The following is a 57671-nucleotide window of genomic DNA, read 5'->3' as shown; positions in this document are numbered from 1 at the left end:
ACACGAGCACTTCCCCCTTCTCCTTTGAATGAACAGTCATTCATTTTGAAATGAAAAAAAAACTTCAAACAGCTTTTCTGTTCTTAGTGTAGATTATTTTGACAATTTGCGCAATAATTTTCTTGAAATTTTTAGAAAAATCTATTTCGCTCAAAATAGATTCAAATAATATTTTTCTTTTTCAAATATCGTCGAATTGCAATTTACGATTAAACCAATAAATCGAAAAATTACAGTTCTATTTTTATTCATTGTTAAAGTTTAATTACTTTTCGTAATCGTCTAATTTCGTGTACAATGAGCTTAAAGGAGCGTGAAACAAATGCAAGAAATTACAACAATTGAACAATTCACAGAACTAACAGGGACAGACAAAGCCGTCATCATTAAGTTCTTCGCTGGCTGGTGCCCAGACTGTACGCGTATGGATATGTTTATCGATCCAATTATTGAAGAATACAACCAATATGACTGGTACTCAATTAACCGTGATAACTTCCCAGATTTAGCTGAGAAATATCAAGTCATGGGGATTCCATCATTATTAATCTTCAAAAACGGTGAAAAATTAGCTCACTTACATAGCGCTAATGCAAAATCACCTGCACAAGTTGAAGAGTTCTTAAACGCACAAGCATAATTTGAAACGAACGAAGCATCTATTGGCTTCGTTCGTTTTTACTTCCTAATAGTATTTGTGTTCATTCAAATTCCATATTACAATGGTCTACATGCAAATTTGTAAGATGAAAGGAACAACAATGACTTCAGATCAACGAAAAAAATTAGCGCTTCTTATGCTCAATATGTTTATTGCAGTAGGAAGCTTTGGGATAATTATTCCGATTATCCCTGCCTATTTAAAAGAACTTGGCCAAGGTGGGACGGCTGCAGGGCTAATTATTGCGATTTTCGCATTCGCTCAGTTTTTAGTATCACCTATTGGTGGGAAATGGACCGACAAATATGGTCGCCGCCCGCTCATTAATATCGGACTTTTAACATTAGCAATCTCGATGTTTATCTTTTATTTTGCTGATTCAGTTGCGTTACTGTATGTATCACGCGCGATTGGTGGGATTGGCTGTGCGTTTTTAATTCCAGCAATTTATGCATATGTAGCCGATATTACAACAATGGACCAGCGTGCAAAGGGGAATAGTTTTATTTCTGCTGCGATGTCTTTAGGCATTGTGATTGGTCCTGGTATCGGTGGTTTTTTAGCTGATTATGGACTGAAAACTCCTTTATTAGTTTCGGCAATTGTAGGACTTTTAGCGTTTGTCGTCTCTTTCTTTACATTAAAGGAAAGCCAATTAGAAAAAGTGGATATCGAGGCGCAACCAGATTCATCTATGGTAAAAGACATTCTTTTATCTGTGAAAAAGCCATTCTTTATTCCATTGATTATTACGTTAATAATGAGCTTCGGCTTAATGGCATATGAAACGGTACTTGGCCTTTATGTGAATGATCAATTTGGTGCAACGCCTCAAGAAATTGCGTTTATGGTGACGGCTACTGGCTTAGTAGGTGTCATTATGCAGCTGTTTGTTGTCGATTGGATTGTCAAAGTAATGGGCGAATTAAATGTCTTAAAACTTTTTTTAATCGTCACAGCAATTGGCTTCTCACTATCGATTATCGCCAATAGCTACAATTTATTTTTTGCCATTTCATTATTAATTTTCCTCGCAACATCGATTTTACGTCCCGTTCTCACGACACTTATTTCAAAATTAGCGGGCAATGAACAGGGCTTTGCGATGGGCATGAACAATGCATATATGAGTATTGGTAACATTTTAGGACCACTTCTTGCGGGTGCATTATATGATATTCAAATTTTGTATCCATTTATTGCTGGCCTAATAATTTTAATAGGAACGATTATTTTCACATTTATGTGGAAAAAGATACAAACACCAAAATTTTCTTAAGTATGCTTATATAACAGATTGTAAAAATGCGAAACCTACCCCGAATTTGGAGGTAGGTTTCGTTTTTATTTGGAGTTGTCGATTTCCTCAATTTGCTCAACTAATTGTCGGAAATGATTGGCCAGCTCGTCAGGAATGGTAAACAGGCTCTCAAATTTATTCAGCGTATCGATTTTCTTCACAAAGCTTGTTTGACTTTCTTCATTTAACCATAACTGTAACTTTTCTTTTTTACCATCGTCATATTCGATTTCAATCATTAATTCTGAGGTATATCCTCAAACGCAATAGGTATTGTATATTCAATGCCTTTTTCATCCTGCAAAATGCGTGGTGCGGTGCGTGTTAATGTCCAGCTAAAGCCGTCATCACCTGTAATAAAATATTGATTGTCCATTGTTTCGATTTGAATATTTGTGTACGTTTTTTCAATTAATTCGCCTGTACTCGTTTTACCTCTGTAATAAATCGTGCCCTCATTAAAAATATAAATCAGTTGATCCTTATAACGATTAGTTAATGACATATCTTTAAAATGCTCTGGCTTTGCTATCAACATGTCTCGCAACCTATAATCCTCATAGAGATTCATCGACTTTAGTTCGAAATACTGAGATGTTTGCCGCAAATCCTCTGTATATTTTACAAGTAATGAATCGCCATAGCTTTCTGAACTATAAAATTCAAGTGGCTGTACAAATTCAGCATTCGCAAAAATATTTGCATAAATAAGCTTATCATTTTGAATCGTCATAATTTTTGGTTGTGTGCCACCCGTTACTATAAACGGTGCATCATGAAACTCGGTTTGATATTGCGTGATACTTTGCCAATCCAGTTCACCCGTGATCATTTGATAAGTTCCTTGCTGATTCAAGTAAATATACGTCATCTGCTTCGTTAAGGTATCAATGATAAAAAATTGATTACTTTCGCCGGAATTAAAATAAGAAATCCCCTCACTTGCGATCCCTAAATCAAAGCGCTCACCAGAAAACGATTCAAATATTCGCTGCATGCCTTCTTTTGTTTCAATTTGATACAGTGTGTTGCCATTGATTGTTTGTTGTTCGGCCTTATCAAGCTTCCATGGTGTAGTTTTCATAGGTGTCGCAATAGGTGCATCTTGATAAGTTAGAGCAATTGATTTTGGGAGCTCAATGTCTTCCTCGTAAAAAAGAAACTCATACGCATCACTTATGATGAATTTTTCGCTTTCCTTATCTAGTACCAGCTTTTCTAAATACGAATACGTCGCACCTCGTAATTTTATATAAAGCATTAGCTCTTTTTCATCATCAATTGTTTTAATCACTTCTATTTGTTTCGTTAAGTCAAACGCTTTATAACGATTGATGACTTCTTCGTTGCTCATTGTTGCCACTTTTGCCAGCGCCTTTTCATCCTTCATGGCAATGGCAGTATAAAAGCCTTCTACGAGCTTGGCTTGTGTGTCTGTTAAACTATACTCTTTAATTTCTACTGCAGATTGCTTCGTTTGTGAAGGACTAAAATAAAGCAACGTACCAATCACAAGCATCATTACTACTACAAGTGCTGGTTGTAAAAAAGGAATTGTTTTTTTCGGACGTTTTTTATCGTTCAGTATTTTTTGCACAAAGTTCTCGTTCATCATCGGTCCGTTACTAATTGCTTCGTCAATGGCCTGTTTCATTTGAGATTTCGTCATCCCACGCACCTCCTTCTAGCGTTTGCTTTAGTTTTTCCCGTCCGCGCCTTAGCCTCGTTTTCACCGTATTGTCTGAACACGATAACATCTCGGCAATTTCATCGATTTTAAGTTCTTTGTAATAATATAAGATGATGATTTCACGGTATTTAATCGGTAAATTGAGCACCGCCTTACCTAATGCCCGATTTTCTGTTAATACAAGTACTTCCTGCTCCGCTGATTTCGTGCCTTTAAAAAATTGTTGGATTTTTTCAGTGAAAATGGTATTTTTATGGCTCCAACTGCGTAAATAATCATAGCTACGGTTTATTGTCATGCGATATAAATACGTGCGGTAACTTGCTTCACCACGAAATTGTCCCTGCTGCTCAAAGGCTTTTAGTAAGACGTCTTGTACAATATCCTCAGCTGCTTCGTTATTCTTCACATATGTATAAGCAAGGCGTAATAATTCTTCACCATGCGCTCGGATCAATTGCTCTAGCTGCATTTTGTCACCACCTTACAAATGAATTTACCGTTAGACGGCACACTACTTGAAATAGTTTCAAAAGGGCCCAATATATTTTATTTAGGTATATTATTACTTTATAATAACTGGGAGGTTGTAGCATGAAAATCCTACTAAATATCACAGGAAAATCACAATATAGTGCAGATATTCGGACTGAATTCCAAAACTCTGCATGCGGACCAACTACAGCACACGTGATTTTAAATTATTTATGTCAAAATGACGAAAAGGTGCTACCACATGATATTAACGAATTGTATAAACTACTTGGCGGTACAAAAATCGGATTATTTAAGTGGCGTCTAATCCGCAATTTGCGCAAGCTGCTTGGTGATGATTGGTGTGTGGAAGAATGTACAATAACGCAAGCAATTGAGCAGTTACGTGAAGGCAATCCTGTAGCGATGCGCTTTGATGTCTATTTTTCATGGCAGTTTCTAACTAAAAATAAGCCGCTTTATAAATACCATTGGGTTCCACTTATTGGCTACGATATCAAAGACAGTGAATTGTACTTAACAATCCATGATAATGGTGGTCGTAATCGCGATAGCCAAGTGCGCTCCTTTAAATTTGATGATAATCGTAAAGTATTAAACTTTGTTAAAATTGAACCGATAAAGCGTTAGCCCGAGCTAGCGCTTTTTGTATTTTCCAAAATAAATATTATTCCCTTCGATTAAGTAAAATCCGACTGATTGAAATTTCACTTTATAAGAAATATAGTATCTGATACTAACATCCTCAAAATTGTATAACCACTCTATTTTTGGCAATACTTTGTGCTAGGAAGAGAGTGCTTATCTTAAGTTAAGGTAAGTACATATTCTTTTCCACCTAATAATCATTCAATAGAGAAAAAGTGCGAGGAATTTTCTATGAAATCTAAAGGTAAAATTAGTATTCTTCATATTGTTTTTTTATCGATGACGGTGATTGGCTTGAAAAATCACGTAACAATCATTCCCTCTTTATTAAGTGGAGCTGAGCGCGATTCATGGATGTCAATCATTTTGTCAGCTCTTATCACCGTTCCCTGGCTTTATGTATTTTTTCTACTTCAAAAACAGCTACATTCGGATTCCGTTCGTACTCGTTTGCTTACAAATTACCCTAAATTCGGAAACGTAGTGATTTATGTAATTGTTTTTTATTTAATATTAATGGCTGCATTTACAATGCGTGAAACTTTACAATGGGTGTCGACAACCTTCTTAATTGAAACACCCGTTCTCCTACTATTTTTCCTTTTTTCAGTTGTTTGCCTTTTATTAGCCACGTCGTCCGTGTTAAGTATTACGATGGCGAATATTATCGTCCTATTTGGTGTCGTTGTATTGGGCTTTTTCGTTGCGTTTGTCAACTTACAAGTAAAAGACCATTCATTACTGCGTCCATTTTTCGAGCATGGCTATTCCCCCATCATAAAAACGGTCGTATATCCTGCTTCCGGCTTTTTTGAAATTCTTTTGCTTTTGTTTATTCAACAGCATTTTACGAAAAAATTAAAATTTACGCACCTACTCATTATTCTTTTCATTCTCGTTGGCTTAACGCTTGGTCCACTAATAGGTGCAATTACAGAATTCGGTCCTACAGAAGCTGCTAGACAACGTTATCCTGCCTTTGAAGAATGGAGAATTGCTAAAATTGGTAACTATGTATCGCATTTAGACTTCTTCTCTATTTATCAATGGTTAACAGGTACGTTTATACGCGTCGGCTTTTTATTATATATCGCCATTGAGCTATTAGGGATGACAGGGAAGAAAAAAAAAATTTGGGAAATCGTTGCACCAGCATTTATTTTTTTAACATTGCCGCTATTTTTGATAAATGACAGTATATTTATCGAGATTAAAGGGAAGTATTTTTTAATAAGTACAGCTTTGTTCTTTTTCATATTAGCGTTTTTATTGCTGTTTCTTTTACGAAAGAGAACAAACAGTAAGGTGGAAAGCGATGCATCAAATTGATACGATTTCGTTAAAAGAGCACTTTAAACATTGTGAGGATGTTCATTTTCAAACGTATTCCTTTCAAACAAGCAAAGTAACACTTATTACATGCGATGCGATGATTGACAAATACTCACTAAATGAAATTATTGTACCTAGACTTCAGTCGATTTGTAGTGACTCCGATAAACCGTTAACTGAAAATATGCTTTTCCAAAATTTATACCTTCCTGATTTACAACAAATCACAGATTTAAACGATGCCACAACGAATGTATTTGGTGGCTTTGTCCTTATTTATGTGGAAAAGCTTCAAATACTATTATCAAGTAATATTGAAAAAAAGCCTAATCGAAGTCCAGAAGAAACGAAATTAGAGGTACAAATAAAAGGGCCTCGAGACAATTTTATTGAAGATTTATCAATTAATATTGCACTGATTCGTAAGCGACTACCTACTGATTCTCTTGCCGTTGAAAAGCTATCCATTGGGGAACGCTCGAAAACGAAGCTTGCCATTCTTTATTTTCAAGATATAGCAGATTTAACGATACTAAAAGAACTAAAGCAGGATTTGGAGTCTGTTTCTACTGATGTTCTTATAAGCAGTGAATCACTTATGGAACGTTTTAATAAACGGTCCTATTTTTTACCGCTAAACGATACGACTGGTCGACCGGATTTTGCTGTAATGGCATTATCAGCAGGACGCTTTGTTATTCTCGTTGATGGCATTTCATATGCGGTAATTACTCCCGTCAATTTGTTTTTGCTATTAAAATCAGGTGAAGATTTTGATCACCCAGCGGTTACAAGCTCAATAGAGAGAATTTTACGAATTTTAAGTATTCTTATCGCATTATTTTTACCTGCATTTTGGCTTGCTTTAACGACATTTCATCAAGAACAATTACCATTCCCGTTACTTGCGACAATCGTTCAAGCAAATACTGGGTTACCGCTTCCAACGGCGTTGGAAATGCTCGGTATGTTACTCATGTTTGAGCTATTTCGAGAAGCCGGATTACGTTTGCCAAGTACCCTCGGTGGGACGATTAGTGTCGTTGGAGGACTTATTATCGGAGATGCTGCAATACGTTCAGGAATAACAAGCCCTGCAATGATTGTCGTTATTGCCATTTCAACAATCGCAGGATTTACTCTTGTAAATCAATCGCTCGTTACTACAGTAAGTATTATGCGCATTTTGAATATTCTTATGACCTCTGTATTCGGCTTATTTGGCTTATTTTTATCGCTTTATTTGTTCGTGCTTTATTTAGCCAACTTGCGCGTGTATGGCGTTCCTTACCTTTACTTTACAGCTGATCTTTCTTGGTCGAATTTGAAAGTAACGCTATTCCGCCCTCCTATGTCATCCTATAAAAAAAGGACAGCAACAAAAAATCTTCAAGATAAAACGAGGGAGAAAGAGTAATGAAAAAACTTCTATTTCTCCCATTCCTTCTTTTACTTGCAGGCTGCTGGGATACAACTCAACCGGAGCGAATGTATTATCTTTTCAGTCTCGGAATTGATTTTAAAGATGATGAATATATCATGTATGCCCAAATTATTGATTTTACGAATATCGCCAAATCAGATCAACCAAATCCTGAAGCGAGTCAAGCAGAAGTCGGTGTAGCAAGAGGGCGAAATTTTAATGAGGTTTTTTTCAACTTATATAAGATTCTGGATGAAAGACTTTTTTTAGGACAACTTGAATATATAGTATTTTCCGACGAAGCTTTAAAACAAGAAAAAGGAAAGGCAGTTGTCAATGCCTTTATTCGCTATAAGGAATTGCGCTATACGACTTGGACATATGTTACGGATGCCCCATTAGAAGAAATTTTGCTTACAACACCAATTAATAATAAAGCCATTACATTATCAAAGATAGCAGATCCAACCAACTCGCTGACACAATCATCGTTTATTCAACCGATAAATTTCCGTGAACTTTTGATTGATACTGATGAACCGAGCCATTCGGCCATTATTCCGTTCATCGAACTAAGTGACAGCTGGTCAACAGATAAGGGTCCAGATAGCAAATACTCTATTAAATCTGTTGCCTTAATTACCTATAAGGACGGTTATATGGGGCAATTAAAAGGCGACGATGTAAAAGGACTCCAATGGATGAACGAAAAAACCACGCGTGGTCAAGTAACAATTAAAATAGATGGTTTTTCAGAACCTTATATAACAAATATCATAGAATCCGTTAAACCAACTATTCGTCCAATCATCAACGAAGATTCGATACACTTTGAATTGGAGGTAAAATGTGTTGTTAAAGCGATAGAATCTGAGAATCAGGAAAAAATGGATCAAGTAAAAGATAAAATTGAAGAGGCGATAAAAAAAGAAATTGAAGCGACCTATAAAGCAGCATTAGAAATGGGCGTGGATGTTTTTCGTCTATCCGAAGTAGTGTATCGAAAACACAATAAGGCTTGGAAAAAATTCCAAGCAGATGGGACTGTACCGTTAAATGAAAATTCCATTCGCTCGATTGACGTTGAAGTTGTAAAAATGAATGGTGAACGTATCATTTCAAATGAAAAGTAAAACGCCTACGGGGTTAGGATAAGAATAATAATGAACGTAAAAACATACACCGTTTCTTCACAAAGAGACGGTGTATGTTTTTTACCACTATTTATTTTATCGACCGCGCATGTTTTGCAATTAAACGATAGCCCTTTTGTTCTACAGAATTAAATAGCGCTGGTGTGTATGCATCTAAACGTAACTCATCAAGCTCTGCATCAATTGGCGCTGCGCAGTTAATTGTTGCTAATTGGTATGATAAGCGAAGCATGTCTTCATTTTCACTAATTTTAATTCGTTGCCCCGGCTTTAATGTCGATAGTGCTGCTAATACCCCGTCAATGGAGCCGTGATTTTGAATCAATTGTAAAGCGGTTTTCGGACCAATACCTTTAACACCTGGGTATCCGTCACTGGTATCACCCATAAATGCTTTTACGTCGGCAAATTGCTTTGGTGCAATGCCATATTCATCAACAAAGCGTGCCTCCGTGTAGACATCGTATTCTGTGTAACCCTTTTTCGTGAACGCAATTGTAGTAGTTGGATTTAACAGCTGCAATAAATCACGGTCACCACTAATAACAGTAATTTGTGCAGCATCCTTCCATTTTTCTATCATAGAACCAATTAAATCATCGGCTTCTAAACCCTTTGTTCCGAAATTTTTCCAGCCAATCATTTGTGAAACATCCTTTGCCATATCAAATTGCGGCAGCATTTCTTCTGGCGGAGCTGGGCGATTTGCTTTGTAGCCATCGAATAATTCATTGCGGAATGTATGTGCACCCATATCCCAACAAACTGCTAAATGCGTTGGTTTCATTATATTTTGTGCTGTTAATACATGGCGTGCAAAGCCCTGTACGCCGTTCGACGGTGTGCCATCATCTAAACGTATAAATTGATTCATCGCAGCTGACGCGAAAAACGAACGGAATAGAAGTGCCATACCATCAACGATTAATAAATGTGGTTTTGTCATAAATATTCTTCCTCTCAAACTTCTAGACATTTATTATAGCAAAACCACAAGATCAATTGCACCTTTACGCAACTGCGTCGAGATTTCTAACACCTACTTAATAAGGTAAAACGCTGATAGACACACTTACCTTGATGGCAATAAGATTTCGATAATACGATTGACATCATGACTGAAAATTCGGTCTTCGGTCATACTTGGAGCAAGTTCTCGAATTTGCTCCCACTTTTCGCGTAGCTTTGGTGACATCTGCTCCACCCCACGATATTCTACAGCTTGAGCAGCACAAAATGCTTCAATCGCCAATACATTGCGGACATTTCCGATAATCATACGCGCATGTCGTGAACCCGTAGTCCCCATACTAACATGATCCTCCTGGTTTGCTGAAGAAGGTATCGAATCAACCGATGCTGGATGTGCAAGTGTTTTATTTTCTGATACTAAGCTTGCCGCGCTATATTGTAATATCATCGCCCCTGATTCTAAACCAGGTTTGGCACTTAAAAATGCTGGTAATCCTTCGTTTAACTGTGGATTCACTAAACGTTCAATGCGACGCTCCGAAACATTTGCAAGTTCGGCAACTCCAATTTTTAAAAAATCCATCGCAAAGGCAATAGGTTGTCCGTGGAAGTTCCCACCTGAAATAATGAGTTCGCCATCCTCAAAAATCAATGGATTATCCGTTGCTGCGTTCATTTCAAGCTCCAGCTTTTCTTTTACATAATTTAACACTTGCCAGCTCGCTCCATGAATTTGAGGAATGCAGCGCAGTGAATATGGATCTTGTACACGCTTATCCCCTTGATGTGTAATAAGCGCACTATCTTCAAGCCAATCACGCATACGCGTAGCAACATCCATTTGCTCTTGCATTCCACGCGCCTCATGAACAGCTGGATGAAAGGCATCAATAATACCGTACAATGCTTCCATCGTCATCGCTGCAATCCATTCACTTGCGTACGCTAATTTTTCGGCTTCAATATAGTTAACAATCCCTTGTGCAGTCATTGCTTGTGTTCCATTAATGAGCGCTAAGCCTTCCTTTGCTTGTAGCTCGATTTTTGGAAGATTTAGCTGGTCAAATAGTTCACCCGATGGTCGACGTTCCCCTTGAACAAACACTTCACCCTCGCTAATTAATGCCAATACTAAATGCGAAAGCGGTGCTAAATCACCCGATGCCCCAAGCGAACCTTGCTGTGGAATGACAGGAATAATATCTTCATTAATCATATAGCATAGTCGCTCAAGCACCTCTAAACGAATACCTGAAAATCCTTTTAACAACGCATTCAAACGTAACACCATCATTGCTTTTGCAACTAAAATCGGGAACGGCTCGCCAAAACCACAAGCGTGTGAACGAATTAAATTCACCTGCAATTTACTGACTTCTTGTTCGGCGATTTTTACATCGCTAAATTTCCCAAACCCTGTATTAATGCCATACACCGTTTTATCTTGCTGTACAATTCGTTCAACTGCTTCACGGCTTTTTGCTACTTTATGTTTTGCATCATCTGCAATCGCTACTTTTTGTTTACTATATAAAATACTTGCCATTTGTTCCATCGACAAATTTTGGCCGTTTAATTGAATCATATTACCCCACCCTTTGTGAATTTTCCAAATCAATAGTTTCCTTGAATTTATTATTCTACAAAAAATAGTTTATTTCCACTTATTTTTTAACAAAAAACAAATTTTCTCTCTAAAAATCATTTTTTACGTGGTTTATTACGTTATTTTCAATTTAACCTGCTTTTGTGCTAACAAACTATTTCACTAGCAATTTAATATTCTATTATAGTAAAGTGTTTTATACCACACAAAAAAAGAGACTCTAAAATCGAGTCTCTTAAAAATTTTTATTTTGTTCGTTTCATATCTCGAATTGCTTGGATTGATAAGCGTACGAGTAATATCGCACATAAAAATAAACCAAGGTAAGCAGCCGTATTTAGATAAACAGCATAGGCGGTATGAATAAACTGCGAAATTGCTAGCAATGCTACCGAGATAATGCCAAATGTAATGCCAACGAGCAACAATACGAAACGTGAAAATAGCTGGGTAACAAACATTGCATTCGTTTTATCCGAGAAAATATCATGATGCAAAATGATTTTGCCGCTTTCTGCTTTTTTTATCATTTGATCAATACGACGAGGAATTTTTCGTAAATTGGGTAAAAGTAGCGCAAGCTCTTCTTCGATATATTGCTTCGTTTCTTTTGGTTGCTTAAATGGTTTTGCCAAACTCGCTTTTAAATAGTTATTTGAAAAATCTTTAATTTCTCTAAAAATTTCAAAGCGTGGGTCAATAGTTGATAATGTCCCGTCTAGTGTGACAATTGCGCGTAAAGCTATACTAACTGCAGGATAGAAATGTAGACCAAAATCACGGGCGACCGAGAAAATAGAATATATAAGTTCGTCCGTTTCAACGCGTGACACATAACTAATTCTAAGTAAAATTTGGCTAATGGCCTGTTCCATTTCTTGTCGATTTACCGCTTCACCATTTTCGACAAGTAGGTTAATGCCGTCAACTACAAGCGCCGCATCCGCCTGGTGAATTCCAACTAAAAAATACTTAAGACCATCTTGTTGCTGCATTGCTAAGCGACCCACCGCACCGTAATCCAACATTGCCACCCGACCCGTATCTTCTTCAATGTAAATATTTCCCGGATGTGGATCGGCATGAAATATACCGGAAACAAGTGCCTGTTCTAAAAAGGCATAAAGAAGCGTTTGTGCAAAATCATGGCGATTTACACAGTTATCGTTAAATAATGCATGTGCCACAGTAACTGATTGCCCTTTAATATACTCCATAACAAGCACATTTTTTTTGCTATAGCGCGTAAAAACTTGGGGCACTTTTACGTTGATTTCACCTTTTTGCACAATGAGCGCCATTTGCTCCATATTGCGCGCCTCAATATTAAAATCGATTTCCTCACTAAGCGCTAAACTAAACCCTTTTGCTAAATCATAGAAACCTAAGTTTTCAGCCCACCCGGATTTACTCGAAATCCAACTTGCAAATTCCATTAAAATCGATAAATCCTCATGCATAATATGCTTTACTTCAGGACGTAGTAATTTAACGACAACCGGCTCATTTGCTTCTTTCAAAACCGCCTTATGCACCTGTCCAATAGAGGCCGAAGCTAAAGGCGTTTTGCTAAAATAGGAAAATACTCGGTCTACATCTTGACCGTAATTTTCTTGTAAAATTTGTTCAACTTGCTGTTCAGTTAATGGCTTTACATGCTGCTGAAGCTTTTCTAATTCTTCTATAAAAATAGGTGATAGAAGCTCTTTTCTTGTAGATAGTACTTGACCAAATTTGATAAATACCCCACCACATTGTTCAAGTGTGTCACGCAAAGCCTTCGCTAACTCGCGCTCATCTTCACGAGAACGCGCATATTTTACCGTACGCGTCACACCATTTTTCACAGCTATGCCGACAACTTCGCGTAAACGCTTTTGACGCTTCCAATATATTAACAGTGTTTTGAAATAAGAACGTCTACCAACAGGTGTACCATTTTCATTTAACTCGATTGAATCAAATAATTCGAAAAACAAGTACAACAGCATTGAAATAAGCAACATACTACCAAGCCACAGTAGCGTCGCACTATTTACTACATTCTCTACGATGCCGTAATCAAAATAATCGGAGCCACGCAAATACGTATACCAAAATACAAATGTTGTAAAAACAACACTTATAACGACTGATAGTACACGTTTTACTAAACTAACTTGCGAGCCGATTAATCGTCCACTGATAAAAAAGATTACAAAGCTAGCGCCTACTAATTGAATGACTGCTGAAATAATATTCAACAAGCTCGCCCCCTTAGTTCATCGTAATATGTACTTGAATGTCTACATTCCCTTTTAACGCCTTACTAATCATACAAGTTTCTTCTGCTTTAAATGCATAGCGCTCTGCTAGTTTTTGTGCACGCTCCGATTGATCATTTAGCGTTATCGTGACATAATGATGAATTTCTTGATAGGTAAAGACACCGTTTGTCACATCAACTATTCCTTCTGATTTTAATGCCAATTCTGCATCGATTTGACCACGTTCATACATAGCCGCTAACGTGATGATATAGCACGTTGCTGCCGCGCCAAGCAACATTTCATCAGGGTTTGTACCGATACCTGGACCATCCATTTCTGGTGGAATTGAAATCTGCGTTTGTAGGCGTTCTGCTGATAAGCTACCTACTGAATTTCTTCCCTGTGGCCAATCAATTTGTAAAGTAAATGTATGCTTTGTCATTATAGAATCACTCATTTCATTTTTCTTTTACTATAACATTTTTTAATAAATGTATGCTTTCAATGACTATAAACAAAGAAAAAACGCAACATCCCTAATACTGGAAATTGCGTTTTGTTTTATTTACCAAACATTTTCTTTATACTTTTTGTAATAATTCACCTGACGCATGAACATATAGAACTTGCGTTTTAGGTGCTTGTCTTGCTTGTAGAATAAAGGGTTCACCATTTTATTTTCTTTTAATAAACGGGCGATATCCGCTTGAACAGCTTGATCAGCTACGAATTTCTTCAGTACGATTTTTGGCACGACCGAAAATAATACATCGCCTTTTAAATACGTGCACGGCTTCTCTTTATTGTAAATTAAATCATCTACAAAATAACGCGCCATATTATGTCCCATTGCCGTTACATAATAACTCGAACGGCCTTGACGGATATTTACTTCAAATACTTTGAACTTACCGTCGCGCTCATCAAATTTTAAATCAAAGTTTCCAAAGCCACGGTAATTCAATGCTTCTAAAAAGCCACTTAGCTTCGTCATTAGATTTTCGTTGTAGCGAGAAATCAGTGCTGTATAATTCCCAATGGCTGTTTTTGTATGCTCTTGTAGTACAACTTGTGCAAATGATACTAGCTGAGTTTCGCCTTTTGAGCTTACATAAACAACTGAATCCCACATCGCTGTATCTTCACCAGGAATGTAATCTTGAATGATTAATGTGTCAGCATAACCACTGTTTTTAATCATTTTCACAACATTGTTTAGCTCCGTGATGTTTTCAACTTTAAAAACTTTTTCTTGTCCTTCAAACGGATGACGGCTATATTCAATCCCATTACTTGGCTTAATAATTACCGGATAAAGCATATCTTTTGTGAACTCATCGTCTGTTTTACAATTATAAAAAACAGTCGTCGGAAAATCGAGGCCGTGCTGCTCACATAGTTTATAAAAATTTTCTTTAAATTGAACTTCATTCATTAACTCTTCATCAATGTAGTTAAATACAAAGTAATCTTTTAAAATATTGCGATTTTCAATAATAAGACGTACATATAAGTCGTTAGTCCCGATTAAAATTAATTTTTCAGCTGCTTCTTCATATTTTTTGGCAACGCTAATTAAAATTTTTGCAAATTGTGTTGGGTCACCTAGTTTTTTATCGTACTCTATGGCACGAGGTATCGTACTTAAATTTGTGAATGGCAGTACACCCTTTCCTACTAACACGGGCTGGATTTTATATTCTTCATGGAATGATATCGCCATGTTGTATGCATTAATATCTGTACCTACGATAATCGGTAAAAATGGTTGTTGGCTCATAACGTTTAGTTCCTCTCAACATTGTTCATGTAAGGTTATATTTTTCACTTATTTATCATACACCACTCGTTCCAATTGTGCTGTATTTTGCAAACTTAATTTTGAGCATTCCTATCGTTTTTTTGTGAAACTTTCACTAATTGAATACGTACAAATAAATAAGAGGTGATAGTGATGAACGAGCAACTACAATTATTTTTCCATAATGTCGAAAAAATCCGCCTTTATTTTGGTTCGGAAGCTGCTCCATTTGAAAAAGAATTAGCGCTTAAATTAACTGTGCGTAATATCCCTTTTTACTATGAAGACTATGAAAAGGTTGTACAGCAAATTAAGGCCAATACGAAATGGTATAGTAGTGCACGGGCTGGCCAAAAAATCTATCATAATTACTATGTACATTTCGCCAAAGCTCCTGAGCAAATCGTACACACATTACATATGTATAAACAGCTAACAAAGCACTTTAAGCGAAATGAGCAAACGTACTTAGCAGCTATGTACATGAAGCATGACGCCGACATTCAAAAATTACAAACTCTCACTCACGAATTAGCACAGCAGCCCAGTTTAACCTATTCCGCACTTAAGCTCTCGACAACAGCTTTGCTTTCGACACGTGAAAATAATGTTGCAACTCTCGTACAAACATATGAGCTCTATTACAAGGCTCTCATTTCATTAGGCTACGAGCGTGTAAATACTACAAAAAATAGCGCGGTGCTATTAACTTTAGGTACGGGCACATTTTGTGATGAAACAAATAGACACTTACAGCAAATTTCTCAGTTTATTCGCAAATCCGATGTAAAGATTGAACGCTGTCATTACAATACAATTGCGCTATTGGCGTTAGCAAAATTTAAAGTAGTTCAATTCCCTGCTCTCTATGCAATTCACGACGAAATTTGCCGTGAGTTAAACATTAAAAAATACGACTGCAACTCGTTACTCTTAGCCGCGCAAATTTATACGTCCAATGAAGCCATTGGTGACTTACCAGAATCGGCACTCGATTTTAATGACATGCTGCATATTGATGCTGAGGTTATAGGTGATGTTTGCTCTGATGACAGTGGTGGTGGAGATTAAGCTAATGCTTTCCTATCCCAAAATAAAAGGCATGCCAGTAATACTAGCATGCCCCATTTTACTTAATCATAAAATTCTTCGATTCACATTGCTCAAACTTACCAAAAATTCCGTCGTACCTTTTGTACTGCCTAAAATAACAACCGCTTGCGTCATCGCTGCTTTACATTTCGTCTTTTCTTCATATGGCTTGCCTCTGTCCCTGCAATATACATACTTCCTCCTTTACCAAGCGTCGAATTATGCTCAAATACACAGTTCGTAACACGAAATGATCGCTATTTGTAAAGTAGATTGCTCCACCACGTTTCGTTTGCAAGTGGGTGTTTTTCATCTAACAACTTGCGCTTTACTTGACGTAAATTATCTAAAATTGACATATTGCCCCTTCCAAAATCGACTAACTGGAAATCTTCCTGTCTATATATAACGGTCATTTTCGAACAATTTGTACTTTATTTCCCAAGAAATAATGCCATTCGACAAATAAATGACGGAAAATTCGATAAAAAAATTCACATTGCTTATTTGGGCAATGTGAATTTGCATAAAATAAAACTTATTTATTTTTACGCTCGTTTGCGTATTCTGCTGCTGCGGTAAATACAATATCCGAAGAAGAGTTTAGTGCTGTTTCACAAGAATCTTGGATTACACCGATAATAAAGCCAATCGCAACCACTTGCATGGCGATATCATCTGAAATACCTAATATGCTACATGCTAATGGGATTAATAGCAATGAACCGCCAGCTACACCAGAAGCACCTGCTGCCGAAACAGCGGATAATACCATTAAAACAACAGCCGTAAAGAAATCTATTTCAATCCCTAATGTATGGGCTGCTGCCATCGTTAAAATTGAAATTGTGATTGCTGCGCCAGCCATATTTATCGTTGCCCCTAGAGGAATCGATACTGCGTACGTGTCTTTATTAAGCTTCAATTTTTCAGCCAATGCCATATTTACTGGAATATTGGCTGCCGAGCTTCGCGTGAAAAATGCAGTAATACCACTTTCTTTTAATGAAGTTAACACTAATGGATAAGGATTCCGACGTGCCACGACAAATACGATGAGCGGGTTCACAATTAATGCTACAAAAAACATTGTAGCAACTAATATTACAATTAAACGACCATATTCTGCTAATGCAGAAATACCCGTTGTTGAAATTGCTTCAAATACAATACCCATGATACCAATAGGTGCTAAACTAATTACCCATTGAACAATTTTCGTTATGGCATCGGATAGGTTTGTAATCATCGCTTTCGTCGAGTCATTTGCTCCTTTTAAAGCAATACCTAACACAACGGCCCAGGCTAAAATGCCAAGATAATTCGCATTTAACAATGCACTAACCGGGTTCGTAACGATGTTAAATAATAACGTTTCTAACACTTCTAAAATTCCGCTTGGTGGTGTGACATCTTGTGCAACCGTTTTTAATGTTAGTGTTGTCGGGAAAATATAGCTTACAACTACCGCCACAAAGCCTGCCAAAAACGTTGCGACTGCATATAGAAGTAAAACCGTTTTCATATTGGTAGCCTTGCCTTTAACATGTGAAGCAATCGCATTAATAACTAACACAAATACAAGTATGGGTGCTACTGCCTTTAAAGCTGAAATAAACAAAGTACCAAGAATCGTAATGCCGCTCACGGTTTCTGGAATTGTTAATGCCAAAACAACACCGATGACAATACCGACAATAATGCGGTTTACTAAATTAATACTATTCCATTTGATGAACAAATTCTTCATAAATTCCTCCGCAATTCTAAGTTGTTACAAGCTTCTAGTCGGAAGCGAAGCAGTTGAAACTTAAAAATATGAAAACAAGTTTCATACCGATTTGAAGTTTCACGTTTCCAACACTTCTATTTTTGCTATATAACAATAATAGCTTGTGTTTTCTATTAACACAACTGTATTTTTAAGGAGGACAAAAACAACAATAACAATACTCTCTTTAAATCCACTCAAAATAAGGGTTTTACGCAACCAATTACCTCTAAATACGAATAAAAATTTATAAAATTCGTTCGAAATTCCTCAATACACGTACAATAAAACATTCGAACGATGTTATGTTCGTGTTATTTTGAAGAAAATGGATGCTAATACTTGTTGAAATAGCATCCCAAAAACAACTGGCATCGCTACTTTGGATGGAAAATATGTCGTTGCAATAACAACACCTACCGCAATATTACGCATCCCACCATTAAAAATAAATGTCGCTTGATCGGCCTTTGATTTTAAAAACAACTTTCCAAGTGCTAGTGCCAGAAAATAACCTGACACCGCAACGAATAACACAGTCCCAATAACAAGTGCTAGCTCAGCATTTATATTTTTTACATATGGTGCAATGGCGCTACTATTAATCATAATAATGCCAAACAAACATAGTTTTGAAATCAATGCAAACGGCTGATTATAACGCTTTTGCAGCTCCCCTTTGGTCCATTCATTGACAAACATTCCGATAAACGACGGCAGAACAATCATCAAAATTAAATCAATAATGAGCGCTGCTGTTTCTATATGAATTGTCTCACCAACAACGATGTGTAAAAGTAACGGCATTAATATTGGCGCAAGTAATGTATCTATTAAAATAATCGCCAAACATAATGGTAAATTGCCCTTACTAATCGTTACCCAAATTACACTTGTAACTCCTGTTGGAACTGCTACTGATAGTATAAAACCAATCGTTAATAAATAATCATCGAAGATAAGCTCAGCTATTATGTACGCCCATAACGGCATTAAAATATGTAAAAATGCAATAACAAATAAAATTGTTTTGGGGTACATTTTAAATACTTTAATGTCACGAAATTTCAAACTCAAACTACTAATAAACGTCATAACTGCAAATAATATTGGAACTAAAAATAAAAAATGACTGCCTATTTGTTCAAGTATCACGCCAATCACTAAACTTAGTGGCGTTAATATCGGCATATAGCGTTGAATAAATTGATTAAGTTGTTGAACCATGACTTTTCCCTCGTTTCTTACCATTTTCGTCTCCATGCCATTTATAGAACATCGAATACAATATTATCTTACCTCCCCTTAAAAATATCACTTTTTCATTATCTTAGTTTGATTTATTTATTTTAAAAGAGGATTAAAGTGACTATTAATTTCACTTATTTTAATTCTTATTAGAAAAATAATTTTTTAACTTATTTTAAAGTGAATTATGTGTAAGAGAATATTTAAGGGAGTTGTTTAAAGTGAAGAAAAATTTTGAAGTGTTTCATGTTAACGCTTTAAAACCGGGACAGATAATTTTTGAAGATATTTCTGTAGAAAACCTTCGTGGGAAAAAAGACGTGTCAGCTCAAAATGTCGATAGAAGAAGAGGAGCTCGTTTATATAATTGAAGATAGTGGTATCGGGAATCCTAAACATGAATTATCATTTATTTTCGATAGTTACTTCCGAGCCTCGAATTCAAATATACTGAATTCGCACGGCATCGGCCTTGCTATTTGCAAGGAAATAATTACACAGAATAATGGAAAAATCTATACGGATAGTAATGACATGGGTTCGCGCTTTTACTTTACAATGCCGATACAGCATTAATTTTTGAATTGCTTACAATCTCCTATGCCTTTGAATAGGAAATCATGCATATTTTATGTTATTTTTATGATATGGCAATTAAGGAGGCGTTTGTTGTGTCACTTTCTAAAAGTGGTTACTTAACATTATTTGTCGGCATTATTTTATTAGTTGTTTCGATTTTTTTCACAAGTGGTTTGAATTTAACAGCTTGGATGATCTTATTCATCGTTAGCCTTATCCTTTGTACAGTGGGAATCATTATGCTAATCATTCATTTAATGCGCCAAATAAAAGAAGACAAAGCACGAAAACTACAATAAAAATTGGGGCAGATAAAAAAATCAGATTTTTATCTGCCCCCTTTTTATAAACTTTCCAGCCATTCTTGCATTTTCTTTTTTACATATTCTTGCTCATAATCGTACCACGCATTTATAATTCCTATGCTGTTCGCTGTTTCTCGAAATGCATGAAACGGTTTACGACCATTTAATGCTTGAAATAATTTTTCTTCGAGTTCTCCTTCATACTGATTCGAAAAATCGACCATTACTTCATACATTTCACGCGACTCTTTATATGGTACTAGCTCCAAATTGTCATCGTCTTCCCAATCATTGTCCAACATTTCTAATATATCGACCTCTTTTGTCATACGATTGTAGACAAATCGAAAATCCTGTGCTCCGTTTAAAAATGCGTCTGCTAACTGTTCTAATAATTTCATCATCATCACCCATTATAGTTTACAAAAATATAGCTCAAATTGTCGAAAGATTTATACGACAATAACAATCAATTCAAATACAATGATTACCACAATGAGCGCTAAAGCTTACTCTCCTGCCATCATCATAATTTCCTAAAATAGTTTACGCGAATAATATACAAAAATGATCGAATGTAAAAACAGCTAATGGTACACTGATACTAAACTAACAACTGTCAATTGAGGTGAATACGAATGAATAAACGAAAACGTGCGCTTTGGGGCTTTATTATTGGCGATGCATATGGTGTGCCGATGGAATTTATGGAGCGTGATACATTTAAAGTAGATGATATGATTGGTTACGGTTGCTGGGATGTACCAGCAGGAACGTGGTCAGACGATAGCGCGATGACGCTTATTACAATCGAACATTTAATACATGATACATCTATTGCAGATTTAAAACAGGCCTTTTGTGATTGGGCATTTCGTGGCTACTGGACTTATAATGATGAACCTTCATTTGATGTTGGTTTAACGATTTCCGAAGTTCTAAATCGCTGGGAGAAAAACGGGCCTTTTGAACAGGCGAAAACCGATGAAAAAAGCAATGGAAATGGGGCTTTAATGCGTATTTTACCAATTGCTTTATATAGTTATAAGCGTAGTATCGAGGAACGCTATGTGAAAGATTATGCTACGTTAACACATGGCCATATTCGTTCGACGCTTTGTTGTATGCATTATACATATGTAGTACATCATTTAATGGATGGTATGACTTTTGCACAAAGCCTTGAAAATGCAAACAAGCAATTACTACCCTTATTAAATGAATATCCAAATGAAAAACCAAATTTTGAACGTATTTTTTCAATCAATGAGTTAACACGCGATGATATTAATAGTAATGGCTATGTCATTCATACACTCGAAGCAGTATATTGGAGCATGCTCAATAGTTCAAGTTACTATGATACTATTTTCAATGCCGTTCACCTAGGAAGCGATACCGATACGGTTGCTGCGATTGCTGGTGGACTTGCTGGCATCTACTATGACGAGCTTAATGTACCAGAAGATTGGATGGAGCTGATTCCAAAACGCGATGAAATTGACAAATTGTTAGATCGATTTGTGAAAGTAATTTTTTAATATAAAGTGAAAGTAAATCATGGCGAACTTGCGATATTTCAATATTAAAACAGTCCCCCTAATTTTTTCGGGGGACTACTGCTTTTATGTTGTGGCAATCATACCATCATCTTCATCTTCAATTTCACCAACGATTTCAGATAAAATATCTTCCATTGTTACTAAGCCAATTGTGACTCCTTTTTCATTTGTTACAATTGCCATATGATTCCGCGTTTGACCGTTGCTGGAACATTGAAATGTTCAAATACTGGGTTCAGTTCATTCTAGCCCTAGCCTGTGATACCATTACTAATCAACATCTATTGACGATTTAATAATATTCCCATTATACAATTGAACTTTTTCATATTCCTTTTTATCTACTTGCAATACAAATGTATGAGGCATACCTTCTGAATCACAATTTTCGCCACCGCTTTCTAATAATTGAACAGCTAAATTATTTTTATCTTCATAGGCGCCATCCACCGCTACTCCACAGCTATTTGAATATGTGACAATAAAAATAGCCATAAATTTCTCTGTGTCCATATCAAATCCATCAACTTTAAAACGCCCCTTTAATTCCTCTAGCTGCCCTGCTGTTTCTGCATAAGCAATATGTGGCACAAGCGATTCATAAATCGGTGAAATTTTTTCTTCATATTTTATGATTTCAAATGGGACAGATTGATTCTCAGTAAACATCGGCCCTTTTTCCTCTTTATCTCCACAACCTGCTAATAATAACATCGCTAGTAATAATACATATTTTTCCATATAAATATTCCCTTCTGTTTGCTAACTCTATCCTCTGTGATTTTAGTCAATTTCCAATCGTTTATCAAATTTCTACTTATAAGGATTAAAATTTCCCTTTTCACTTTGTCACAAAGTCGAACATCTTAACAAAAAGGATTGTAATTGATGAGCCTCTATATACAACTGACCATATAAAGGTTGTGTTAGATTTGGTAATTACAAGGCTATCCTTCACACATTATAATTTTTAGAAAATTTTATATTTTTTAAATACTTTTTTGGTTTTTTTTGGTATTATATCTTTATTCAAATGACAGAGAGGTTAATATGAATGCCTTTAAATTATAGTAGCTATCAAGAAATCGATCCGTTTTATATGACTTTATTTGAACGTCTTTGGGACCAATATTCTCCGGAGTTACCCCCACTTCCTACCGATATTCAAAATGAAAACAATACAAAAGCCGCGGTGTTTAATATATGGGTTAACTACTATCAGGTAAAAAAATACTTATTCATTAAATTCGAGAAAAATTTTTTACATGCATATGATGAACATTTAGCAAACCGCTTAAAAATTTCCACGCCCGAACAATTACAAACAATATTACAATCTTATCGCACCAAACACCATCATGCATTTTTATATTGCTATTTTCTAGCTTTACATGCATTTAATGAATTGACGATTTTTGTAAATCAACACGAAGAAATCGACCCTCCAATGCTGAAGAAGTATAATTACTATTATTTAACTGATACAGATTATGAACCCCACGACGAGGTATTTCGAATTATGAAGATTCTAACTTTCGAGTTTCTACAAGTACATTTAACTGTACAAAAATGCGAAAGAATGCATTTTTTTGCTTACAACGATATACAACCGTATTTAAAAGGATGTTAGTAGGTTCTATTGCCTAATAGCAACTTTTTTATTGTAAAATAACATTGAGCAAATTTACAAACAAAATTGGATCAATTGCAATCTACTTATTTTCGGCGGGCTTCGGTAAAGCTAAAACCAATACAGTGCTTGTTAACAACTTAGAAAAAGGAGATTCCCTAAAATTGAGGGAAATCTCCTTTTTGTAATGTATGCAAAAAAATGTTCTGTAGCTTATTCGTATCAAGTACCGCATCAATCATCGCCTGCATATAACCGTCACGCTCTAATTTCACAAAATCCCAATTATATCCCTTACTTTTCGCATATGCATGAATGAATAAGCGGATTGCGCGGCCATTTCCTTCACGAAACGGATGGATAATGTTAAGCTCTGATTTGTAATATGCTAGGCGCTGTGCTGCTATTTCGACAGTGGGCCATTCCCCTTCTTGCGCCAGCTCCGTGAAAAGTTTCTCACACATTGATAATATATATTGCATTTGGCAAAATCGCGTATCCCCTTTAATGAGTTGTACTTTACGAATTTCACCAGCAAATTGATAAATATCTTGAAATAAATAATGGTGCAGCGCCATCAATGACGCTAAGTTGAAACTATCAATCGTATATTTACCGCACTCAATTTCTAAGCTACGAACGGTAAATGCAAATTGCTCGGCAAGTTCTAAATCAGCGAAATTATCAATGCCCAATAAATTTTGCTCGAGTAAATACGACTCGTCTTCACCAAAATTATACTTTTTCACTATTCACCACTTCTTTAATCATTTCTGCTGTTAGTGATTTTCCTTCGTTAACAATTTCAATTGCTTGCAATGCGACTTCTTTATTGATCTTAAAATTTTCAAGCGTTAAGTTTTTTTCTACGCGCTTATAGGCGTCGCATTCCAAATGAATTTTAGACAAAAGAACCCCTCCACAAACTTGCTTTATCTTTTAATTATAAAGCTTTTTCACTGTGAAGTAAATTTTGCTACAGCCTTTAATCAAGCTCGTGTGGTTGCGCTGCTATGAGTTTGAAGCTTACTAGCTGTAAAAATCGTATGAATAAATCCTTTCGTCGTTTCACTGCACTTATCAAATTTTTATGCTCATTTCATTAAATTTGTTACTAATCTAGAAACTTTTAAGACGTTAATACGTATAACAATAAAACAAGAAAAAGGGGTTAATATTATGCTAAAAAAGATTCTTCAAAACCTTCTTGGGTCAAATAAAGGCTACCGCCACTATTCTTCTTCAAGTAGCCGTCGTCGCTATTCACATAAAGATAACTATCGCGGTCATCATTATTACAAACGTAAAAAACGTAGCTCACGCAGTTTCTTTAGTAGCTGGTCATGATTTTTTATTTTCTAGAAAGTAAGTATCGAAAGCGTACAGAGCATTATATTCAACAATACACCGATTATGAGCTTATCACTATACTAGGCGAGGGATCGTATGGCGTTGCGTATTTATTACAACATCGTAAGACAAAAGAGCAGGCCGTGTTAAAACGCCTAAAAGCTAATCAATTGAAGCCTACATCTAAGCAACGATTTATTCAAGAAATGACTCTGTTGCAAGAGCTTCAGCATCTTCCAGTTCCGAAATTCATCGCGAGTGGATTTATTGGAGATGCACCCTATTTTTTAATGAGCTTTGTCGACGGCTATACATTTGAAAAGGCCATTTTCGAACAGCAACAAACTTACTCCATCAATGATACGATTTCAATAACAAAAGATCTTTTGTATTTTGTACAACAACTACACGAAAAAAACATTGTCCACCGTGATCTCCGCATTCCTAATGTTCTTGTAGCTGACGATGGATTACACATCATTGATTTTGGCTTAGCGACAAACATCGATGCATATTTCAATTTGCACGGCGTAAAAAACCCGAAAAAAGCACCACATCCAGTGAGCGATTTATATGCGGTTGGACATTTTATGTTGTTTTTATTGTATTCAATTTATGAACCACAAGCTAAAAAAAGTACAACTTGGCAGCAAGAGCTCCAGCTTCCCGTCGCGCTTCAACATTATATTGAGCGCTTATTGACTATCAAAACACCATTTCAAAATGCCTCAGAAGCGCTACAGGCACTCCAACAATTAAGGGTCTATTCGGAACATTGATTTCCAGATAGACCTTTTCATCATAAACTTTCTAATACACCAAAAATTAAACTGAATTTTAAAACTAAAAAGAAAATTTAAATAATTAATTTTATTGTGTTGACAGTCATTTTTATTCGTGATATATTTATTACGAATTCAAGATAAATGAATTCGAATTAATAATAGCATTTCTTCCCAAACAAAATGGGAATTTTATTTTGACTAATATCTCAAATTAGAGATAATTTCAGGAGGAAAATGAACATGACAAACTGGACAATCGATCAATCACACTCAACGGTAGGCTTTGAAGTAAAACACATGATGGTATCAAAAGTGAAAGGCCAATTCGACAGCTACACTGCAAATCTTGACGTAGCCAATCCAGCGGACTTATCCGATGCAACAATTAACTTTACACTTGACGTTGCAAGCATCAACACAAAAAGTTCAGACCGCGACAACCACTTAAAATCAGCAGATTTCTTTGATGCAGACGCTTTCCCGAGCATGACGTTCACTTCTACAAATGTTGAAAAAGATGGCGATGACTTCAAAGTAACCGGTGATTTAACAATTAAAGACGTTACTAAGCCAGTAACATTCGATGTTGAATTTGGTGGCAAAGGTACAAATCCATGGGGTGTAGAAGTATACGGCTTCGAGGCTTCGGCAAAAATCAACCGTGAAGATTTCGGCTTAACTTGGAACCAGGCACTTGAAACAGGCGGAGTACTAGTAGGAAAAGATATTAAAATTAATGTGGAATTAGAAGTAAACCCAGCACAGTAATTATTTCATATGCTCTGCAAATCAATGTTATGATTGGAAAAACAATTCACGCCGAAAAAGCATCTCCACCGAAATTTTACGGAGATGCTTTTTTCTTATACACTTGCCGCCGCTGTATTTTGGTCGGCTTTTACACAATCAATCGCTACAACTAATGCAATAACAATCATTTCCCATTCCTCATCAAATACTTGAATTTGATATGTGTCGCCCCATGTCATCCATTCTTTTGACACGCGGCCAATCACTTGACCATCCTTCACAACATCAAAATCCATATCCCATAAGTTTCCATTCACTTCAATTCCAGCACCATCAACCAAATATTTTGCCTTAAAAAATGTAAATTCCTTTTTAATTGTAAATATCTGACGTCCCTCTACTTCTACATAAAACGTTGGCAGCCAACTAAAAGTCTTTTTCGTTATCAGTGCCTTTTCATTGTGCTGTAAGTCACTAATCGTAAACGTTTTCGGAATTTGTAGAAAACTACCTTCGATTTTATACACCTCTTGCTGTAAATCATCAAACACATTAAAACGTCCGCGCATGCTCATGATTTTTTGCTTTAAATAAAATGATTTCATCGATCTCCACTCCTTTTCGAAAGGCTTTTTCTGTAATACGAAATTGAACGCAGTAAAGATTCAAATTAATAACGCCTCATGCATAAAGTAAGGATAACAACAAAAAGCCGCTATATGCTTACAATCTATAACATACAGCGGTTTGCTTATTTAATATGTTGTACGGCCGACTCTAACGCAAAATGCATCACTTTTGGTGCAGTTGAATCACATAAAATATATGGCTTCGTAACTTCATTATTCATTTTGCCCGAGTTTTTATGAGGCCCCCTTTTTAATCTCCCACATCATATTACGATATTATTACAAAATAACATTTACTTTTAATATTATTGAAAAGTAGGTGAAATATTTCTTTGTTATGATTAATCTCGTTAGTTCAGTTCGAGCTATAAAAACTTACATATACGAGGTTTAACATATATCATGAAAAAATTTTTTAAGACAATTGCAGCATTCTCTTTAGGTACATCACTTTTATTTACATCTATGTCTGGCGCTTCTGCAGCTACATATACTGTAAAAAGTGGCGATACATTAGCTAAAATCGCTAAACAATACGGTACGACTTACTCATCGATTATGAGTTCAAATAGCTTAATATCAACAAACATCAACGTTGGACAAAAACTACAAATTGGTTCTAATCATGCTACTTCGGCTTCAGTAAACAGCTCTAGAGTAATTTCTGTAGCCAAACAACAATTAGGCACACCCTATGTTTTTGGTGGTTCATCACCATCTGGTTTTGATTGCTCAGGTTTCGTTTCTTATGTATTTTCAAAATCAGGTAAATCAGTGGGACGTCAAACTGCCGCAAGCTTATATAATAACGCAACAAAGGTATCCACGCCTAAAGTTGGGGACTTAGTGTTCTTTAGTAACACGTATAAAAAAGGCATTTCACATGTAGGTATTTACATGGGTAACGGTAAAATGATTAACGCAAGTGGATCTAAAGTAAACATCACATCTATCCATGAAGGCTATTGGAAATCGAAGTTTACAGGCTATGGTCACATTTAATTTCATACAAGCAAAACTCCCTATCTGTGCACAAACTACACAAATAGGGAGTTTTTAAGTTATGTATTGGTCAATAATTCACTTTACGCAAACACTGCTTTATATAGCTTTCATATAACAAGGCAGCCTAGCCAATATAATTTGGTCATAGACTGCCTTCATTTTATTAATCACTTTGCTTCTTTAATCGCCTCGATTAGCGTCTTAAAAATTGCTGCATCTTCTACATCTTCATCCGTAATTTCATTTAAAATTTCAAAATCATCAGCGTCTACAAGTAGAATACTCGCTCCGTCTTTTATGAATTCATCGGCTTCTACATCACCTTCGTAATACTGATATGTCGCAAGCACTACATTGGCACCCGCTTCCTCATCAAAAAACGTATATAGCGTATCTGCATTGCCATATACTTCTTCGATTGCATCAGTTAACCCTTCTGAACCCGCGCTCCACTTCACTTCATTATTAATCGTTGCCGCTACTAATGATTCTACAAACTCATCTACTGTATTTGTCATTACATCGCCTCCATATTTGCCAATTGCTTGGCGGTAGTGTAGCTACTGTATCACAGTTAGTACTCTTTGAAAACTCCCATTAATACGCATACCACCGTCTATGACCGATGAACTTTATACTGTTTAACAATTCGATTTAATTGCTCTGCTAGTTGTGTTAACTGCTCGGTCGAAACGGCAATGTTTTGCATAGATGCACTCGATTCCGTTAATGTGCTCGTTGTTTCTTCCACAGCGGCTGTCGTTTCTTCACTAATCGCAGCAATTTCTTGAACTGTTGCATTAATTTCCTGACTTTCACCGTTCATTTGTGCTAAACCTTGCATCATTTCAGCAATCGCCTCGGTAATCGTAGCTACTGCCTGTTCGATTTCATTAAAGGTTTGCGAAGTTGTTGCTAATTGGCTCACGCCGAGTTCTACTTGTGTATAGCCGTTTTGTAACGAACCACTTACATTTGTGGAATCGCGCTGTATCGTTGAAACAATGGACGTAATTTCTGAAACGGACTGCTCTACTTGAACCGCAAGCTTGCGTACCTCTTCTGCCACTACAGCAAAACCTTTGCCATGTTCCCCAGCACGTGCCGCCTCAATCGAAGCGTTTAATGCAAGCAAATTCGTTTGATTCGCTACCTCTTCAATAATGGATACGAACGTTGTAATTTTACTTGCTTGAATGTCTAATGCTGCCATTTTTGTTACCGCATCATTCATGACCATTTGCAATTCATTCATTTGCGCTGATGAGGCATGCATCAGTTGTGCACCTTTTACTGATAGCACACGTACCGATTGAGACGAGTTTTGTAAGATGGTACTTTGCTGTACGGTTTCTTGTAAGCGGTTTGAAAAATCATTTACCGTTTCTGAAACTTCTGTAATGGCGAAAGTTTGACGCTCTGCTCCGGAAGAAATATCTTCCATCACTTGCGTTATTGCTTGTGAGCTAGACGACGCAATTGACACATCTTCTTTTAACAGGATACTTTGAGCAGAAACAGTTTCTGAGGCAAGCGCAACTTCTTTAATTGTACTATGAAGCTGCTGTTGCATATCTTTCATATCTTGCATCATCATACCCATTTCATCTTGACGATTTGTTAATTCGATTGTTTGTGTTAAATCACCATCTCGTAAACGCTGTAACGCACTCGCCGTTTTTGCAACGGGGGCTGTTAACGATTTGCTATAAACCGTTGCAATAACAATGGCTACGAAGAATGCAAGCACTAATACAATGATACCCGTTGTAAACATACCTGATTGGATGGATTGCATTGCCGAAACATCTTGCTTCAGCAACATGACGCCAATTACTTCTTTTCCTGTTGGGTCTAAAAATGGCAAGTAGCTTTCGATTACTTGTGCATCTTCTTTAAATACACGTGTAGCGTCACCGTTTAACAATTCTTTTAAAGAGACGTCCTCGCTTTTGGCAAGAAAAGTTTCTAGCTCTTCTGGATTTAAAAATTGAAGCTGTACAAGTGGCAATAATTCCTGAATAAGCTGAATAAATTGATCATTTACCCCAACTTGAACCGTACCAATAATTGTTCCGTTCACTTCAATCGGAGCGAATGCACGAATCGCTAGTCCACTTTTCCCATACTCTAGCCCACTAATTACGTTGCCATTTAAGGTTTCCTGAATTGCAGAAGTTTTGGACTTATCATCACCAAATTGCTCCAAATTATGGCCGCGCACATGAACCATTCCTTGTGCATCTCCTATTTCTAGTACGGCTAGCTGCTGCTCATGTTGAAGTTTGGTAAACAGCGCCTTCATGCTTTCATTTATAGAAGTGCGGTTCGTTGATTGCAAAATAGCCGCCACTTCTGGATTTTTCGCAAGTGATGTAGCGATCGCCTGCAGTTGCGCCTTTTCTGTTTCTACTTGGGTATTCACAATATGTTCCATTTGCTTTTGATCTTCATTTTGAATCGATTCAAAGCTTGATGTTGTTGCAAAATAATTGACTACTACAGTTACGAGAACCGGTAAAATACATACTGCTAATAATAGAAAAGTTAACCTCGTTCTCATCGTTTTCTTGCGCACACTTTCACCTCTATGTAATTTATCGCATTATTATTTTTTGACAATTTTATCACAATTTTGTCACAACAAATATCATAACAGGAATTGTAGGAAATTTGAATTGTACAGTGTTAAAAAATGGGGATTAATTTAGTTGGTGTTGAGGTGGAAAAAAAAAGCCCCAAACTGACCACTTCGAAAAGTTATATTTTGATACTTTCAAAGATATCAATTCCCGCTATACTAAACGTATTAATCTTTAGGAGGTTTTTACTCATGGTTCAATTTGGTACAGATCGTGTAAAACGAGGGATGGCAGAAATGCAAAAAGGTGGCGTTATTATGGATGTTGTCAACGCCGAGCAAGCAAAAATCGCTGAGGCAGCTGGAGCAGTAGCAGTTATGGCGTTAGAGCGTGTTCCTTCAGATATTCGTAAAGCTGGCGGCGTTGCACGTATGGCGGATTTAAAAATTGTTGAAGAAGTAATGGCTGCCGTTACAATTCCAGTTATGGCGAAAGCACGTATCGGTCATATTACAGAAGCGCGTGTATTAGAATCAATGGGTGTGGATTATATCGATGAATCTGAGGTATTAACACCGGCAGATGAAGAATTCCATTTATTAAAAAGTGACTATACAGTACCATTCGTATGTGGCTGCCGTGATTTAGGTGAGGCTGCTCGTCGTATCGGCGAAGGGGCATCAATGCTACGTACAAAGGGTGAGCCCGGTACAGGAAATATTGTCGAGGCCGTTCGTCATATTCGTAAAGTAAATGCGCAAGTACGACGTGTTGTCGGCATGAACGTAGATGAGCTAATGACCGAAGCTAAGCTGTTAGGTGCACCTTTTGAATTATTGTTAGAAATTAAGCGCTTAGGTCGGTTACCAGTTGTTAACTTTGCAGCTGGAGGTGTAGCAACGCCTGCAGATGCCGCGTTAATGATGGAGCTAGGTGCTGACGGTGTATTCGTAGGTTCTGGTATTTTTAAATCGGAAAATCCTGAAAAATTTGCACGCGCAATTGTGGAAGCAACAACACACTATCGAGATTATGAGTTAATCGCTCGCGTGTCTAAAGATTTAGGTTCACCAATGACTGGTATTGAAATTTCAAAATTAGCGGCTGCGGATCGGATGCAGGAACGTGGCTGGTAATCGAAAAAAGATTGGTGTTCTCGCTTTACAGGGAGCAGTTCGTGAGCATGTAAACGCCATTGAAACAGTCGGTGCACAGGCAGTTGTTGTTAAGCATGTTGTGGATTTGGTTGACATTGACGGCTTAATCTTACCTGGTGGTGAAAGTACAACAATGCGAAAACTAATCGATCACTATCAATTTCTTGAACCATTACGTGCTTTTGGACAAAGCGGTAGGCCCATTTTCGGTACTTGTGCAGGTTTGATTTTATTAGCTTGTGAAGTTGTCGGCTATGATGCGCCCCATATAGGACTTATGAATAGTGTAGTGGAGCGCAATTCTTTTGGGCGTCAAAAGGATAGCTTTGAAGTCAAGCTCCATGCGAAAGGTATCGGAGAAGATGTAGCTGCTGTCTTTATCCGTGCCCCGCATATTGTTTCAGTTGGTGAAAATGTAGAGGTACTCGCAGAATATGATGGTCGTATTGTACTCGCTCGCGATGGACAGTACTTGGGCTGTTCTTTCCATCCAGAGTTAACAGAGGATGTACGCGTAATGAAGTATTTTTTAATGATGGTTGAACAGAATGGAGAAAAATGCTGCAAGTCTGATCAACTTTGAAAGACTTAAATAGTAGAAAGGTCTGTCCGGAATGATCTTTTGGGCAGACTTTTTACTGATACTGATCAAAAAGCAAATACTTTTTTGGACAGTTCCTCTATTAATACCTATTCAATTTCTAATTCATACATCACTTTTTTCTTCATATCACGTGTGAACCAAATAATCTTATTACCTTGTACAACTTGCTGAACATCAGAAAGCACATGTGTTGAAACACTTCTAATATCTGATGTAAGCTCACCGCGTCCATTTAATACCGCATACTTTAAATTCCCAAGAAGTTTATCTTTATTCAGTTGCCAATCCCGATGCTGCCTCTTCAATTCTAGCTATACAGCTATTACAAACCTCTATTTTATTCGCATCTCATTTGCTATTCTAAAAATACTAGTAATAATTTTAATAATAAGCATTCGAGGGAGTGGGATTTTTGGAGAAAAAGTTTAAATTACAAAATGTGTTAAAGGTTCAAGTTTTACATGCGCCGGAAAACTTTACGATTACTACAACTTCAAATGAACAAACATACGATCGAATCCTCTATTTTGTTTACAGTCTAGAGGAAATGGTAAAGGGATTACGATCGGTCATTGCGGCAAAATCACTTGCACTAGATGGCTACTTGTTTTTTATTTATCCAAAAAAAGGGAATAAGCAATACGCAACTTATCTTGGCCGAGATGAAATTTTCCCCGCACTGCAGGTGGATGACGACAAATATGCTCTACAAAGTGCCATCAAATTTACGAGTCTGCAATCACTCGATGATACGTTTTCAATACTTGGTATGAAGCATGCGCAGATTAAGCCAAAAAAGACTGCTTCTAGCCAGCGTGTTGGCGATTACGAGGGACATATCCCTGAAATTACGCGCTTTTTAAATGATTATCCAAAGGCTTTATCACTTTATGAAAGTTTAACACCTGGCTACAAAAAGGATTGGGCACGCTATGTATTTAGTGCGAAGAAGGCTGAAACACAGACCCATCGAAAACAAGAAATGATTCAGATTTTAGAAGCGGGGTTTAAAACGAAAGAATTGTTTAAAAAAAGCAATAAATAGATACTCTGAATGTCGTAGCTCGTACAGTAATCAAAATATTATAGGTGTACTAACATTTTTATTAGGTCGTTATCGATTACTTTTATTTTGACATACTGGCGAATTCCTTGTACTAGGAATTCGCCTTTCTACTACTCCGCATAAATCATCTTCTTCGTCATACCACCATCAATTGTTAAATTCGTACCTGAAACAAAATTATTTTCTGGATTCGCTAAATACAAACAGGCACGCGCAATATCCTCTGGTTTGCCTACACGGTTCGAAAAATGCTGGGAATGGTCCGACGGTTTTAGTCCCTCGTAGTCTCCCGTTTCAATCCACCCTGGAGAAATGCAGTTTACCGTTATATTTAACTCACTAAAAGAGCTTGCTAATGCATGCGTTAATGCAATAATGCCGCCTTTAGAAGCCGCATAACTTTCTGAATGCTGTTCGGACATAAATGCGCGCGTTGAAGCAACATTAATAATAGCCCCGCCACTTTGCATCAATTTTGCCGCTTCACGTGAGCATAAAAATACGCTACGTAAATTCGTCTGGATAATGTCGTCCCAATCGTCTAATGATAATTCTAGTGGAGAAATCCATTTTGATTTCCCAACATTATTAATTAAAATATGAAGCCTACCATAACGATTTGCTGCCATCTCCATCGTTTGACGCACATTTTCCTCACTACGCACATCCGTTTGCATAAAAATGGCAGAGTACCCTTCAGTTAATAGCTCCCCTGCTAATTGAAAACCTAGGTCATTTTCGATATCTGCAATGACAACATTTGCACCAGCTTTTGCAAAGTGAATCGCAACCGACCGACCAATTCCTTGAGCTGCCCCTGTAATAACAACAGTTTTATTTTGAAACATTTTATTTCCCTCCCGCTCTTCATACATTTTAATTGTACAAGTACCCAGCACCCAAATACATCGCTTTTTCCACCAAGACAACGTATAATGAAAAAATCAGAAGAAGAATTCCATTTTTCCTCTAGTTAAAAAAAGAGGTGCTATTATTTGAAAACATTTGAAAAAGAATTACCTGAACAATATGAAGCATTAAAGAAACAAGCCAATTATACTTCTAGCTGGCGCGAGCGTTTAGCCGCGGTTGAAACATTATCAGCTTATCGACATGAAAAAGTGATCGATTTATTAAATAACCGAATGAAAAATGATACGGTTTACACGGTGCAAACAGCAGCTTACAATGCTCTTGTATCGTTTGGTGAAAACGTGGAAAAACCTAAACCTGCGCGTTTTGATATTATTAAAGGGACAGATAAAATTTTCCTACGTGTGAAAAAAAGCTTACCAAAGGAACACACCGTTGCAGAGTTTGCTGAAAAGCTAAAACGTATGCGCTTAGATGTATTTGATGCATATGAAGGCGACAAAGGTGAGCAATTTATGACTTGGCTAGAGGAACGCTGGGCTAAGCTGTAATTAGTCATTTCATATTTTTTATAGGAAACCATTCTCTCCGATATGTGGAGAGGATGGGTTTTTTCTAGATTGACGCCCAAAAAGGCTAATTTACTTTACAATAGTCATTGGGCAAGGAGCTATTTTTGCATGCTTCATTCAACATAAGAGGTTCTTTTGTTCATTCGCTATATAAAAGGAGATACATAGGATGGGAAATTTAAAAGATTGGAAAACTGGTGCTGATGGTCAAAAGTTTGTTGCCTCCTTTAGCGGTGGTAAAGATAGTACACTCGCTTTATACGAGGCCATGAAAACCGGGCAAGCAGTAGGTTTAATTACCGTACTTGAGGAAGATGGGACACGCTCTCGCTCACATGGTATGACCGTAAACTTTATAAAAGCACAAGCCGAGTCTATTGACTTGCCTATTCATTTTGCAGCAGCAAGCTGGGCAAACTACGAAGCGACGTTTATTGAGATGCTAAATAAAATGAAGAATTTAGGAGCAGATGCACTTGTTACAGGCGATCTTGATATGCCTGAGCACGGCTGCTGGCATGAAAAAGTTGCAAACATCGCAAACTTAAAACTCGGAATGCCTTTATGGCAAGCTGACCATTCAGAAGTTGTTGAACGCTTCATTAATTTAGGTTTTAAAACGATCATAACTACCGTTAACTTAACACTAGGTATGCGAGAAGATGATTTAGGGAAAGTATTAACACATGAGTATGTGCAGGAGCTAAAATCTCGAGGCATAGATCCTTCAGGTGAAGGTGGCGAGTTTCATACAACAGTTATTGATGGGCCCATCTTTAGACAGCCCATTTCTTATCAATCGAGCAAAATTATTCGGGAAGACAACTTTGCGTTTTTACCGCTCATATTAATTTGAACATTCGTTTGATTAATAGCTCTTTGCATGCTATAAAATTGCGGGCACATTGAGTTAATCAAAAAACTGATGGCGTTATCCAATTCCATAGCAATACGATAAAATGGTTCACCATTGAAACAATTTCAACTATGGAAAAAATTTAGTTACAAACGGTGGAGTGAAAAATGAAAAAATTTACAATTGATATTCTTATTATAATGATTGGGGCATTCCTCTTTGCACTTGCTATCAACTTATTCGTTATTCCACACGATTTAGGTGAAGGCGGCGTAACAGGTGTAACGATTATTCTTTATTATGTAATGGGATGGTCTCCTGGTCTTGTCAGCTTTGTAATCAATGCCGCCCTATTAATTATGGGCTATCGATTCCTCAATAGGCAAACTACAATTTATACAATTATCGCAGTAACCTTCAATTCAATTTTCTTACATTTAACAGAATCTTGGTCAATTCAATCAGATGAAATTATGATTAATGCTATTTTTGGTGGGGTTTTTGTTGGTGTTGGGATTGGATTAATAATCCGCGTCGGTGGTACGACTGCTGGCACGACCATTTTAGCGAGAATAGCGAATAAATTCCTTGGCTGGAATATTAGCTACGCGCTACTTTTTTTCGATCTAATCGTTGCCTTTTCATCTTATTTCATTATCGGCGCAGAAGCACTCATGCTTACGATTATGATGCTTTACATTGGAACGAAGGTTATGGAATTCGTGATTGAAGGAGTGAATCCTCAAAAAGCGGTGACAATCATTTCAAAAAATCCGAATGCCATCGCGGATCAAGTAAGCTTTAAAATGAATCGTGGAGTAACTGTCCTATCTGGGCACGGCTATTATACGAAGGAACAAAAGGAAATTTTATATATCGTTATTAGCAGACAAGAAGTCATTAAGCTAAAAAATATTGTAAAAGCGGTAGATAAGGATGCCTTTATTACAATCCATGATGTACGAGATGTGTTTGGAAAGGGCTTTATCGAGCTATCAAAGTCTTAATAAGAACAGGCGGTCAAATAACATCAACACCGTCCATAAAGTCTGAACGGTGTTGATGTTATTTCCTCTGAACTACTTAAGAAGGAAAAACGCTCACTTGAAGAAACATTTACAAGGGTGTTGCCAAGAATTTTATTGGCGATTTAGAAGAACGTTTAAGAAAATATCAAAATAATTATTTGTTAGCAGTGGATTATTATTAAAAAGCAAAATCCTTTAAAAATTGCTCATCATATTCAACGCTTATAATGATTGGCCATTCATATTAATAGCCTCCTTCATTACAGCAATCTAGGACTTATACGTATGCTATATCATGCAAGTACTTTGGTTTACCTATACTTCATTATCGTTCTAAGATTCCTGCACCGGATACACAAGATTTAATCAATAACCGTCGTTGGTGTCGCCTCTTTCACAATTATTAAGCTATCATAAGATTCATTTGGTATCATTTTAATCGTATAAAACATCTTCGTGAACTTATACCACGAACGGAAATCATCGCCTATATTCGCCATCTTCTGTTCAGTCGAGAGAATAGTTGCTAACTCTTTTGATGCACTAGCTTTTTTAAAATCTACGTAAAATACATTTTCCTCTACATCACTAAAGGCATCTACTAAATCATCATGATGCTCCAGTGTATAGTTTTCACGTTCACCTGAACTACCGTTTAACGCCTGGAATGTATTATCGATAAAATCCGTTCCAATCGCAAAATATGCATCTCCGTAAATTTCATCTAAATAATCTCCCATTGCTTTGTAGCCTGCTAATGATGCGGAAGTTTTTTCAATATGCCCATTATGTGCAGAAATCAGCACTTTATCGTGCCCGCGCCCCGCTTCAAATTCAACAATCCATTGCAGGTTTTCTGCCAAATATTGATCTCGTAAAGTGGCATACTCGCTATCATTTAAAAACAGCTGAGTACGTTGCTTCATGATTTGTGCATATTGTGAAGCCATAGCAAATGTTTCTTCCGATGAGCGTGTAATATATGCTGTGCTATTTGATTGCAAATCTAAAATAATTGAATCCATTGTTGCATCCAACGCTTTCAGTTGGCTGTTTGTTAATTCACGCATTGTCTCATTGGAAACATGCTCCAGCTGCGTTGTATATTCTTTTACCACATCGCTGTTTACTTCTTTATAATAATCTAGCAACCCTTTTTTACTGTAGTCATAGCGTTGCATATCGTTGCCGTAAAAATAAATCTTCTCATTCTCATCTACCGTCCTATTATAATCATGCATCCATTGCACCAGCTCTATCATCTGCTCTGTTCGGTAAATTTGATAATCAAGGGTATTTACAGCCTCTTCTGCTGTACCGTTACCCGTTAATATAAACTGATTAATTTGCTGAGCACCACCAAAGTCACCCTCTAATACAAAGACATGAACATTCTCATTCACAACTAATGCTTGAAATAGATCCTTTTTCAATTCTTGAAATTCAATATTACCGTGTGTTGCTTCTCCAAAGCCAATGACTTTAACATCATTTGGAATATCAATATTTTCTATTTTCGATGTATATTGAGCTACATCTTCTACCGCTTCCCCACTTCCACACCCTGCTAGGAAAACAGAAAGGGCAATCGATGTCGTTACAAACCAAGTTTTTTTCAATAAATTCATATAACATCCTCCTCACAAAAATCAATTACGCCTCGGCGTAATTGCGTCCAGATTTTTTTCGAGCCTGCTCGAAAAGCTCCCCTTAAAAATCTGTGACATCCGCCGGGGCTTTAACTTGATTCAGCCTGGGTTTAACCCCCAACTAAATAAAAATTGCATATTTGGCATTCATCTCCCATTTATATAAATAGGGACTTCTGCTGAAACAAGTTAAACAGCTTTTCGCTGGAAGTACAAATAGCCTCCAATGAAAAACAACATAAAACTACCACCTACAACCGTAACTAATTGATCCCATGGTACAAAAAATACTTCCCCTGTGCTTCCACCTATATTCATCATAAAAAAAGGTTGCACCCACGGATAGTAAGGGCCAAATTGTTCAGAATTCGCAACTATTATAGCTGGCAAGGTAAAAATTACATTTACTGCAAACGGAGCAGCAAAGCTTTTAAACATCACTGACATCCACAATTGCAATGCAACTAATGGAAATGTCGCTACCCATCCTCCAAAAATGCTTTTCCAAACGATTTCCATTGGGAAAGGATCTGTATAACCTTTTATCATACCTACTGCATATATAGAAATTAAATATAATAATTGCATCGCCAAGATTAGCAACATGATTAATACATACTTCGCGACAAATACTCTTCCCCTTGTTACAGGCAATGCTAAAAGTTGTTTCCAACCACCAGCTTGGTGCTCATATCTACAAATGAGGCTTGCAAAGATCCCCGAAATAAGTGGTAGAAACAATAATGAATATGTTAAATTCATTGAAAGTAATGCAATATACCATTTATTCACATCGAAATCATCCTCGAAACCGACCGATAATCCTATAATTAGACCGATCATCGGACCCGTTAGAATAAGCGGTATCATTTTAGACTTCCTTAATTTGTACCATTCAGAATGTAGTATAGCTCGCATTATTTCACATCCCTTCTCGTGAAATCGATCATTCCAACGATATATAATAGAATACCTACACCTATACCTAGTGCAACATTGATGATTGGTTCATTCCATTCATTCATTAATGTTGGCCACTTCCAAATCATCCAATCTGGCAATTTATATGCTGAAAATGCAAATATCACACCAAAGACCCCGGTAGTAATAGGTATGGCTTGATTTTGACTAACAGTCGCAATCCAAAGCTGCAATGCTAATACTGGTAATGACGCTAAAAATGGATAATAACTAGACTGGACTAGCTCCATATAAGGAATATTCGCTCCCAAATCTAAAAACAATCCGTAAGCAAATGTTAAAAATAACAGTAGCGAAGAAGAAACAAACAATAATATGGTTAGCACTGTAAATTTTGATAAATACACTGTCATTTTTGATACAGGCAAAGCAATTAATTGCTTCCATGCATTTGTTTCATTTTCAATACTCGCCATGAAAGATGTTAATATGGCAACCCCTAAAATAAGCGCAAGTGGGGTAAAAGAATGTACATTCCCTAAATAATAGCCCCAATCATCTTCACTTTGTTGTAACAAATAGTCTTTTCTTAATCCGTAATTGACCGTTTGTAGCGCCACTACACCAAAAGGTCCTAAAGCTGTTAATAACCACAATCCCTTTCGTTTAATTTTTAAGAAGTCAGATGACAAAAGATTGCCTATCATATCGCTTGCACTCCCGCCGTCATTTGAAGGAATATATCCTCCAATGATTGTTTTTCTTCTTCTACGCGATAAACAGAAAAGCCGTCCTGCACAAGAATTTGAACGATTTGCGCTACTTTTTCATCGGAGCATTCATCTAATACAATTTGTCCTTCTTTGCATTCTGCTTTTATGCCATTCGCCACTAACGAACGCCAGGCTTGCTCACTATTATTCACCTTGAATATAACTTTTGGCTGTGCATGCATACGCATTGCTTCAATTGAATCTTGAAAAATCATTTTCCCTTTCGAAACAATGCCAACTGTTGTCGCCATTTGATCAATTTCAGACAACAAATGACTCGAAATAACAACCGTCATCCCATATTCAGAAGGAAGGCGTTTTATTAAATTTCGAATTTCAATAATCCCAGATGGATCAAGTCCATTTGTTGGTTCATCTAATATTAATAATTCTGGATTGTGTAAAAGAGACGCGGCAATGCCTAGACGCTGCTTCATACCAAGCGAGAATCCTTTAACTTTTTTATTGGCTGCCTCTGTTAAACGAACAATTTCTAACACTTCATCGATGCGCGATTTTGGCACACCTAATATTTTTCGTAGAGCTTCTAAATTTTCGTAAGCTGTTAAATGCGGGTAATAGGATGGGTTTTCAACCAACGAACCAATTTTCGATAATATTTTGATTCGATCCTTCGTTACATCCTTTTGGAAAATTTTAATTTTTCCAGATGTTGGTTTCATTAATCCTAAAAGCATACGAATTGTCGTTGTTTTCCCTGCACCATTTGGGCCTAAAAATCCGTAAATTTCCCCTTTACGAATTTTTAAATCTAACCCTGATACAGCCTGCTCTTTACCAAACTGTTTTGATAAATTTTCTGTTTGTACGATATATTCCATTTCCCTCACCTCTTTATTTAGCATAAAGTACCAAGTTTAAATGCAGGTACGTACGAAGTTTAAATTTTGTTTAAATTGCTTCAGCAGAAGCAATTTAAAGCCCCCGGCATAATTGATAAAAAGAAGCCGTCCGAAAAATCATTCGGACAGCTTCTTACGTCGTATAATTTTAATCATTGTGCCGGACTCACTTGATGTGATATCCCAATCTAGCTCCATACCCTTCACCATAATATCTACTATAGATAAACCAATCCCTGCGCCTTTTGCATTGGATTCATTGTTCATTCCTTTTCCGCAATCCGAAATGACGAATGCATCGTAGTATTTCGTTGATTCTGTTTTAACACCAATATATTGCCCACTACTTGCATGCCGTAATACATTTTGAAAGAAATTATCAAATATACGACCTAACCAAAGCGAATCAACTAGCCAGTTATTATCCTCGAATGAATGTAACTCTACGTCTATTTCAAAACCTTCTTTTTCAAAAACAGGATACCACGTAGTCATGTGCTCTCGTGCAAATCGAATAACATTAGTTTCCTTTGGTTCAAATTTATATTTACTAGCCATGAGTAACGTATACGACATTAAATTTTCCATTAATCCGTCAATATTAACAATCGACGTTTCCAAAGCTTTCACAGCATATTTGCCTTCATCTGATAATTTCTCTTTACTAATGGAATAAGTTTGTGCCCGTACTTTCGTCAAAGGCGTACGTAAATCATGAGAAAGATTAGCAATTAATTCCCTCCGTAATTGTTCTTCCTTTTGCTCACGGTTTTTACTTTCCCTAAGCTCACACACCATGCGATTAAAGCTTTGTTCAAGTTGCCCAATCTCATCCTTCTTTTTCACATCCATCCCAATAGGTAACCCGTCTACATCACGAATTTCCATCGCTTCCTGAAGCTTTAATAAACGTTTACGAATTCCTCTAAAAAATAAAAAAGATACACTGATAAAAAATATAATGATACAAATAACACCTAAAAATACAATGGTCCCATATTGCTGATAAACATTTCTAATCGGTGGATTCAATACCGATCTAGGAATTTCAAAAACAATAAAACCATTCGTTTCATCATCTCCTAGATATGCAATAACGGTAAAAGGATCCCCGTCATATCGCTCTTTTATAAACTTAGTCGTAAATGCAGGTGTCCATTGTGCTGGAAGCTGCTCTTTCACATTGACTTCTGTTAGTAATGTCCCCTTCTCACTTACCCAAAACATGGCGGCTTCGGGGTATTTTTGCTGCCAGTCTTCAAATAATTGTTCGATTACTTCTATTTTAATAGCTTTTATTTTATTTGCTTCAGCATGCCATTGTTCCTCAATCACATTTTCATTGTAGTCTTCGCCATATTGAATATTATTATTACTTTCCTCTTTTTGAGCAATCCCCATTACAAATAAAGCAGGAATAAAGTACGCTATTTGAACAATAGACATTGCCAGTAAAATAATAAGCATATACTTCGCTAATAATGATCGGAAAATTCTCATAGTTTTACCCTATAGCCAATGCCGCGTATTGTTTCAATAATCAGTGGCTTAGCTGGATTTAATTCTATTTTTTCTCTTAAATATCTTATATGGACCATTAATGTTTTATCACCTTCTATGTAAGCCTCTTCCCAAACCCCTTCATATAGCTGTTCCTTTGTTAGTATTTGATTTAAATGACGAATAAAATATTGAAATAAATAAAACTGCTTGCTTGTTAATTGAATTTCTTCATTAGCAATACTGTCCATTATTCGCATCTCTTTTGTATGTATTTTTAAGTGCTGAAGGTCTATTATATCGTCATTCTTTTGATATCTCCTTAGTAATACTTCTACACGCGCTACTAGTTCATCCGGATGGAAAGGCTTTGTTAAATAATCATCCGCAAAGTTTAGACCCTCAATTTTGTCCTCCACTGCTGTGCGTGCGGAAAGCATTATAATAGGTAATTCATTATTTTCCCTCTTGATTCTTTTCCCGATCGAAAAGCCATCTAAGCCAGGTAGCATAACATCCAAAATGACAACATCGGCAGAACCTATGTAATGCTCAATACCCTCACCAGACTCTAGCCATCGCACCTCAAATCCTCTTTCTGTTAACTCCTTCGTCACCCATTGCCCGATTTCTTTTTCATCCTCTATGTATAAAATACGAAACAACTGCTACCATCTCCTATATTCAATTCATTTGGAAATATCCATTTTGAATTATTATACATTTAAGTAAAAAAGCACTCAATCTATAATACTTTATTTAATATTTATTTAGGCAGGCATGTTTTTAATAATCAAAAAAACTACGTTCAAAGCCCGATAATTTGAGCTATAACGTAGCTTATCTATTTTGTTAAATAACTTTGGCTAGTGCACAAACAATACTTTTTTTGGTCTCGCTCAGCTCCTCAGCATAAAGATTAAATACCTTATTTTTCTGCTCATCATCTAATACGCTATCAAATTCATCGAGCACAATATAGCCTGATGAAGTGGCTAAGTTTTGCAGTAACGCGAGTGCAAATAGAAGTGAGCTTAGTGATTCCTCCCCTCCTGATACACCTAGTCCCACCTTTCTACTACGAGCCTTCATGCCACGGAATGAAGCAAACCATTTACGTATAACGAGCTTAGATTACTTAGACCGACTAGTGCTTCTAGCTGGTCCTTAAATTAATATGAGAAGAATTTTTTCTAATTAACTTGTAAACTAAGCCTATATAAATCCAATCATATATAAGAATTGCGACAGAAATCATCGTAATTAAGCTTGCTTTGAAATACATATAGGAAGCAATAGAAATACATAAGGTACCTAGCATTTTAAAAATAGCAATTGCTAAAGATTGCCCCTTCAAATTTCCTCTCCATAATAGCAAAGAAATAAACAGACCCGACATCATTAAGTTTTGCGAAAAAGCAACGTACTTCCCTTCAAAATCATTTATCTCATGTGTGATCATTAATATTATGCAAAAACTAATGCCTAGTGTTATAAAGAAAGAGGAATAAAAAAGCTTCCCTGAAAGGTATTTTTTAAATTCCTTTCGCCCATATGTTAAATATTGCATTAGTATAACAATATCCAAGGCAAACCAAATCATCGTAATTTTCCGTTGTATATCATTGATTGGGTAAATGAATGCAAAAATGAATTCCCATGAAATATTTGCACAAATTGCAACCATTGGCATACCATATGCCCGATCTCGAAATCCCTGCATTATTATAAGTATGTACGTCATAATCCAAAATAGTGCCATCCCCAATTGCAACACGAATAACCAATTAATTTGATGCGCCAATTACACCATCCTTCTCATTAGTAAAAACCGTGCTCGTTTCTGACACTATATGAGCAGATAGATATTCCTTATTCAAATTTTGTTAATTGCTTTCATGTCAGCCTGTACTTAAGGGATGGGATGGGATTGAACTTGTACATATGATCAAATCTAAATAAATAAGTATTTCCAATCAAAGTAAATAGAAAAAAGTGCATTTTATTTCAATGCACTTTTAGTAAATTCAACTAATTCTTTATATTGGGCTTCAATTTCATCTTGTGAGGGTGAATCATATAAATATAATTGTTCTGCAGTAGATTCTATTAAGCCAATTAAAATACGTGATGTACGCGAGCAATTAATATTCTCTCGGATTTCTCCTTTTTCACTCGATTGTTGTAAGAACGTACACATCCAATCATAAAATGGCGAATAAATAGATTCCCATTGCTTTAAATGCTCACTTTGTGCTAATCCAGCATACAACATTGCAAATATTTCCTTCTTGCTATCGGTAATACGAAAAACAGCACTTACTAAATCTTCAATTTTCTTGTCTAGATCATCTGCTAAATTGATACTTGAATGGATTTCTTTCATAATCTCTTCAACAGCAAATTTTGCAATTTCTGGCATGACAGAAAACTTCGATGGAAAATATAAATAAAAAGTACCTTGAGCTATACCGGCAGCTCGAACAATATCCGATATCTTCGTATTTTCCACACCTTTAATTGAAAATTGCTCAATTGTGGCTTCAATTATTTTTTGTTTTTTATCCAACATTGTCTCACCTCAAATTGTTGAATGAAATTCATTCATAATAGCCTTTATCATAACGAATTTTATCAAAAAGAACAATATTGAGTAATTCCATAAATAAGCAAAAAAATGTATTTTCTATGACTCATTACGAAACGTATTTGAGTCCAGAAACACCGACTACGATGACTAACACGGCAACAAATCGACCAATACTTTTAGATTCACCGAAAAATATCATATTAATAATGACGGCTGCGGTTGTTCCGATTCCGATCCATACGGCATAAGCAACACTCACTTGCAAATAGTCAAATGAGGCATATAAAAAATAAAAGGCACCGCCAAACCCTGAGACAAGTATCATTGCATTCATTAAATTTTTTGTTGTACTATATTTCTTCAGTCCAATTACGCCAATCGTTTCTAAAATGGCTGCAAGAATTACAAATAACCATCCCATTTAAGCTGCCTCCTTTTGTTGTTTCTGCTCAGATAATGTATCTGCGATGTTTAACATCATTACACCAATTACAATGACACAAATGAACACAACTTTAATAGGCGTAAATGTATGGTTGAATAAATAGACATCCATTAACGCTGTCCCCACTGTTCCCGCCGCAGCAAAAACCGCATATACCGTTCCTGTTGGTAACCCTTCACATGCCTTTGCTAAAAACCAAAAATCAACGGCAATAATTGGAATAATGATCGCCCAATGCCACCATGTACTCGCTACATTAAAACCAAAAATCCATAACAACTCACACAAACTTGTCAAAATAACAAATATCCATGATTTATTCATCTTTTTCCTCCTCATATATAAGAAAGTTTATTAACCAAATAAAATGAATGACATTCATTCACAATTTAACATACAATAAAAATAAAATCAAATACATTTCATAACGCGTCGGAAGTAAAAACAATTAAGCCGCGCATCCTAATTCGTTGCGCGGCTTGTTTATGATTGTTAATTAATCCCGTTCAGTAAATCGCTTTCGAGCCCTTCATCATTTTTATAGATAACCACATCGCACATCTTAGCCTTCCACGTAATTCGCTTCTAGTAAACGTGCAATTTCCATCGTTTTCTCTAAAACGACTGGATGTGAAACCGCTACATAAATTTCACCTTCAAAAAAACGAAACGGGATTTTTACATTTTCTAATTGCCACATGAAAAAGTGACCTTTAATCTTCATATGTACACCGTCTTGACTTGCACCAAAGGAATCATGGTACTCAAAATCCGATTTTGTCGCGAAGAAGCTTTGGCATTCTTCTAAGCTTAACGTTGGATTTCCTTCTTCATCTAGACGTGTAATTTTATATCGTGTATTCATCAAACAAGCTCCTTTTAAAACCTTACTGTCGTTTTATTATAATTGGTTGTATTTGTTTAGGCAAAAGAGAGCATTTAGTTGAAATGAAGCAAAATGAACCTACCAATCTGTCCCTCTTGTCTTTATGTGTAGCGTTTAACCGAAATGAAGTTCTCGGTGGCAATTAGGACAAACAGCCATTGCATTTTCCACTGTATCTTCGCCACCGTCTGCCAACCTTTTAATATGGTGGACTTCTAAGTAAGGTGTCCCATCTGAAGCCCGTTTAAATCTTTTCCTAAGCCACTGTCTCCATGTTTAGCCATTTACGTAACAACTCCTATAATTACTTAATTACTATTTATTTCACTTTATTATATCAATTACACCTCGGCGTAATCGATACAATACTAAAGAGGGCATTTTCAGAAGACGTTTTACATACGTTGAACTAAAATGGAAAATTACACTATTCGAGTGACATTACTTTCATTGAAAGAGGTGAATTTTATGGAAAATGACTCAAAGTTGCTAGAACGAATTGCTACACTGGAACGAGAACTCCACACATTGCGTACAGAAGTCCAGCATTTAAAAGAGCATGTAAGGCTCGAGCAAATTGTACCTATTAAAAAAGAGGTAGCAAAAACAATCGTTCTACCAAAACAGCCCGTCCAAAAAGAAACATCTATAGTCCAAGAAAAAAATGCTCCTAAAAAGGAAAAACGCTCACTTGAAGAAACGTTTACAAGGGCATTGCCAAGAATTTTTATGGTCATTTTAGTGCTCGGTGTTCTGTGGGGCTTGAAGCTTGTGAGCGATTACGGCTTTTTATCAGACAGTATAAAAATAATCGGTGGTTTTGCCTTATCAATTGGTCTCGGTATATGTGCGTTTATGATGGAGAAAAGGCAAAAAGGATCACGCGTTGTCGCCTTATCGCTCTATGGTGGTGCATTCATTGTCGGAATTTTAGTGACGGCGGCTGGTGCCATTTTATATGACGTCCTTAATCTATACGTTGCACTTATTATCGCAATTGTCTACATTGCGTATGGGGTTTGGATTAGTTATGTAAAAGGAAATGAAGCATTAACCACTCTCGTTATATTTACCTCATTATTACTACCATATCTACTCGAATATATGAAATTTAGCGCATTGATTATCGGTGTTTTCATCGTGCTACTCTTCGCTGTTGTGCAAGTTGTTATTTGGAAGCATACACAACGCAAAGCACTCTATATCGGGATGGCTTTTTCGATTTTGGCATTTGGGATCGTTTTTATATTCCATAGCGAGCAAAACGTCTTTTTCGCACTCGCAGTAGTTACGTTATATACCGTCTTTTTAGGAAGCTTTTTACGCTTATATTCTAGTAAAAGTAAGAAAAATGCTAGTATGCTATTTAGCTTTACGATCATTATTTTATCACTAATAAACGTGATGCTTTTACAAAAAGAGGTCACCCTGCTTATGGTGCTCGTTCTCTTACTTGGGATTTTAGCAAGTTCTGTATACATCGTATTTAAACGCGAGGACCGATTATTAATCGACATGTTCGGTACATTATTTATCATCACAATACTAAACTTTATTGCACAGCTCAATATTTCAAGTGAGGTCATGTTACTTTTAATGATTACTGTGTCATTTGCAGGGATGCTCCTTGCATTGAAACATACGATCGTAGTCATGAAATATTTGCAAGGTATTACATTTTCGATCCTTTCATTTCTCATTCTTGTGTTTTATACAGTTCAGCCATTTTTCTCTATAGAGCATTTGACGATTGTGGTCGTCACGATCATGCTCTTCGTATTATACTGGATACTTCGCCACTATGAGCATTCACCGATTGAAGACAAAAAATGGCTGATCGGTTTAGAGGATGTTTACCCATGTCTCTTATATGTGGTCGCCCTTCTTTACATTTGGAAATTGGATTGGACATATATGCCACTTCAATTTACTTCATACTTCCTATTTAGTGCGATTGCGATTGGTCTTGCACTGACTCTTATCGGAAATCGTACAATAATCGGTAGGTTGCTTCCTGTCCTTGCTACGGGGATTTACGGATTTGCAGCACTCGTTTTAATGTCAACAGTATGGATTGATGAACGGGCAATTACAGTCGCATTCATCATGCGCATTCTATATATAGCGATTTATTGGTTTGTTATTGCAGATTTATGGGGGCATGGTAGAATTCACAAAAATTACGAACCTCTTTCCGTTCGTTATACAGAGCAATTCACGTTTGTCGGAATGATTATTTCGATTATTTGGCTCATTAATTTTACACACTTTATGAATTTTAATGAGCTAATTAATTGGAGCACAGCTGTAATTCTTAATACTGTTTCGATTTTTATTATTGCTTGTTTAGCACTCTTTTTAGCAGCAAAACGAAGCTACCGACAGCTAAAATTAACCGGCATTATCCTACTATTTTCTGGGATAATTAAAATGATTTTCTTCGATTTATCCGAACTTGATATTCTTATCCGTTCGATTTTATTTATTTTAATCGGTGCAATCGGGCTTGTGATTTCAAATAAGCTTTTAGGAAAAGGAAAAACCGATTAAGTGCATGTTTTAAAGTAGCCTTGACAAATTCGTTAGGGCTATTTTTTTATAACAAATAAATATATAGCGAACTACATACTCTAGCCATGTTGCATATCCTTCTGCCGCATCGCTGTTCACTTCGTTATAACATTTTTTTACTTGAGCATGAATCTAAAATCCCTCGAATACACTATGCAATGATTACTAATATTTGAGGAGGGATAGTAATTCCTACATTTGTGACACAATCCTTAGAGGAAATACGATTTTGGTCTAGAATAATGAAGGAACATGCTTTCTTTTTAAGTCTTGGGTTCACCGCTGATCAAACGGAGCTCATAAATGAAGCCAAATATTTTATCCCTGTATTTGAACAAATTGAAGAGCAAGCTTATCAATATAACGAACAAACAGATCCCCAAGTCATTAAGCAATTTAACATGCAGGTGTACCAAGCGACCACGTATATTTGGGCTTATAAACGAAAAGTGCTCGGATTAATTTTAAGCTGTAAAATCGTTAGTAACAATATGCCGTTATTAGTCGATCATACAAGTCGGGAAGCTTATTATTTTGCGAAACGATTACAAGAGTTAAACGAAGGCAAATTAATCCCTTTACCTGAAGCCATTATTAAAGAAAATGTGTTTTTCCTAAAAATTATGGCCGATCATTCGAAATTTATCGGTCACTTAATGGATCCTTCCGAACGAAAATTAGTCGATCAAGCACGTGAATTTAGCAATGATTTCGACCAACTACTATTCCAAGCGCAAGATTTAGATCATATGCGTCCTCAATCTGAAACACCTTCACTTTTAGATCAATTTCTCGATCAAAATCGCGTATCTGTTGTGGCATTACGTGATTTCAAAAAAACGGCGAGAGATTTAATTGAAGCTTGTCGCATAAAAAGTAATATTCCAGCACTTCTCGCAGACCATGTATACCGCGAAGCCGACCATTTCCTTCATATTATCGATGCATTTGAAGACCACCTTACTTCCCTAAAATAGGTAAATTCCCATATCCAATAGTACAAAACATTGAGCCAATTTCCACTTTAACACCTAATAAAAAGGCATTCGCGCTAAGACGGAATGCCTTTTTAAGTTTGTCCTTTCAATATGACAAAGGTCAATTAGCCTAAATCACATTGATTTCATTCACTACAATTCAAAACCTATATTGCCGCTGATTTGGTCCCTGTTTTAAATATATAAACAATTAAAAGTTCAACATTCTCATTCAGCTCTCAAACTAAAAAGAATTAAGGAAATCCCACAAAACAGACATATTATTCTTAGCACAGAAATTTTTTCAGCTAGTCCAAATAATGCGATTCCTGTCGTAACAATTAAAACAACTGGGCCCACTAACGCAAGTAATGTATTTATATAAAAGGCCTTTTCTAAGTCATTGAACTTAAACATTAATGCAGCAGCCGTTAATTCTATACTTCCTGAAAAAAGCCTTAATAAAATGATAATAAGAAGTGCCTTTTCAATAACTACCACATCCCTCGCTAATATTCATACCTTACATATGCAACGCCAAGAACTAGTTAATTTTTGAAAGACTTTAGGTAAATATTAAAACCTGCTCGCTTAATTTAGGATACCAAGTTAACTCATTACCTAACTAGCCCTTAAAAGTAGCTTCTCAAGCTGAATAATAACTAGCGGAATCAATGATAATACATAAATCATTAGATATTGGAAGTCATTCAAATCTGCTACTTCAAAGAATCCTGTAATTAGTACGAAGTTAAGTAATGAAAATCCGATTAAAAAAGCAATCCAAACGGATAAATTTGAAAAGATTCCAAGTTTAAAAATAGATTCTTCCGATCGGCAATTAAATCCGTGTATGAGCCTTGATAAACATAATGTTGCAAATGCCATCGTTGTCGCTACTCCTGTATCACCTGACAATAGTCCAATTTGGAATGCGATGATAGTGACGGCTGCGATAATCGCCCCTTCAAACCCTACTTGGGAAACAAATTTTTTATTTAGTAGCGGCTCATTTATGTTTCGCGGCTTTTCCTTCATGAGCTTTTTATTATGTGGCTCTAAACCAATGGCAATCGCCGGTAAACTATCTGTTAATAAATTTATAAATAATAGATGAATAGGTAGAAATGGCGCTGGTAATGCAAAAAGTGTTGCATATAAAACGACGATAATCGCTCCAGCATTCCCAGATAATAGAAACTTAATGGCATTTTTAATATTTGCATAAATACTTCGCCCATTTGAGATGGATTTAACAATGGTTAAAAAATTATCATCGATTAAAATCATTGCGGAAGCATCTTTTGCCACTTCTGTTCCTGATTTACCCATTGCCACACCAATTTCAGCTTGTTTTAATGCTGGGGCATCATTTACACCGTCTCCCGTCATCGCCACAACATGTCCTTTTTCTTGCCAAGCCTTGACAATACGGATTTTATGTTCCGGTGTGACACGTGCATAAACGGAGAACTTTTCTACTAGAGCCTTCAATTCCCTATCTGAAAGCTTTTCAATTTCCTTCCCTTCAATCGCTTCACTAGGGTCTTTTAAAATACCCAGTTGCTTTGCTATCGCTACTGCAGTAATTTTATGATCCCCTGTAATCATGACAGGTTTGATGCCCGCTTTGATACAATCTGCAACTGCTTGTGCAGATTCTTCACGAGGTGGATCCATCATGGCTATTAATCCGACAAAAGTTAAATCCTGCTCATCTTTTTCAGTTGTATTAGAAGAAAATACATCTTTATACGTAATTGCAATTACCCTTAACCCAGCATTTGAAAAGGTCTGATTGACCTGTTTAATTCCTTCTAGTTGTTGCTTCGTGATGACTGAACTATTGCTTGATTGGATTCGATTAATACGTGGGAGAAGTACATCCACTGCTCCTTTTGTAACCATCACGTAATGACTCCCCATTCGATTAACTGTACTCATTATTTTCCGAGTGGAATCAAAAGGTATTTCACCAACACGTTGATGAAGACCACGTATAATTTGCTCATTTAATTGATATTCGCGCCCTAACTTTACAAGTGCTAATTCTGTTGGATCGCCAATTTGCTTATCCTCGAATATAACGGAATCATTGCAGAGCATTGCCAAATCGAGCAATTTTTTATGATGCGGATTGACCAGTTGCAACTGATCATATGCGATAATCTCCTCCCCTGTATATACCTCTTGAACCGTCATTTTATTTTGAGTAAGTGTCCCCGTTTTATCTGAACAGATAATTGACACACTTCCTAAACTTTCTACTGCATGTAATTTACGAATAATGGCATTCTCTTTTGCCATATTTTGAGTCCCCACAGCGAGAACTATTGTCACAATCGAACTGAGTGCTTCTGGAATCGCAGCAACAGCTAATGAAACAGCGAACATAAAGGAATCCACTAACTCACGACCTCGAATAATATCTAGTCCAAATATAATGAGACAAATTATGATAATTCCAAGTGCAAGACGTTTTCCAAAACGGTCAAGACTGACTTGTAATGGCGTTTTTTTCTCTTGTGCATTCTCCAGTAAGTTCGCGATTTTTCCAATCTCTGTGCTCATTCCGATAGAAGTAACAATCGCTTTTCCTCGGCCACTCGTTACAAAACTACCAGAGAAAACCATATTCCTCTTATCTCCAAGTGCAATATCTGTTTCGTGAATTGTATTTGCGTTTTTATCAATCGCTAATGATTCGCCTGTTAATGAACTTTCGTTTAATTGCAGACTATAACTTTCAATCACCCTACCATCTGCACTAATAAAGTCCCCAGCTTCTAAAATAAGCAGGTCCCCAACGATAACATTTCTTGATGGTATTTCAATAACTTCTCCGCCACGCTTTACTTTTGAGACGGGCGCCGACATTGCTTTTAAACTGTTTAACGACTTTTCGGCTTTTACATGCTGAACAGTTCCCAAAATTGCATTTAAAACAATCACTACTAGAATGACTAGAGAGCTTCCCACATCTCCAAGAAATATTGAAATAATTGCAGCAGCAATTAAAATGATGACTAAAAAATCCTGAAATTGCTCCAATAAAACTTGAAAAACATTTTTCCGTTTGCCTTCTTTCAGTTCGTTATAACCATACTTTTTATGCCGAGAACGAACTTCGTAATCTGTTAATCCATGTTGCGTTACGTCTAACTTTCTCATTACCTCTTGTACGGATGCTCGGTAATATTCTGTTAAATTCACGAGAAACCTCCTTCAAGTTTTTTGAGTGTTGCAAAATAGCGAAGGTCCTTACAAGGAAAATCTGTGTTTTCCATTTTAAAACCACATTTAAAATCTTTGAACTCTCACAACAACACTGTATGAGAGTTTTAGCGTTAAAATGAGTATGTAGCATTAAATTTCTTCAAATAAATATAGACATAAATTTTTCTTACTACGTAAAAATACGTTAATCCAAATTTAGATTAACGCCTTAAAATTAACTATTAATTTATAATTTAAAGATCCCCAGTAGTATCAAAACAATACCAGGAAGTACTGCGAGGTTTTTCATCCATGTAACATTAGATAAAAGCTTGCCAATACTAATGCCCGCTAAAATAAAAATCGTACAAGAAACAGTTACAATTATAGAAAATAAAATTGGGGGTAAGTCGATTAAAGCTGCACTAACTCCTGCACCAAACGAGTCCAGGGATAAGGCTAATCCTAAAAATAAGGCTTCCTTACTGCTTATATTCCCGGATCGATCTAAGTCAGCTTCCACTGGTTTTTTTAAGATTTTAATAATGATTGCAAAAGTTTTCAATTCAAATGTAATAACTTTGCTGCCTGATTGGTCTTCTGTTTTCGTTTTTTTTGAAGTGAAAAACTGATAAAGAACCCAAATCCCTATCCCAATTAGTATAATCCCACCTAGTCTTTGCTCAGTTTCATATGAGATGAAATGTTCGATAATTGTACCCATTCCCATGGCAACCAGTAGCACTAAAAATGTAGTTGATGAAATAATGAATATTGATTTAAAAGGAATCGACACTTTTCGCATTCCATAAGTTAATCCCACTGTTAAACTATCAAGACTCAATGCAAACCCTAAAAGTAATATAGAAAGTAACTCGCCCATTATTTACCCCTTTCAGAAAACCATCTTGTTATTTTATGAATTAGGATTGCATTATGTCACATTGATAACTTTTCAAGTTAGGGTTAATTTCTGTCGATCCATGCTCAATCACTTTCCCTTCATGGATTATAATGACTTGATACGCATTTTCCTCCGCAAGAATTAAATGATGGTTCGAAAACAATACGATATGTTTTTGATTTCCTTGCACCATTCGTTCCTACCTGTGCTCAAGATTGCTCTTACGTGGACTTCTCTTTTCTACTCCACTCAATATAACGGGTTCGTTATGCCTTTACTTTGATAAAAATGAAACTTTTGGAAATTATATCCTGTATATATAGCAGGAGGTGATTCTAAGAAATATTTTTAATTGGGACAATTATCTGGCTAATATGTATTTTCGTAAATTTGGGATGTTCATATGGTGCACGTCCTTACAAGTTCAATTAGTTTTATTCTTTCGTTGCTGCAATGCTTTTATCTAGCTCTTTCATAAGTGGGAATGGAACAAAGGCTAACGTTGCAATCGAATCAAAAAGAACGACATAACCGAAATAACTTTATCTGTCGTTGTTTATTATTACCTTGCCTAATTTTATTGTGGTGTTCTTGTTTTATTATTTACTGTAGCGGAATAGTTTTTTGTGACATTGGGATTTATTAATGGTGTTGTTATGATTTCACGTATGAAAACAGAGGTGATATATGTATTTCAAAATAATCCGTAATGACATGTTAAAGAGTAAATTAATTACGCTGACAACCGTATTATTTGTTGCTTCGGCAGCTATGCTTGTTTCTCTCGCTGCGATACTCATGGTCAATCTATCAGGTGCGCTTGATACGCTAATGACTAAAGCGAAAACACCTCATTTTATGCAGATGCATTCAGGAGAAATTGATACTACAAGGCTTATTACTTTCGCAGAGCAACATCACAATGTTGACGAATTTCAAATAGCTGAATTTCTTAACATTGATGGAGCTCAGATAATTTTAGGGGATCGTTCACTTGCAGGGAGTGTTCAGGATAATGGCTTTAGCATCCAGAATAAAAACTTTGATTATCTTCTTGACCTTGATGGAAACGTCATACATGTAGCTGATGGCGAGCTGTATGTACCAATCAATTACATGCGAGACAAAATAACGAAGATTGGTGACAAGGCAATAATAGGTGGCAAAGAATTGACCGTTGCAGGATTTCTTCGTGATTCACAAATGAATTCCACCCTTTCTGCCTCAAAAAGGTTTCTTGTTAGTGAACGAGATTACGAGAAAATAAAAAGTGTTGGTAGTTTAGAGTATTTAATTGAATTTAGATTAAAGGATTTATCAAAGCTGAGTGCATTTGAAACGGCTTATGCCTCTGCAGGGTTAGAAGCAAATGGACCAACAGTTACTTATAAACTCTTTAAAATGATGAACGCACTATCAGATGGCATGATGATTGCCGTCATACTTCTTATCAGTGCGCTAGTCGTTAGCATCTCATTTATGTGTATACGTTTTACACTTTTAGCAAAGATCGAAGACGACTACCACGAAATTGGCGTTATGAAGGCTATTGGATTGCGTGTTTCGGATATCCAAAAGATTTATCTTGCTAAGTACGTAGTAATCGCCTTAGTAGGGAGTGTCCTCGGCTTTTTGCTATCTCTTTTCTTTAAAGGCATGCTTCTTGAAAATATTCGCCTCTATATGGGGGAAATTGAAAGCTCCTCTATTGCCACAGTTTTGGGGATGCTCGGTATTTTATTTGTATTCTTTTTTATTATCGCCTATGTAAAAGGTGTTCTAAAACGATTTCGAAAAATATCCGTCGCGGAGGCCATTCGCTTTGGCTTTTCACAAGAAAAAAGTGTGGGTACAAAACGTTTTATGTTAAGTAAAAATAAGCTCCTAAACACAAATGTTTTTTTAGGTATTAAGGATGTTCTTGCAAGAAAAAGGCTTTATGCTACGATGCTGTCAGTGTTCGTGATTGCATCATTTATTATCATTGTTCCTCTAAATCTTTACAACACGATTTCCTCCAAGAGTTTCATTGGATATATGGGGATTGGTAACTACGATATGCGAATAGACATTCAACAAACAAACAATATTTCCGAAAAAGCTAATGTAATTTCTAAGAAAATAAGTAATGATCCTACCATTACGAATTATGCTGTTTATACAACAAAGCTTTTTAAAGTGAAAATGGAAGATGGATCGGAAGAAAATATAAAAATTGAACTTGGCAACCATTTAACTTTTCCTATTGAATATTCAGCCGGTAGAGCGCCTAAAACAGAAAATGAAATTGCCCTTTCGACGATGAACGCAGATGAGTTGAACAAAAAGGTTGGGGATGTCATTACACTTATGATTGCTGGGAAGAACAAAGAGCTAGTAGTAAGCGGCATCTATTCGGACATTACGAACGGTGGCAAAACTGCAAAGGCCACATTTGCTGACAATTCAGCAGACATCGTGTGGAGCATTATCTGCACTGAAATTTCAAATTCAACTTTAATAGCAAAAAAGGTTTCGGAGTATAAGGATAGTTTTAACTTCGCTAAAGTGTCAAATGTAGATGAATATGTGCTACAAACATTTGGTTCTACAATTAGCTCAGTCAAGCTCGCATCCAAAGCTGCAATAGTCATTGCGCTAAGTATAACGGTGTTAGTCACTCTGCTATTTATGAAACTTCTTGTCGCAAAGGATCGATATTCGATTGCTGTCATGAAGTCATTAGGCTTCACAAACGCCGATATTAAAGTGCAATATGTTTCAAGATCGATATTAGTTGTACTAGTCGGTATTATTCTAGGAACACTTCTAGCAAACACTCTTGGAGAGGTACTTGCAGGTTTAGTGATTTCCTCATTTGGAGCGTCTTCGTTTACGTTTGAAATTGATTTACTGAAGGCATACCTATTTGTTCCACTGTTAATGATGAGCATGGTACTAATCGCGACAATCATTGGAACTTCTGGCGCTGGACGAATAAAAATTTCTGAAAATATAAAGGGGTAGGTATATGAATACAATTGTGAGCGCTGAACATATAGTAAAATCCTTCGGTGAGGGCAATGAAATACGGAATGTTTTAGACGAAGTATCCGTTGAAATAAATGAAGGCGAGTTTGTTGCGATAATGGGCCCATCAGGATCCGGAAAATCCACATTGATGTTTGCACTAAGCGGAACAGATTATGTTAGTAGTGGCAAAGTCGTTTTTGACAGCAAAGATATATCTGAGATAAATGAGGAAAAACTTTCTGATATACGTCGATTAAAAATGGGCTTTGTTTTTCAACATCCTACATTACTTAAAAACCTGAATATTTTAGATAACATTATTCTTCCAGCAATCCATGGCGATCGAAAAAATGCCGGAAAGATTATGAAAAAGGCACGTATGCTTATGAAAAAAGTCGGCATTTCTGAGCTTGAAACACGTGATATTACACAGGTTTCAGGAGGTCAACTTCAGCGTGCTGGCATTTGCCGAGCACTAATGAATAATCCAAAAATCATTTTCGGTGACGAGCCTACAGGTGCGCTTAATTCGAAATCTGCTGAGGAGATAATGGACCTATTTTCTGAAATCAACGCGGACGGTACGACC

At 36.4% G+C, this 57671-nt stretch carries 60 protein-coding genes and 3 pseudogenes (2 of these 63 running past the window's edge); 26 read left to right on the top strand and 37 right to left on the bottom strand.

Annotated elements, in window-relative coordinates:
- Nucleotides 1–4, bottom strand: the 5' end (the start) of a protein-coding gene (locus tag LZ480_RS14030; RefSeq protein WP_241370157.1) for a 3-hydroxyacyl-CoA dehydrogenase/enoyl-CoA hydratase family protein. Its footprint begins 2381 nt before the window's first position; the window shows 4 of its 2385 coding nt (coding positions 1–4); the start codon lies at nucleotides 2–4; the stop codon falls past the left edge of the window.
- A gap of 318 nt (nucleotides 5–322) precedes the next feature.
- Here LZ480_RS14030 and LZ480_RS14025 point away from each other — a divergent pair, with 318 nt between their 5' ends.
- Both LZ480_RS14025 and LZ480_RS14020 read left to right on the top strand, forming a co-directional pair.
- Nucleotides 323–640, top strand: coding sequence for a thioredoxin family protein (locus LZ480_RS14025; RefSeq protein ID WP_241370156.1), 318 nt, complete (start codon nucleotides 323–325; stop codon nucleotides 638–640).
- Between the two features lie 121 nt (nucleotides 641–761).
- Nucleotides 762–1940, top strand: a complete 1179-nt coding sequence (locus LZ480_RS14020; protein ID WP_241370155.1) for an MFS transporter — start codon at nucleotides 762–764, stop codon at nucleotides 1938–1940.
- Between the two features lie 65 nt (nucleotides 1941–2005).
- Here LZ480_RS14020 and LZ480_RS14015 read toward each other — a convergent pair whose 3' ends face one another.
- The 3 genes from LZ480_RS14015 to LZ480_RS14005 are packed head-to-tail and all read right to left on the bottom strand — an operon-like array spanning nucleotide 2006 to nucleotide 4123.
- Nucleotides 2006–2200 (bottom strand): hypothetical protein, encoded by a 195-nt coding sequence (locus LZ480_RS14015; protein ID WP_241370154.1) that lies wholly within the window; start codon nucleotides 2198–2200, stop codon nucleotides 2006–2008.
- Nucleotides 2200–3630 carry a hypothetical protein gene (locus tag LZ480_RS14010; protein ID WP_241370153.1) on the bottom strand — a complete coding sequence of 477 codons (1431 nt, stop codon included), beginning with the start codon at nucleotides 3628–3630 and terminating at the stop codon, nucleotides 2200–2202. The genes LZ480_RS14015 and LZ480_RS14010 overlap by 1 nt, the downstream gene beginning before the upstream one ends.
- A complete protein-coding gene (locus LZ480_RS14005) occupies nucleotides 3599–4123 on the bottom strand; it encodes a sigma-70 family RNA polymerase sigma factor (RefSeq protein WP_241370152.1) in 525 nt (174 codons plus the stop codon). The genes LZ480_RS14010 and LZ480_RS14005 overlap by 32 nt, the downstream gene beginning before the upstream one ends.
- 122 nt (nucleotides 4124–4245) lie before the next feature.
- On the opposite strand from LZ480_RS14005, the gene LZ480_RS14000 reads away from it, so the two are divergent.
- The 4 genes from LZ480_RS14000 (at nucleotide 4246) to LZ480_RS13985 (ending at nucleotide 8682) form a co-directional block, all read left to right on the top strand.
- On the top strand, nucleotides 4246–4776 hold the full coding sequence (locus LZ480_RS14000; RefSeq protein WP_241370151.1) for a C39 family peptidase: 531 nt from the start codon (nucleotides 4246–4248) through the stop codon (nucleotides 4774–4776).
- 249 nt (nucleotides 4777–5025) lie between these two features.
- On the top strand, nucleotides 5026–6123 hold the full coding sequence (locus LZ480_RS13995) for an endospore germination permease (protein WP_241370150.1): 1098 nt from the start codon (nucleotides 5026–5028) through the stop codon (nucleotides 6121–6123).
- A complete protein-coding gene (locus LZ480_RS13990) occupies nucleotides 6110–7543 on the top strand; it encodes a spore germination protein (protein ID WP_241370149.1) in 1434 nt (477 codons plus the stop codon). The genes LZ480_RS13995 and LZ480_RS13990 overlap by 14 nt, the downstream gene beginning before the upstream one ends.
- A complete protein-coding gene (locus LZ480_RS13985; protein WP_241370148.1) occupies nucleotides 7543–8682 on the top strand; it encodes a Ger(x)C family spore germination protein in 1140 nt (379 codons plus the stop codon). Before LZ480_RS13990 ends, LZ480_RS13985 begins: the two co-directional genes overlap by 1 nt.
- 91 nt (nucleotides 8683–8773) lie before the next feature.
- On the opposite strand, the gene LZ480_RS13980 is transcribed toward LZ480_RS13985, so the two are convergent.
- The 5 genes from LZ480_RS13980 to LZ480_RS13960 form a co-directional block, all read right to left on the bottom strand.
- A complete protein-coding gene (locus LZ480_RS13980; RefSeq protein ID WP_241370147.1) occupies nucleotides 8774–9649 on the bottom strand; it encodes a 5'-3' exonuclease in 876 nt (291 codons plus the stop codon).
- Nucleotides 9650–9775: 126 nt separating this feature from the next.
- Entirely contained in the window at nucleotides 9776–11260 is a 1485-nt protein-coding gene (gene hutH, locus LZ480_RS13975) for a histidine ammonia-lyase (RefSeq protein WP_241370146.1), read from the bottom strand.
- Nucleotides 11261–11526: 266 nt separating this feature from the next.
- Entirely contained in the window at nucleotides 11527–13524 is a 1998-nt protein-coding gene (locus tag LZ480_RS13970; protein ID WP_241370145.1) for an ABC1 kinase family protein, read from the bottom strand.
- Between the two features lie 13 nt (nucleotides 13525–13537).
- Nucleotides 13538–13972 carry an SACOL1771 family peroxiredoxin gene (locus tag LZ480_RS13965; protein ID WP_241370144.1) on the bottom strand — a complete coding sequence of 145 codons (435 nt, stop codon included), beginning with the start codon at nucleotides 13970–13972 and terminating at the stop codon, nucleotides 13538–13540.
- A 123-nt stretch (nucleotides 13973–14095) separates the two neighbouring features.
- Entirely contained in the window at nucleotides 14096–15310 is a 1215-nt protein-coding gene (locus LZ480_RS13960; RefSeq protein ID WP_241370143.1) for a carboxylate--amine ligase, read from the bottom strand.
- 174 nt (nucleotides 15311–15484) lie between these two features.
- Between LZ480_RS13960 and LZ480_RS13955 the strand changes: the two genes are divergently transcribed.
- On the top strand, nucleotides 15485–16402 hold the full coding sequence (locus tag LZ480_RS13955; protein WP_241370142.1) for a DUF4003 family protein: 918 nt from the start codon (nucleotides 15485–15487) through the stop codon (nucleotides 16400–16402).
- A 559-nt stretch (nucleotides 16403–16961) separates the two neighbouring features.
- Here the strand turns inward: LZ480_RS13955 and sstT are convergent.
- Together sstT and LZ480_RS13945 are read right to left on the bottom strand one after the other, a co-directional pair.
- Nucleotides 16962–18173 (bottom strand): serine/threonine transporter SstT, encoded by a 1212-nt coding sequence (sstT, locus tag LZ480_RS13950; RefSeq protein WP_241370141.1) that lies wholly within the window; start codon nucleotides 18171–18173, stop codon nucleotides 16962–16964.
- Nucleotides 18174–18497: 324 nt separating this feature from the next.
- The gene (locus LZ480_RS13945; RefSeq protein ID WP_241370140.1) at nucleotides 18498–19421 is read right to left on the bottom strand and encodes a bile acid:sodium symporter family protein; all 924 of its coding nucleotides are present in this window, start codon (nucleotides 19419–19421) and stop codon (nucleotides 18498–18500) included.
- 242 nt (nucleotides 19422–19663) lie between these two features.
- On the opposite strand from LZ480_RS13945, the gene LZ480_RS13940 reads away from it, so the two are divergent.
- The 3 genes from LZ480_RS13940 to LZ480_RS13935 all read left to right on the top strand — a co-directional run bounded on the left by LZ480_RS13940 (nucleotide 19664) and on the right by LZ480_RS13935 (nucleotide 20320).
- Nucleotides 19664–19813, top strand: a complete 150-nt coding sequence (locus tag LZ480_RS13940; RefSeq protein ID WP_241370139.1) for a hypothetical protein — start codon at nucleotides 19664–19666, stop codon at nucleotides 19811–19813.
- Entirely contained in the window at nucleotides 19776–20018 is a 243-nt protein-coding gene (locus LZ480_RS20110) for a sensor histidine kinase (RefSeq protein WP_408641621.1), read from the top strand. Before LZ480_RS13940 ends, LZ480_RS20110 begins: the two co-directional genes overlap by 38 nt.
- A gap of 95 nt (nucleotides 20019–20113) precedes the next feature.
- The gene (locus LZ480_RS13935; protein ID WP_241370138.1) at nucleotides 20114–20320 is read left to right on the top strand and encodes a hypothetical protein; all 207 of its coding nucleotides are present in this window, start codon (nucleotides 20114–20116) and stop codon (nucleotides 20318–20320) included.
- Nucleotides 20321–20364: 44 nt separating this feature from the next.
- On the opposite strand, the gene LZ480_RS13930 is transcribed toward LZ480_RS13935, so the two are convergent.
- The gene (locus LZ480_RS13930) at nucleotides 20365–20727 is read right to left on the bottom strand and encodes a UPF0158 family protein (RefSeq protein WP_241370137.1); all 363 of its coding nucleotides are present in this window, start codon (nucleotides 20725–20727) and stop codon (nucleotides 20365–20367) included.
- Nucleotides 20728–20964: 237 nt separating this feature from the next.
- Here LZ480_RS13930 and LZ480_RS13925 point away from each other — a divergent pair, with 237 nt between their 5' ends.
- Nucleotides 20965–21867 carry an ADP-ribosylglycohydrolase family protein gene (locus tag LZ480_RS13925; RefSeq protein WP_241370136.1) on the top strand — a complete coding sequence of 301 codons (903 nt, stop codon included), beginning with the start codon at nucleotides 20965–20967 and terminating at the stop codon, nucleotides 21865–21867.
- 84 nt (nucleotides 21868–21951) lie between these two features.
- Here the strand turns inward: LZ480_RS13925 and LZ480_RS13920 are convergent.
- Together LZ480_RS13920 and LZ480_RS13915 are read right to left on the bottom strand one after the other, a co-directional pair.
- A pseudogene (locus LZ480_RS13920) lies at nucleotides 21952–22086 on the bottom strand (transporter associated domain protein); the annotation flags it as partial.
- A gap of 72 nt (nucleotides 22087–22158) precedes the next feature.
- The gene (locus LZ480_RS13915) at nucleotides 22159–22629 is read right to left on the bottom strand and encodes a Fe-S oxidoreductase (RefSeq protein WP_241370135.1); all 471 of its coding nucleotides are present in this window, start codon (nucleotides 22627–22629) and stop codon (nucleotides 22159–22161) included.
- A gap of 313 nt (nucleotides 22630–22942) precedes the next feature.
- On the opposite strand from LZ480_RS13915, the gene LZ480_RS13910 reads away from it, so the two are divergent.
- On the top strand, nucleotides 22943–23518 hold the full coding sequence (locus LZ480_RS13910) for a hypothetical protein (protein WP_241370134.1): 576 nt from the start codon (nucleotides 22943–22945) through the stop codon (nucleotides 23516–23518).
- Between the two features lie 158 nt (nucleotides 23519–23676).
- On the opposite strand, the gene LZ480_RS13905 is transcribed toward LZ480_RS13910, so the two are convergent.
- Nucleotides 23677–24267, bottom strand: a complete 591-nt coding sequence (locus tag LZ480_RS13905; protein ID WP_241370133.1) for a Fic/DOC family protein — start codon at nucleotides 24265–24267, stop codon at nucleotides 23677–23679.
- Nucleotides 24254–24427, bottom strand: a complete 174-nt coding sequence (locus LZ480_RS13900; RefSeq protein WP_241370132.1) for a hypothetical protein — start codon at nucleotides 24425–24427, stop codon at nucleotides 24254–24256. The genes LZ480_RS13905 and LZ480_RS13900 overlap by 14 nt, the downstream gene beginning before the upstream one ends.
- A 270-nt stretch (nucleotides 24428–24697) precedes the next feature.
- Between LZ480_RS13900 and LZ480_RS13895 the strand changes: the two genes are divergently transcribed.
- From LZ480_RS13895 to LZ480_RS13885, 3 genes are all read left to right on the top strand, one after another.
- Nucleotides 24698–24865, top strand: coding sequence for a hypothetical protein (locus LZ480_RS13895; RefSeq protein WP_241370131.1), 168 nt, complete (start codon nucleotides 24698–24700; stop codon nucleotides 24863–24865).
- On the top strand, nucleotides 24862–25647 hold the full coding sequence (locus LZ480_RS13890) for a serine/threonine protein kinase (protein ID WP_241370130.1): 786 nt from the start codon (nucleotides 24862–24864) through the stop codon (nucleotides 25645–25647). Before LZ480_RS13895 ends, LZ480_RS13890 begins: the two co-directional genes overlap by 4 nt.
- A 246-nt stretch (nucleotides 25648–25893) precedes the next feature.
- Entirely contained in the window at nucleotides 25894–26421 is a 528-nt protein-coding gene (locus tag LZ480_RS13885) for a YceI family protein (RefSeq protein WP_241370129.1), read from the top strand.
- Between the two features lie 95 nt (nucleotides 26422–26516).
- Here the strand turns inward: LZ480_RS13885 and LZ480_RS13880 are convergent, their stop codons facing one another.
- Nucleotides 26517–27008, bottom strand: a complete 492-nt coding sequence (locus LZ480_RS13880; RefSeq protein ID WP_241370128.1) for an LURP-one-related/scramblase family protein — start codon at nucleotides 27006–27008, stop codon at nucleotides 26517–26519.
- A gap of 426 nt (nucleotides 27009–27434) precedes the next feature.
- Between LZ480_RS13880 and LZ480_RS13875 the strand changes: the two genes are divergently transcribed.
- The gene (locus LZ480_RS13875; protein ID WP_241370127.1) at nucleotides 27435–28034 is read left to right on the top strand and encodes a C40 family peptidase; all 600 of its coding nucleotides are present in this window, start codon (nucleotides 27435–27437) and stop codon (nucleotides 28032–28034) included.
- Between the two features lie 170 nt (nucleotides 28035–28204).
- On the opposite strand, the gene LZ480_RS13870 is transcribed toward LZ480_RS13875, so the two are convergent.
- Both LZ480_RS13870 and LZ480_RS20015 read right to left on the bottom strand, forming a co-directional pair.
- Nucleotides 28205–28555: a hypothetical protein gene (locus tag LZ480_RS13870; protein ID WP_241370126.1), complete on the bottom strand. Its 351-nt coding sequence runs from the start codon at nucleotides 28553–28555 to the stop codon at nucleotides 28205–28207.
- Between the two features lie 98 nt (nucleotides 28556–28653).
- Nucleotides 28654–30615 carry a methyl-accepting chemotaxis protein gene (locus LZ480_RS20015; protein ID WP_241370125.1) on the bottom strand — a complete coding sequence of 654 codons (1962 nt, stop codon included), beginning with the start codon at nucleotides 30613–30615 and terminating at the stop codon, nucleotides 28654–28656.
- A gap of 255 nt (nucleotides 30616–30870) precedes the next feature.
- Between LZ480_RS20015 and pdxS the strand changes: the two genes are divergently transcribed.
- Nucleotides 30871–31755: a pyridoxal 5'-phosphate synthase lyase subunit PdxS gene (pdxS, locus tag LZ480_RS13860; protein ID WP_241370124.1), complete on the top strand. Its 885-nt coding sequence runs from the start codon at nucleotides 30871–30873 to the stop codon at nucleotides 31753–31755.
- Nucleotides 31745–32359, top strand: coding sequence for a pyridoxal 5'-phosphate synthase glutaminase subunit PdxT (gene pdxT, locus LZ480_RS13855; protein WP_241370123.1), 615 nt, complete (start codon nucleotides 31745–31747; stop codon nucleotides 32357–32359). Before pdxS ends, pdxT begins: the two co-directional genes overlap by 11 nt.
- A gap of 107 nt (nucleotides 32360–32466) precedes the next feature.
- Here pdxT and LZ480_RS13850 read toward each other — a convergent pair whose 3' ends face one another.
- Nucleotides 32467–32685 (bottom strand): hypothetical protein, encoded by a 219-nt coding sequence (locus LZ480_RS13850; protein WP_241370122.1) that lies wholly within the window; start codon nucleotides 32683–32685, stop codon nucleotides 32467–32469.
- Nucleotides 32686–32792: 107 nt separating this feature from the next.
- Between LZ480_RS13850 and LZ480_RS13845 the strand changes: the two genes are divergently transcribed.
- Nucleotides 32793–33425, top strand: coding sequence for a YdeI/OmpD-associated family protein (locus LZ480_RS13845; RefSeq protein WP_241370121.1), 633 nt, complete (start codon nucleotides 32793–32795; stop codon nucleotides 33423–33425).
- Nucleotides 33426–33556: 131 nt separating this feature from the next.
- On the opposite strand, the gene LZ480_RS13840 is transcribed toward LZ480_RS13845, so the two are convergent.
- Nucleotides 33557–34294, bottom strand: a complete 738-nt coding sequence (locus LZ480_RS13840; RefSeq protein WP_241370120.1) for an SDR family NAD(P)-dependent oxidoreductase — start codon at nucleotides 34292–34294, stop codon at nucleotides 33557–33559.
- Between the two features lie 147 nt (nucleotides 34295–34441).
- On the opposite strand from LZ480_RS13840, the gene LZ480_RS13835 reads away from it, so the two are divergent.
- The 3 genes from LZ480_RS13835 to LZ480_RS13825 all read left to right on the top strand — a co-directional run bounded on the left by LZ480_RS13835 (nucleotide 34442) and on the right by LZ480_RS13825 (nucleotide 36754).
- Nucleotides 34442–34870 (top strand): HEAT repeat domain-containing protein, encoded by a 429-nt coding sequence (locus tag LZ480_RS13835; protein ID WP_241370119.1) that lies wholly within the window; start codon nucleotides 34442–34444, stop codon nucleotides 34868–34870.
- A 190-nt stretch (nucleotides 34871–35060) separates the two neighbouring features.
- Nucleotides 35061–35747 carry a Dph6-related ATP pyrophosphatase gene (locus tag LZ480_RS13830; RefSeq protein ID WP_241370118.1) on the top strand — a complete coding sequence of 229 codons (687 nt, stop codon included), beginning with the start codon at nucleotides 35061–35063 and terminating at the stop codon, nucleotides 35745–35747.
- A 167-nt stretch (nucleotides 35748–35914) separates the two neighbouring features.
- Entirely contained in the window at nucleotides 35915–36754 is an 840-nt protein-coding gene (locus LZ480_RS13825; RefSeq protein ID WP_241370117.1) for a YitT family protein, read from the top strand.
- Between the two features lie 383 nt (nucleotides 36755–37137).
- Here the strand turns inward: LZ480_RS13825 and LZ480_RS13820 are convergent, their stop codons facing one another.
- The 13 genes and pseudogenes from LZ480_RS13820 to LZ480_RS13760 all read right to left on the bottom strand — a co-directional run.
- Nucleotides 37138–38403, bottom strand: a complete 1266-nt coding sequence (locus tag LZ480_RS13820; protein ID WP_241370116.1) for an erythromycin esterase family protein — start codon at nucleotides 38401–38403, stop codon at nucleotides 37138–37140.
- A gap of 210 nt (nucleotides 38404–38613) precedes the next feature.
- Nucleotides 38614–39342 carry an ABC transporter permease gene (locus LZ480_RS13815; protein WP_241370115.1) on the bottom strand — a complete coding sequence of 243 codons (729 nt, stop codon included), beginning with the start codon at nucleotides 39340–39342 and terminating at the stop codon, nucleotides 38614–38616.
- Entirely contained in the window at nucleotides 39342–40052 is a 711-nt protein-coding gene (locus tag LZ480_RS13810) for an ABC transporter permease (protein WP_241370114.1), read from the bottom strand. The genes LZ480_RS13815 and LZ480_RS13810 overlap by 1 nt, the downstream gene beginning before the upstream one ends.
- On the bottom strand, nucleotides 40049–40960 hold the full coding sequence (locus tag LZ480_RS13805; RefSeq protein WP_241370113.1) for an ABC transporter ATP-binding protein: 912 nt from the start codon (nucleotides 40958–40960) through the stop codon (nucleotides 40049–40051). The genes LZ480_RS13810 and LZ480_RS13805 overlap by 4 nt, the downstream gene beginning before the upstream one ends.
- Nucleotides 40961–41098: 138 nt before the next feature.
- Nucleotides 41099–42481 carry a HAMP domain-containing sensor histidine kinase gene (locus tag LZ480_RS13800; RefSeq protein WP_241370112.1) on the bottom strand — a complete coding sequence of 461 codons (1383 nt, stop codon included), beginning with the start codon at nucleotides 42479–42481 and terminating at the stop codon, nucleotides 41099–41101.
- Complete coding sequence (locus LZ480_RS13795; RefSeq protein ID WP_241370111.1) at nucleotides 42478–43146, bottom strand: response regulator transcription factor; 669 nt, start codon at nucleotides 43144–43146, stop codon at nucleotides 42478–42480. The genes LZ480_RS13800 and LZ480_RS13795 overlap by 4 nt, the downstream gene beginning before the upstream one ends.
- Before the next feature lie 235 nt (nucleotides 43147–43381).
- A pseudogene (locus LZ480_RS13790) lies at nucleotides 43382–43573 on the bottom strand (hypothetical protein); the annotation flags it as partial.
- Between the two features lie 64 nt (nucleotides 43574–43637).
- On the bottom strand, nucleotides 43638–44285 hold the full coding sequence (locus tag LZ480_RS13785) for a transmembrane-type terpene cyclase (RefSeq protein ID WP_241370110.1): 648 nt from the start codon (nucleotides 44283–44285) through the stop codon (nucleotides 43638–43640).
- 198 nt (nucleotides 44286–44483) lie between these two features.
- Nucleotides 44484–45053, bottom strand: coding sequence for a TetR family transcriptional regulator (locus tag LZ480_RS13780; RefSeq protein WP_241370109.1), 570 nt, complete (start codon nucleotides 45051–45053; stop codon nucleotides 44484–44486).
- Nucleotides 45054–45177: 124 nt separating this feature from the next.
- Nucleotides 45178–45492, bottom strand: a complete 315-nt coding sequence (locus LZ480_RS13775; RefSeq protein WP_241370108.1) for a DMT family transporter — start codon at nucleotides 45490–45492, stop codon at nucleotides 45178–45180.
- Complete coding sequence (locus LZ480_RS13770) at nucleotides 45493–45840, bottom strand: DMT family transporter (RefSeq protein WP_241370107.1); 348 nt, start codon at nucleotides 45838–45840, stop codon at nucleotides 45493–45495.
- A gap of 238 nt (nucleotides 45841–46078) precedes the next feature.
- Nucleotides 46079–46381, bottom strand: a complete 303-nt coding sequence (locus LZ480_RS13765) for an excinuclease (protein WP_241370106.1) — start codon at nucleotides 46379–46381, stop codon at nucleotides 46079–46081.
- A 135-nt stretch (nucleotides 46382–46516) separates the two neighbouring features.
- Nucleotides 46517–46618 (bottom strand): annotated as a pseudogene (locus LZ480_RS13760) (HNH endonuclease); the annotation flags it as partial.
- 252 nt (nucleotides 46619–46870) lie between these two features.
- Here LZ480_RS13760 and LZ480_RS13755 point away from each other — a divergent pair.
- Together LZ480_RS13755 and LZ480_RS13750 are read left to right on the top strand one after the other, a co-directional pair.
- A complete protein-coding gene (locus tag LZ480_RS13755) occupies nucleotides 46871–48952 on the top strand; it encodes a DUF2339 domain-containing protein (RefSeq protein WP_241370105.1) in 2082 nt (693 codons plus the stop codon).
- A 203-nt stretch (nucleotides 48953–49155) separates the two neighbouring features.
- Complete coding sequence (locus tag LZ480_RS13750; RefSeq protein WP_332844045.1) at nucleotides 49156–49950, top strand: DUF2935 domain-containing protein; 795 nt, start codon at nucleotides 49156–49158, stop codon at nucleotides 49948–49950.
- A 228-nt stretch (nucleotides 49951–50178) separates the two neighbouring features.
- On the opposite strand, the gene LZ480_RS13745 is transcribed toward LZ480_RS13750, so the two are convergent.
- The 3 genes from LZ480_RS13745 to ytaF all read right to left on the bottom strand — a co-directional run bounded on the left by LZ480_RS13745 (nucleotide 50179) and on the right by ytaF (nucleotide 54049).
- Complete coding sequence (locus LZ480_RS13745) at nucleotides 50179–50451, bottom strand: YqhV family protein (RefSeq protein ID WP_241370103.1); 273 nt, start codon at nucleotides 50449–50451, stop codon at nucleotides 50179–50181.
- Between the two features lie 120 nt (nucleotides 50452–50571).
- Entirely contained in the window at nucleotides 50572–53163 is a 2592-nt protein-coding gene (locus LZ480_RS13740; protein WP_332844043.1) for a cation-translocating P-type ATPase, read from the bottom strand.
- Between the two features lie 250 nt (nucleotides 53164–53413).
- Complete coding sequence (ytaF, locus tag LZ480_RS13735; protein ID WP_241370102.1) at nucleotides 53414–54049, bottom strand: sporulation membrane protein YtaF; 636 nt, start codon at nucleotides 54047–54049, stop codon at nucleotides 53414–53416.
- A gap of 708 nt (nucleotides 54050–54757) precedes the next feature.
- Between ytaF and LZ480_RS13730 the strand changes: the two genes are divergently transcribed.
- Both LZ480_RS13730 and LZ480_RS13725 read left to right on the top strand, forming a co-directional pair.
- Nucleotides 54758–57076, top strand: coding sequence for an ABC transporter permease (locus LZ480_RS13730; RefSeq protein ID WP_241370101.1), 2319 nt, complete (start codon nucleotides 54758–54760; stop codon nucleotides 57074–57076).
- 4 nt (nucleotides 57077–57080) lie between these two features.
- On the top strand, nucleotides 57081–57671 hold the 5' portion of the coding sequence (locus LZ480_RS13725) for an ABC transporter ATP-binding protein (RefSeq protein WP_241370100.1). Its footprint extends 168 nt past the window's final position; the window shows 591 of its 759 coding nt (coding positions 1–591); the start codon lies at nucleotides 57081–57083; its stop codon lies off the right edge, out of view.

The sequence above is a fragment of the Solibacillus palustris genome (assembly GCF_022549215.1).
Taxonomy (GTDB): domain Bacteria; phylum Bacillota; class Bacilli; order Bacillales_A; family Planococcaceae; genus Solibacillus; species Solibacillus daqui.
Note: the sequence above shows the minus strand (reverse complement) of the source record. Positions and strands in the feature narration are given on the sequence as shown.

Excerpts from the sequence above, each read along its gene's own strand:
- LZ480_RS14025 (WP_241370156.1), top strand. The coding sequence starts at position 323 with ATGCAAGAAATTACAACAATTGAACAATTCACAGAACTAACAGGGACA.
- LZ480_RS14020 (WP_241370155.1), top strand. The coding sequence starts at position 762 with ATGACTTCAGATCAACGAAAAAAATTAGCGCTTCTTATGCTCAATATG.
- LZ480_RS14015 (WP_241370154.1), bottom strand. The coding sequence starts at position 2,200 with ATGATTGAAATCGAATATGACGATGGTAAAAAAGAAAAGTTACAGTTA.
- LZ480_RS14010 (WP_241370153.1), bottom strand. The coding sequence starts at position 3,630 with ATGACGAAATCTCAAATGAAACAGGCCATTGACGAAGCAATTAGTAAC.
- LZ480_RS14005 (WP_241370152.1), bottom strand. The coding sequence starts at position 4,123 with ATGCAGCTAGAGCAATTGATCCGAGCGCATGGTGAAGAATTATTACGC.
- LZ480_RS14000 (WP_241370151.1), top strand. The coding sequence starts at position 4,246 with ATGAAAATCCTACTAAATATCACAGGAAAATCACAATATAGTGCAGAT.
- LZ480_RS13995 (WP_241370150.1), top strand. The coding sequence starts at position 5,026 with ATGAAATCTAAAGGTAAAATTAGTATTCTTCATATTGTTTTTTTATCG.
- LZ480_RS13990 (WP_241370149.1), top strand. The coding sequence starts at position 6,110 with ATGCATCAAATTGATACGATTTCGTTAAAAGAGCACTTTAAACATTGT.
- LZ480_RS13985 (WP_241370148.1), top strand. The coding sequence starts at position 7,543 with ATGAAAAAACTTCTATTTCTCCCATTCCTTCTTTTACTTGCAGGCTGC.
- LZ480_RS13980 (WP_241370147.1), bottom strand. The coding sequence starts at position 9,649 with ATGACAAAACCACATTTATTAATCGTTGATGGTATGGCACTTCTATTC.
- hutH (WP_241370146.1), bottom strand. The coding sequence starts at position 11,260 with ATGATTCAATTAAACGGCCAAAATTTGTCGATGGAACAAATGGCAAGT.
- LZ480_RS13965 (WP_241370144.1), bottom strand. The coding sequence starts at position 13,972 with ATGACAAAGCATACATTTACTTTACAAATTGATTGGCCACAGGGAAGA.
- LZ480_RS13960 (WP_241370143.1), bottom strand. The coding sequence starts at position 15,310 with ATGAGCCAACAACCATTTTTACCGATTATCGTAGGTACAGATATTAAT.
- LZ480_RS13955 (WP_241370142.1), top strand. The coding sequence starts at position 15,485 with ATGAACGAGCAACTACAATTATTTTTCCATAATGTCGAAAAAATCCGC.
- sstT (WP_241370141.1), bottom strand. The coding sequence starts at position 18,173 with ATGAAGAATTTGTTCATCAAATGGAATAGTATTAATTTAGTAAACCGC.
- LZ480_RS13945 (WP_241370140.1), bottom strand. The coding sequence starts at position 19,421 with ATGGTTCAACAACTTAATCAATTTATTCAACGCTATATGCCGATATTA.
- LZ480_RS20110 (WP_408641621.1), top strand. The coding sequence starts at position 19,776 with ATGTCGATAGAAGAAGAGGAGCTCGTTTATATAATTGAAGATAGTGGT.
- LZ480_RS13930 (WP_241370137.1), bottom strand. The coding sequence starts at position 20,727 with ATGAAATTATTAGAACAGTTAGCAGACGCATTTTTAAACGGAGCACAG.
- LZ480_RS13925 (WP_241370136.1), top strand. The coding sequence starts at position 20,965 with ATGAATAAACGAAAACGTGCGCTTTGGGGCTTTATTATTGGCGATGCA.
- LZ480_RS13915 (WP_241370135.1), bottom strand. The coding sequence starts at position 22,629 with ATGGAAAAATATGTATTATTACTAGCGATGTTATTATTAGCAGGTTGT.
- LZ480_RS13910 (WP_241370134.1), top strand. The coding sequence starts at position 22,943 with ATGCCTTTAAATTATAGTAGCTATCAAGAAATCGATCCGTTTTATATG.
- LZ480_RS13895 (WP_241370131.1), top strand. The coding sequence starts at position 24,698 with ATGCTAAAAAAGATTCTTCAAAACCTTCTTGGGTCAAATAAAGGCTAC.
- LZ480_RS13890 (WP_241370130.1), top strand. The coding sequence starts at position 24,862 with ATGATTTTTTATTTTCTAGAAAGTAAGTATCGAAAGCGTACAGAGCAT.
- LZ480_RS13885 (WP_241370129.1), top strand. The coding sequence starts at position 25,894 with ATGACAAACTGGACAATCGATCAATCACACTCAACGGTAGGCTTTGAA.
- LZ480_RS13880 (WP_241370128.1), bottom strand. The coding sequence starts at position 27,008 with ATGAAATCATTTTATTTAAAGCAAAAAATCATGAGCATGCGCGGACGT.
- LZ480_RS13875 (WP_241370127.1), top strand. The coding sequence starts at position 27,435 with ATGAAAAAATTTTTTAAGACAATTGCAGCATTCTCTTTAGGTACATCA.
- LZ480_RS13870 (WP_241370126.1), bottom strand. The coding sequence starts at position 28,555 with ATGACAAATACAGTAGATGAGTTTGTAGAATCATTAGTAGCGGCAACG.
- pdxS (WP_241370124.1), top strand. The coding sequence starts at position 30,871 with ATGGTTCAATTTGGTACAGATCGTGTAAAACGAGGGATGGCAGAAATG.
- LZ480_RS13840 (WP_241370120.1), bottom strand. The coding sequence starts at position 34,294 with ATGTTTCAAAATAAAACTGTTGTTATTACAGGGGCAGCTCAAGGAATT.
- LZ480_RS13830 (WP_241370118.1), top strand. The coding sequence starts at position 35,061 with ATGGGAAATTTAAAAGATTGGAAAACTGGTGCTGATGGTCAAAAGTTT.
- LZ480_RS13825 (WP_241370117.1), top strand. The coding sequence starts at position 35,915 with ATGAAAAAATTTACAATTGATATTCTTATTATAATGATTGGGGCATTC.
- LZ480_RS13820 (WP_241370116.1), bottom strand. The coding sequence starts at position 38,403 with ATGAATTTATTGAAAAAAACTTGGTTTGTAACGACATCGATTGCCCTT.
- LZ480_RS13815 (WP_241370115.1), bottom strand. The coding sequence starts at position 39,342 with ATGCGAGCTATACTACATTCTGAATGGTACAAATTAAGGAAGTCTAAA.
- LZ480_RS13810 (WP_241370114.1), bottom strand. The coding sequence starts at position 40,052 with ATGATAGGCAATCTTTTGTCATCTGACTTCTTAAAAATTAAACGAAAG.
- LZ480_RS13805 (WP_241370113.1), bottom strand. The coding sequence starts at position 40,960 with ATGGAATATATCGTACAAACAGAAAATTTATCAAAACAGTTTGGTAAA.
- LZ480_RS13800 (WP_241370112.1), bottom strand. The coding sequence starts at position 42,481 with ATGAGAATTTTCCGATCATTATTAGCGAAGTATATGCTTATTATTTTA.
- LZ480_RS13780 (WP_241370109.1), bottom strand. The coding sequence starts at position 45,053 with ATGTTGGATAAAAAACAAAAAATAATTGAAGCCACAATTGAGCAATTT.
- LZ480_RS13775 (WP_241370108.1), bottom strand. The coding sequence starts at position 45,492 with ATGGGATGGTTATTTGTAATTCTTGCAGCCATTTTAGAAACGATTGGC.
- LZ480_RS13770 (WP_241370107.1), bottom strand. The coding sequence starts at position 45,840 with ATGAATAAATCATGGATATTTGTTATTTTGACAAGTTTGTGTGAGTTG.
- LZ480_RS13765 (WP_241370106.1), bottom strand. The coding sequence starts at position 46,381 with ATGAATACACGATATAAAATTACACGTCTAGATGAAGAAGGAAATCCA.
- LZ480_RS13755 (WP_241370105.1), top strand. The coding sequence starts at position 46,871 with ATGGAAAATGACTCAAAGTTGCTAGAACGAATTGCTACACTGGAACGA.
- ytaF (WP_241370102.1), bottom strand. The coding sequence starts at position 54,049 with ATGGGCGAGTTACTTTCTATATTACTTTTAGGGTTTGCATTGAGTCTT.
- LZ480_RS13730 (WP_241370101.1), top strand. The coding sequence starts at position 54,758 with ATGTATTTCAAAATAATCCGTAATGACATGTTAAAGAGTAAATTAATT.